The 55824-nt window shown below is 66.1% G+C and carries 57 protein-coding genes and 1 other RNA gene (2 of these 58 running past the window's edge); 28 read left to right on the plus strand and 30 right to left on the minus strand.

Translation table 11 applies throughout. The annotated features are described in order from the left end of the window. The 4 genes in view from EQZ23_RS03765 to mtgA are tightly spaced (at most 57 nt apart) and all read left to right on the plus strand, a layout consistent with a single transcriptional unit that may run on beyond the window. On the plus strand, positions 1-124 hold the 3' end of the coding sequence (locus tag EQZ23_RS03765) for an RluA family pseudouridine synthase (RefSeq protein ID WP_128453092.1). The gene continues 824 nt to the left of window position 1, outside the view; only the last 124 of its 948 coding nucleotides appear in the window; its start codon lies off the left edge, out of view; the stop codon is at positions 122-124. Between the two features lie 57 nt (positions 125-181). Continuing rightward, positions 182-1084, plus strand: coding sequence for an RNA polymerase sigma factor RpoH (gene rpoH, locus EQZ23_RS03770; protein WP_128453093.1), 903 nt, complete (start codon positions 182-184; stop codon positions 1082-1084). A gap of 1 nt (position 1085) precedes the next feature. Continuing rightward, positions 1086-2357 carry an NAD(P)/FAD-dependent oxidoreductase gene (locus EQZ23_RS03775; RefSeq protein ID WP_128453094.1) on the plus strand — a complete coding sequence of 424 codons (1272 nt, stop codon included), beginning with the start codon at positions 1086-1088 and terminating at the stop codon, positions 2355-2357. Between the two features lie 9 nt (positions 2358-2366). Further along, positions 2367-3038 (plus strand): monofunctional biosynthetic peptidoglycan transglycosylase, encoded by a 672-nt coding sequence (mtgA, locus tag EQZ23_RS03780; protein WP_128453095.1) that lies wholly within the window; start codon positions 2367-2369, stop codon positions 3036-3038. Positions 3039-3129: 91 nt separating this feature from the next. Here the strand turns inward: mtgA and EQZ23_RS03785 are convergent, their stop codons facing one another. The 9 genes from EQZ23_RS03785 to EQZ23_RS03825 form a co-directional block, all read right to left on the minus strand. Then, the gene (locus EQZ23_RS03785) at positions 3130-3372 is read right to left on the minus strand and encodes a hypothetical protein (protein WP_128453096.1); all 243 of its coding nucleotides are present in this window, start codon (positions 3370-3372) and stop codon (positions 3130-3132) included. An 84-nt stretch (positions 3373-3456) separates the two neighbouring features. Next, positions 3457-3780, minus strand: a complete 324-nt coding sequence (locus EQZ23_RS03790) for a YbaB/EbfC family nucleoid-associated protein (protein WP_128453097.1) — start codon at positions 3778-3780, stop codon at positions 3457-3459. Then, positions 3777-5486: a DNA polymerase III subunit gamma/tau gene (locus tag EQZ23_RS03795; RefSeq protein ID WP_128453098.1), complete on the minus strand. Its 1710-nt coding sequence runs from the start codon at positions 5484-5486 to the stop codon at positions 3777-3779. The genes EQZ23_RS03790 and EQZ23_RS03795 overlap by 4 nt, the downstream gene beginning before the upstream one ends. Positions 5487-5849: 363 nt before the next feature. After that, an RNA gene (ffs, locus tag EQZ23_RS03800) (signal recognition particle sRNA small type) lies at positions 5850-5945 on the minus strand. A 60-nt stretch (positions 5946-6005) separates the two neighbouring features. Then, positions 6006-6248, minus strand: a complete 243-nt coding sequence (locus EQZ23_RS03805; protein ID WP_128453099.1) for a hypothetical protein — start codon at positions 6246-6248, stop codon at positions 6006-6008. 81 nt (positions 6249-6329) lie between these two features. Continuing rightward, on the minus strand, positions 6330-6632 hold the full coding sequence (locus EQZ23_RS03810) for a hypothetical protein (RefSeq protein WP_206364152.1): 303 nt from the start codon (positions 6630-6632) through the stop codon (positions 6330-6332). Positions 6633-6741: 109 nt separating this feature from the next. Then, positions 6742-7047: a 2Fe-2S iron-sulfur cluster-binding protein gene (locus EQZ23_RS03815; protein ID WP_128453100.1), complete on the minus strand. Its 306-nt coding sequence runs from the start codon at positions 7045-7047 to the stop codon at positions 6742-6744. Beyond that, complete coding sequence (locus EQZ23_RS03820) at positions 7044-8129, minus strand: cysteine desulfurase family protein (protein ID WP_128453101.1); 1086 nt, start codon at positions 8127-8129, stop codon at positions 7044-7046. The genes EQZ23_RS03815 and EQZ23_RS03820 overlap by 4 nt, the downstream gene beginning before the upstream one ends. Continuing rightward, positions 8126-9163, minus strand: a complete 1038-nt coding sequence (locus EQZ23_RS03825; protein WP_276318451.1) for an aminotransferase class V-fold PLP-dependent enzyme — start codon at positions 9161-9163, stop codon at positions 8126-8128. The genes EQZ23_RS03820 and EQZ23_RS03825 overlap by 4 nt, the downstream gene beginning before the upstream one ends. An 81-nt stretch (positions 9164-9244) precedes the next feature. On the opposite strand from EQZ23_RS03825, the gene EQZ23_RS03830 reads away from it, so the two are divergent. Beyond that, on the plus strand, positions 9245-9901 hold the full coding sequence (locus EQZ23_RS03830; RefSeq protein ID WP_128453102.1) for an alpha/beta hydrolase: 657 nt from the start codon (positions 9245-9247) through the stop codon (positions 9899-9901). Between the two features lie 35 nt (positions 9902-9936). On the opposite strand, the gene EQZ23_RS03835 is transcribed toward EQZ23_RS03830, so the two are convergent. Further along, on the minus strand, positions 9937-10116 hold the full coding sequence (locus tag EQZ23_RS03835; RefSeq protein ID WP_128453103.1) for a hypothetical protein: 180 nt from the start codon (positions 10114-10116) through the stop codon (positions 9937-9939). Positions 10117-10218: 102 nt separating this feature from the next. Here EQZ23_RS03835 and EQZ23_RS03840 point away from each other — a divergent pair, with 102 nt between their 5' ends. Next, positions 10219-10821, plus strand: a complete 603-nt coding sequence (locus EQZ23_RS03840; protein WP_240663182.1) for a hypothetical protein — start codon at positions 10219-10221, stop codon at positions 10819-10821. Position 10822: 1 nt separating this feature from the next. Here EQZ23_RS03840 and EQZ23_RS03845 read toward each other — a convergent pair whose 3' ends face one another. Further along, a complete protein-coding gene (locus tag EQZ23_RS03845; protein WP_206364153.1) occupies positions 10823-11785 on the minus strand; it encodes a threonine/serine dehydratase in 963 nt (320 codons plus the stop codon). Positions 11786-11922: 137 nt separating this feature from the next. Between EQZ23_RS03845 and EQZ23_RS03850 the strand changes: the two genes are divergently transcribed. From EQZ23_RS03850 to EQZ23_RS03870, 5 genes are all read left to right on the plus strand, one after another. Beyond that, positions 11923-13158, plus strand: a complete 1236-nt coding sequence (locus tag EQZ23_RS03850; RefSeq protein ID WP_128453104.1) for a type III PLP-dependent enzyme — start codon at positions 11923-11925, stop codon at positions 13156-13158. A gap of 162 nt (positions 13159-13320) precedes the next feature. Further along, positions 13321-14376, plus strand: a complete 1056-nt coding sequence (locus EQZ23_RS03855) for a deoxyhypusine synthase (protein ID WP_128453105.1) — start codon at positions 13321-13323, stop codon at positions 14374-14376. Between the two features lie 99 nt (positions 14377-14475). Further along, the gene (locus tag EQZ23_RS03860) at positions 14476-14901 is read left to right on the plus strand and encodes an MAPEG family protein (protein WP_128453581.1); all 426 of its coding nucleotides are present in this window, start codon (positions 14476-14478) and stop codon (positions 14899-14901) included. Between the two features lie 89 nt (positions 14902-14990). Beyond that, positions 14991-15980 carry an alpha/beta hydrolase gene (locus tag EQZ23_RS03865; protein WP_128453106.1) on the plus strand — a complete coding sequence of 330 codons (990 nt, stop codon included), beginning with the start codon at positions 14991-14993 and terminating at the stop codon, positions 15978-15980. Positions 15981-16067: 87 nt separating this feature from the next. Further along, complete coding sequence (locus EQZ23_RS03870) at positions 16068-16262, plus strand: hypothetical protein (RefSeq protein WP_128453107.1); 195 nt, start codon at positions 16068-16070, stop codon at positions 16260-16262. 5 nt (positions 16263-16267) lie between these two features. Here EQZ23_RS03870 and EQZ23_RS03875 read toward each other — a convergent pair whose 3' ends face one another. From EQZ23_RS03875 to thiS, 3 genes are all read right to left on the minus strand, one after another. Further along, complete coding sequence (locus EQZ23_RS03875; RefSeq protein WP_128453108.1) at positions 16268-16930, minus strand: HAD-IA family hydrolase; 663 nt, start codon at positions 16928-16930, stop codon at positions 16268-16270. A 244-nt stretch (positions 16931-17174) separates the two neighbouring features. After that, entirely contained in the window at positions 17175-17357 is a 183-nt protein-coding gene (locus EQZ23_RS03880) for a CsbD family protein (protein ID WP_056050734.1), read from the minus strand. A 120-nt stretch (positions 17358-17477) separates the two neighbouring features. Beyond that, positions 17478-18473, minus strand: a complete 996-nt coding sequence (gene thiS, locus EQZ23_RS03885) for a sulfur carrier protein ThiS (protein ID WP_128453109.1) — start codon at positions 18471-18473, stop codon at positions 17478-17480. 116 nt (positions 18474-18589) lie between these two features. On the opposite strand from thiS, the gene aroQ reads away from it, so the two are divergent. The 7 genes from aroQ (at position 18590) to EQZ23_RS03920 (ending at position 25206) form a co-directional block, all read left to right on the plus strand. After that, positions 18590-19024, plus strand: coding sequence for a type II 3-dehydroquinate dehydratase (aroQ, locus tag EQZ23_RS03890; RefSeq protein WP_128453110.1), 435 nt, complete (start codon positions 18590-18592; stop codon positions 19022-19024). Between the two features lie 14 nt (positions 19025-19038). Continuing rightward, positions 19039-19527 carry an acetyl-CoA carboxylase biotin carboxyl carrier protein gene (accB, locus tag EQZ23_RS03895; protein ID WP_128453111.1) on the plus strand — a complete coding sequence of 163 codons (489 nt, stop codon included), beginning with the start codon at positions 19039-19041 and terminating at the stop codon, positions 19525-19527. After that, positions 19527-20879, plus strand: a complete 1353-nt coding sequence (gene accC / locus EQZ23_RS03900) for an acetyl-CoA carboxylase biotin carboxylase subunit (RefSeq protein WP_128453112.1) — start codon at positions 19527-19529, stop codon at positions 20877-20879. Before accB ends, accC begins: the two co-directional genes overlap by 1 nt. Before the next feature lie 249 nt (positions 20880-21128). Next, the gene (locus EQZ23_RS03905) at positions 21129-21464 is read left to right on the plus strand and encodes an arsenate reductase family protein (protein WP_128453113.1); all 336 of its coding nucleotides are present in this window, start codon (positions 21129-21131) and stop codon (positions 21462-21464) included. A 191-nt stretch (positions 21465-21655) separates the two neighbouring features. Beyond that, positions 21656-21994 (plus strand): P-II family nitrogen regulator, encoded by a 339-nt coding sequence (locus EQZ23_RS03910; RefSeq protein ID WP_055875939.1) that lies wholly within the window; start codon positions 21656-21658, stop codon positions 21992-21994. Positions 21995-22142: 148 nt separating this feature from the next. Further along, complete coding sequence (gene glnA, locus EQZ23_RS03915; protein WP_128453114.1) at positions 22143-23555, plus strand: type I glutamate--ammonia ligase; 1413 nt, start codon at positions 22143-22145, stop codon at positions 23553-23555. 316 nt (positions 23556-23871) lie between these two features. Beyond that, a complete protein-coding gene (locus tag EQZ23_RS03920) occupies positions 23872-25206 on the plus strand; it encodes an AarF/ABC1/UbiB kinase family protein (RefSeq protein WP_128453115.1) in 1335 nt (444 codons plus the stop codon). A 6-nt stretch (positions 25207-25212) separates the two neighbouring features. Here the strand turns inward: EQZ23_RS03920 and EQZ23_RS03925 are convergent, their stop codons facing one another. Then, positions 25213-26235, minus strand: a complete 1023-nt coding sequence (locus tag EQZ23_RS03925; RefSeq protein ID WP_128453116.1) for a phytase — start codon at positions 26233-26235, stop codon at positions 25213-25215. After that, positions 26235-29327, minus strand: a complete 3093-nt coding sequence (locus EQZ23_RS03930; RefSeq protein WP_128453117.1) for a TonB-dependent receptor — start codon at positions 29325-29327, stop codon at positions 26235-26237. Before EQZ23_RS03930 ends, EQZ23_RS03925 begins: the two co-directional genes overlap by 1 nt. Positions 29328-29577: 250 nt before the next feature. Between EQZ23_RS03930 and EQZ23_RS03935 the strand changes: the two genes are divergently transcribed. Beyond that, entirely contained in the window at positions 29578-32103 is a 2526-nt protein-coding gene (locus EQZ23_RS03935; protein WP_128453118.1) for a TonB-dependent receptor, read from the plus strand. Between the two features lie 77 nt (positions 32104-32180). On the opposite strand, the gene EQZ23_RS03940 is transcribed toward EQZ23_RS03935, so the two are convergent. The 3 genes from EQZ23_RS03940 to EQZ23_RS03950 form a co-directional block, all read right to left on the minus strand. Then, positions 32181-33518 carry an ATP-binding protein gene (locus EQZ23_RS03940; protein ID WP_128453119.1) on the minus strand — a complete coding sequence of 446 codons (1338 nt, stop codon included), beginning with the start codon at positions 33516-33518 and terminating at the stop codon, positions 32181-32183. Next, the gene (locus EQZ23_RS03945) at positions 33518-34198 is read right to left on the minus strand and encodes a response regulator transcription factor (RefSeq protein WP_206364154.1); all 681 of its coding nucleotides are present in this window, start codon (positions 34196-34198) and stop codon (positions 33518-33520) included. The genes EQZ23_RS03940 and EQZ23_RS03945 overlap by 1 nt, the downstream gene beginning before the upstream one ends. Before the next feature lie 327 nt (positions 34199-34525). Further along, positions 34526-35500: a quinone oxidoreductase gene (locus EQZ23_RS03950; RefSeq protein ID WP_128453120.1), complete on the minus strand. Its 975-nt coding sequence runs from the start codon at positions 35498-35500 to the stop codon at positions 34526-34528. 119 nt (positions 35501-35619) lie between these two features. Here EQZ23_RS03950 and EQZ23_RS03955 point away from each other — a divergent pair, with 119 nt between their 5' ends. Continuing rightward, positions 35620-37080, plus strand: coding sequence for an aldehyde dehydrogenase family protein (locus EQZ23_RS03955; protein ID WP_128453121.1), 1461 nt, complete (start codon positions 35620-35622; stop codon positions 37078-37080). Between the two features lie 44 nt (positions 37081-37124). Here EQZ23_RS03955 and EQZ23_RS03960 read toward each other — a convergent pair whose 3' ends face one another. The 5 genes from EQZ23_RS03960 to EQZ23_RS03980 all read right to left on the minus strand — a co-directional run bounded on the left by EQZ23_RS03960 (position 37125) and on the right by EQZ23_RS03980 (position 44815). After that, entirely contained in the window at positions 37125-38900 is a 1776-nt protein-coding gene (locus tag EQZ23_RS03960) for an SLC13 family permease (protein WP_128453122.1), read from the minus strand. A gap of 68 nt (positions 38901-38968) precedes the next feature. Next, positions 38969-41596, minus strand: a complete 2628-nt coding sequence (gene metH, locus EQZ23_RS03965; RefSeq protein WP_128453123.1) for a methionine synthase — start codon at positions 41594-41596, stop codon at positions 38969-38971. Positions 41597-41722: 126 nt separating this feature from the next. Continuing rightward, the gene (locus EQZ23_RS03970) at positions 41723-42781 is read right to left on the minus strand and encodes a homocysteine S-methyltransferase family protein (RefSeq protein ID WP_128453124.1); all 1059 of its coding nucleotides are present in this window, start codon (positions 42779-42781) and stop codon (positions 41723-41725) included. Between the two features lie 127 nt (positions 42782-42908). After that, the gene (gene metF / locus EQZ23_RS03975; RefSeq protein WP_128453125.1) at positions 42909-43865 is read right to left on the minus strand and encodes a methylenetetrahydrofolate reductase [NAD(P)H]; all 957 of its coding nucleotides are present in this window, start codon (positions 43863-43865) and stop codon (positions 42909-42911) included. Next, entirely contained in the window at positions 43862-44815 is a 954-nt protein-coding gene (locus tag EQZ23_RS03980) for a metalloregulator ArsR/SmtB family transcription factor (protein WP_128453126.1), read from the minus strand. Before EQZ23_RS03980 ends, metF begins: the two co-directional genes overlap by 4 nt. Before the next feature lie 193 nt (positions 44816-45008). Here EQZ23_RS03980 and EQZ23_RS03985 point away from each other — a divergent pair, with 193 nt between their 5' ends. From EQZ23_RS03985 to EQZ23_RS03995, 3 genes are read left to right on the plus strand one after another with little or no spacing between them, the layout of a single operon-like run. Continuing rightward, positions 45009-45380, plus strand: a complete 372-nt coding sequence (locus EQZ23_RS03985; protein ID WP_128453127.1) for a hypothetical protein — start codon at positions 45009-45011, stop codon at positions 45378-45380. A 3-nt stretch (positions 45381-45383) separates the two neighbouring features. Further along, complete coding sequence (locus EQZ23_RS03990; RefSeq protein ID WP_128453128.1) at positions 45384-45638, plus strand: hypothetical protein; 255 nt, start codon at positions 45384-45386, stop codon at positions 45636-45638. Then, entirely contained in the window at positions 45635-46582 is a 948-nt protein-coding gene (locus EQZ23_RS03995; RefSeq protein ID WP_128453129.1) for an aldo/keto reductase, read from the plus strand. The genes EQZ23_RS03990 and EQZ23_RS03995 overlap by 4 nt, the downstream gene beginning before the upstream one ends. A 51-nt stretch (positions 46583-46633) precedes the next feature. Here EQZ23_RS03995 and EQZ23_RS04000 read toward each other — a convergent pair whose 3' ends face one another. Then, positions 46634-48016, minus strand: coding sequence for a helix-turn-helix transcriptional regulator (locus tag EQZ23_RS04000; protein WP_128453130.1), 1383 nt, complete (start codon positions 48014-48016; stop codon positions 46634-46636). Positions 48017-48209: 193 nt separating this feature from the next. On the opposite strand from EQZ23_RS04000, the gene EQZ23_RS19730 reads away from it, so the two are divergent. The 3 genes from EQZ23_RS19730 (at position 48210) to EQZ23_RS04010 (ending at position 50365) form a co-directional block, all read left to right on the plus strand. Then, a complete protein-coding gene (locus tag EQZ23_RS19730) occupies positions 48210-48374 on the plus strand; it encodes a hypothetical protein (RefSeq protein ID WP_164913371.1) in 165 nt (54 codons plus the stop codon). A gap of 300 nt (positions 48375-48674) precedes the next feature. Continuing rightward, the gene (locus EQZ23_RS04005) at positions 48675-49661 is read left to right on the plus strand and encodes a cation diffusion facilitator family transporter (protein WP_128453131.1); all 987 of its coding nucleotides are present in this window, start codon (positions 48675-48677) and stop codon (positions 49659-49661) included. Positions 49662-49735: 74 nt separating this feature from the next. Continuing rightward, complete coding sequence (locus EQZ23_RS04010; protein ID WP_240663184.1) at positions 49736-50365, plus strand: hypothetical protein; 630 nt, start codon at positions 49736-49738, stop codon at positions 50363-50365. Here EQZ23_RS04010 and EQZ23_RS04015 read toward each other — a convergent pair. Next, positions 50362-50967, minus strand: a complete 606-nt coding sequence (locus tag EQZ23_RS04015; protein WP_240663187.1) for a DUF4893 domain-containing protein — start codon at positions 50965-50967, stop codon at positions 50362-50364. The two genes, EQZ23_RS04010 and EQZ23_RS04015, sit on opposite strands and share 4 nt — an antisense overlap. A 116-nt stretch (positions 50968-51083) precedes the next feature. Beyond that, on the minus strand, positions 51084-51869 hold the full coding sequence (locus tag EQZ23_RS04020; RefSeq protein ID WP_128453583.1) for a 3-hydroxybutyrate dehydrogenase: 786 nt from the start codon (positions 51867-51869) through the stop codon (positions 51084-51086). 103 nt (positions 51870-51972) lie between these two features. Between EQZ23_RS04020 and EQZ23_RS04025 the strand changes: the two genes are divergently transcribed. Beyond that, entirely contained in the window at positions 51973-52890 is a 918-nt protein-coding gene (locus tag EQZ23_RS04025) for a neutral zinc metallopeptidase (RefSeq protein WP_128453134.1), read from the plus strand. A gap of 156 nt (positions 52891-53046) precedes the next feature. Here EQZ23_RS04025 and EQZ23_RS04030 read toward each other — a convergent pair whose 3' ends face one another. From EQZ23_RS04030 to EQZ23_RS04040, 3 genes are read right to left on the minus strand one after another with little or no spacing between them, the layout of a single operon-like run. Continuing rightward, positions 53047-53328 (minus strand): DUF427 domain-containing protein, encoded by a 282-nt coding sequence (locus tag EQZ23_RS04030; protein ID WP_128453135.1) that lies wholly within the window; start codon positions 53326-53328, stop codon positions 53047-53049. Between the two features lie 11 nt (positions 53329-53339). Beyond that, entirely contained in the window at positions 53340-53696 is a 357-nt protein-coding gene (locus EQZ23_RS04035) for an ArsC family reductase (protein ID WP_206364155.1), read from the minus strand. Positions 53697-53753: 57 nt separating this feature from the next. Next, positions 53754-54125, minus strand: a complete 372-nt coding sequence (locus EQZ23_RS04040; protein WP_128453136.1) for a hypothetical protein — start codon at positions 54123-54125, stop codon at positions 53754-53756. 107 nt (positions 54126-54232) lie between these two features. Here EQZ23_RS04040 and EQZ23_RS04045 point away from each other — a divergent pair, with 107 nt between their 5' ends. Further along, positions 54233-55824, plus strand: the 5' portion of a protein-coding gene (locus EQZ23_RS04045) for an NAD(+) synthase (protein WP_128453137.1). The gene runs 508 nt beyond the window's last position; 1592 of the gene's 2100 nt are visible here — the first part of the coding sequence; the start codon lies at positions 54233-54235; its stop codon lies off the right edge, out of view.

Genomic DNA, 55824 nt, shown 5'->3' on the forward strand with positions numbered 1-55824 from the left:
CCGTCGGCAGGCCTTGCACGCGGCCCATCTGGGGTTCATCCATCCGGTGAAAAGCATCGCTTTGGCCTTTGAAAGCGAAATGCCTGCAGACATGCAGGAACTGTTCACCCAGCTTCACGTATAGATAATCGAGCCCGTGCCGCAGTGCGGCATCGAGGTTCAGCAGAAAGGGATTACGACAATGGCAGCCCGCTCCAACGTTCCAGCGACGATACCTACGCTTGGCAGCGAAGCAGGGCTCAATCGCTATCTCGCCGAGATCAAGAAATTCCCGCTGCTGAAACCCGAGCAGGAATATATGCTCGCCAAACGCTTCCAGGAGCATGGCGACACCGAGGCCGCGGCCCAGCTCGTGACCTCGCATCTGCGCCTCGTGGCGAAGATCGCTATGGGCTATCGCGGCTATGGCCTGCCCACCTCGGAGCTGATTTCCGAGGGCAATATCGGCCTCATGCAGGGCGTAAAGAAGTTCGAGCCCGAGCGCGGGTTCCGTCTTGCGACCTATGCGATGTGGTGGATCCGCGCGTCGATCCAGGAATATATCCTGCGGTCTTGGAGCCTCGTGAAGATGGGCACCACCGCGGCGCAGAAAAAGCTGTTCTTCAACCTCCGCCGGATGAAGAGCCGGCTCGACGCGTTCGAGGACGGCGATCTGCGCCCCGAGCACGTCACCAAGATCGCGACCGACCTGGGTGTCGCCGAGACCGACGTCGTCAGCATGAACCGCCGCATGGCGATGGGCGGCGACACGTCGCTCAACGTGCCTATGCGCGAGGACGGCGACGGCCAGTGGCAGGATTGGCTGCAGGACGACGCGCCGTTGCAGGACAAGATCGTCGCCGATGCGCAGGAGGCGGACGTTCGTCACTCGATGCTTGTGTCGGCGATGGACGATCTTAACGAACGTGAGCAGCATATCCTGACCGAGCGTCGCCTGACTGACGATCCCAAGACGCTCGAGGAATTGTCGCAGGTTTATGGCGTGTCGCGCGAGCGCGTCCGCCAGATCGAGGTTCGCGCGTTCGAGAAGCTGCAAAAGGCGATGATGCGGATCGCTGGCGAGAAACGCCTGCTGGCAGCCTAAATTGGTCGGCACCGTCGTAATCGGCGGCGGTGCGGCCGGTATTGCCGCGGCTCGGACGCTGCATGATGCCGGCAAGGATGTGTTGCTTATCGAGGCAAGCGATCGCTTGGGCGGCCGAGCTCGTAGCCTCCCCCTGAGAACCTTGTTCTCCCGCGAAGGCGGGAGTCCAGACTGGGTCCCCGCCTTCGCGGGGAAACATGTCGACGCCGGTTGCGGCTGGCTCCACTCAGCCAAGCGCAATCCTTGGACCCCGATTGCCGAAGCCGGCGGCTTCACCGTCGACCGCTCGGACGCCAACTGGCGCACCCAATGGCGCGATCTCGGATTTGCGCCAGACGATCAGGTCGCCGCTTCCACCGCTTATCAAGACTGGAACGAGCGTGCGCTCGCAGCGCTCGACGGCCCCGACCGTCCGCTCTCCGATTTCATCGACGCCAACGACCCGTGGCGCCCGAAGATCGACGCGATCTCCGGCTATGCCAACGGTGCGAACCTGTCACAGGTGTCGCTGCACGACTGGGCCGCCTACGAAAGTGCCGCGACTGAGGACAACTGGTCGGTCGAGGAAGGGTACGGCACGCTGGTCGCCAGCCACGCCGTCGGCCTGCCGGTCCGCCTCTCGACCCCGGTGACGCGGATCGATCACCGTGACGTTCGGCTCAAGTTGGACACTCCCGCCGGAACGATCCAGGCGGACTACGTTATCGTCTGCGTCCCAACGACCGTCCTCACCAAGTCGCAGATCGTCTTCGACCCGCCGCTCCCCGACAAGCATGCTGCAGCCGCCGACCTGCCGCTCGGGCTCGCGGACAAGGTGTTCCTGCACGTCGACCGCCCCGAATGGCCGACCAACGCGCATCTGGTCGGCAACCCGTACAGCGCGTGCACCGCGAGCCATCGCCTGTCGCCGTTCGGCTGGCCGATCGTCGAGAGCTTCTTCGGTGGCGACTGCGCGGAGATACTGGACGATCGCGACGCCGCACTCTTCGCGATCGACGAACTCGTCGGCCTGCTCGGCAGCGACTGGCGCGCGCGTTTCACGCCACTGACCGCGACGCGCTGGCGCCACGAGCCGTATATCGGCGGAAGCTACAGCCACGCGCGTATCGGTCAGGCCGGGCAACGCGCGGTCCTCGCCGCGCCGGTCGACGGGCGTATCCACTTCGCCGGCGAGGCGTGCCACGCATTCGACTTCTCGACCGCGCACGGAGCTTATGAAACCGGCGTTGCGGCGGCGCGCGCAGTCATTGGCGAGTCCGTAACGATCGCATAAGGAACGCCGATGGGCTTCCTCCGCATTGCATTCAAAATCGTCTTCGCGTTCGTGCTGGTCACGGTCGCCTGGGTCGGGATCTACCGGTTCGTGCCGGTGCCGTTCACCTGGACGATGATGGGCGACGTGATCGCGGGTCGCGGCGTCACCAAGGACTGGATGCCGTTGTCGGAGATGGACCCTGACATGGCGCGCGCCGCGATCGGCGGCGAAGACTCGCGCTTCTGCTCGCATAACGGCTTTGATTTCAAGGCGATGGCGGGGGCGGCAGCGCGCAACGCGCGAGGCGGGCGTATTCGCGGTGGCTCAACCATCAGCCAGCAGACCGCGAAGAACGCGTTCCTGTTTCAGGGCGGTGGCTATCTACGAAAGGCGTTCGAGGCATATTTCACCGTGCTGATCGAGGCACTGTGGCCGAAGCGGCGGATCATGGAGGTGTATCTCAATATCGCCGAGACCGGGATCGGGACCTACGGCGCAAATGCCGGGGCGATCCGGTATTTCAATCACGACGCCTCGAAGCTCTCGCCGACCGAAGCGGGCCGGATCGCAGCGGTGTTACCGTTGCCGAAGAAGCGCGCGGCGATCGATCCGCGTGGCTTTGTTCGGAAACACGGGAACACGCTGTCGCGGCGCGTTTCGGTGGTGCGGAACGACGGGCTAGATAGCTGCCTGCGCTAGGGGCGGCAGTATCACCAAGTCGCTGGTTCTCCCACGAAGGCGGGGGCCCAGACTTGGTCCCCGCCTTCGCGGGGAAACAAGCTACCGGCGATCACTGGGTCGACTTCTCGACCGCATCGCCGGCCTTTTCGGCGGCACCGCCGACGCTCTTCGCGGCCGACGTTATCGCGGCGTCCTTGTTATTCTGCGCGCCCGACCGGCTGAACAGATAAAACCCGCCGATCAATACCGCGATCAGCAGGACGATGCCGATCAGCATGCCGCCACCACCGCCGCGGCGTTCGATGATCGTGGTATGGGTGGTCGGCGTTTCGACGATGCGCTCTTCGGCCATCTTTTACTCTCCGTGATTACTGAAGAGCGCAACGCCGATCGACGAGCGATTGTTCCCGTGCCGAAACGACCTAACCGAAGTGGTTCAGAACGGCAGCTTGAAGCCTGGTGGCAGCTGCAACCCGCTGGTCATCTTCGACATTTCGCTTCCCGAGACCGCATCCGCCTTGGCGCGCGCGTCGTTGAACGCGGCGGTCAGCAGGTCTTCGAGCATCTGCTTCTCGCTGACCTGGATCAGCGAATCGTCGATCGCGATGCCGATGATGCGGCCCTTGGCGGACGCCTTCACCTTGACGAGCCCGCCACCGGACGCGCCCTCGACCTCGATCGTGTCGAGATTGGCCTGCGCCTTTTCGAGTTCGCTCTGGACGTTCTGCGCCATGGCGAGGATTTCATCGATATTCTTCATGCGTTGCTCCTTTGGCCGGGCCACGATTCGAGCTTGGCGTCCGGAAACGCTGCCACCGCGGCCTTCATTATGGGGGATTCGAGAATAGCCTGCTGGATCGCCGCGTCGGCCGCGTCCTGCGCCTCGCGCAGCGTCGGTGCGCCGGGGGCATCGACGATCGACACCTTCCAAGGCGTCCGCGTGACCGTCTTCAACAGCGCGTTCAACTCGGCGAGCGTGTCGGCCGAGACAGGACGACTACCGCTGAGCGCGAACTCGGGCGGTGCGTAGCTGACGATCCGCGCACCGTGCCGCAACCGCGCCGCGATCGCCAGACCGCCGGACTCGTCGAGAAGATCGACCAGCGCCTCGAACGTCGGCGGCAGGATCGGCCCGGTTTCGACGGGCTTGGGCGCGGACGGCCCTGGAGCCGGTGCCGCCGCCCAGGGTGGTGACTCGCCGGACGGAGACTGGGCGGTCGGCGGTGCCGACGCTGGCGGCGATGCCGTCGCGACCGGTGCCGATCCGCCGGCGATCTGCCGTGCGAGTTCGCCGGGATCGGGCAACGTCGAGGCGTAGATCGCCCGCAGCAACGCCATCTCCGCCGCCTCGATCGGCAGCGCAGCCTTGGCGACCTCGTCATGGCCCTTGAGGAAGAGCTGCCACAGGCGGTGCAGCGCGGGATAGCCGAGCGACGCCGCCCACTCCTCGCGCGCCGCGCGCTCCTCCATCGGTTGCGCGGCATCGGCGGGCGTGCCGACCTTGGTCAGCGTGATGCCGTGGACGGTTTCGAGCAACGACCGCAGCACCGACAGCGGGTCGACGCCGTAATCATATTGACGGCGCATCGAGGCGAGCGCCCCTGCCCCGTCGCCGGCCAGGATCAGCGCGAGCAGGTCACGGACTGCACCGCGGTCGGACAGGCCGAGCATCTGGCGCACGGCGGCCGCAGTGACGCCGCCGCCTTCGAGCCCGGCGTGCGCGATCGCCTGGTCGAGGATCGACAGGCCGTCGCGCGCGGAGCCCTCCGCGGCACGTGCGATCAGCATCAGAGCCTCGGGATCGGCGACGACGCCTTCCTCGGTCGACACCCAGGCGAAATGCTTGGCGAGCTGTTCGGCGGAGATTCGGCGAAGGTCGAAGCGCTGGCACCGCGACAGCACCGTGACGGGCACCTTGTTCACTTCGGTCGTCGCGAACAGGAATTTCACATGGGGTGGCGGTTCCTCGAGCGTCTTCAGCAGCGCGTTGAACGCGTTCTTCGACAGCATGTGAACTTCGTCGATGATGTAGATCTTGAAGCGCGCGGTCACTGCCGAATAGCGCGACGCGTCGATGATCTCGCGGACGTCGTCGACGCCGGTGTGGCTGGCGGCATCCATCTCGATCACGTCGATATGGCGACCCTCGGCGATCGCGCGGCACGGTTCGCACACGCCGCAGGGGTCGATCGTCGGGCCACCCTGCCCGTCGGGACCGATGCAGTTGAGCGCCTTGGCGATGAGGCGTGCGGTCGACGTCTTGCCGACCCCGCGGACGCCGGTCATCAGGAACGCGTGCGCGAGCCGGTCGCGCTTGATCGCGTTGCCGAGCGTCTGGACCATCGCGTCCTGCCCGATCAGCTCGGAAAAGGTCTGCGGACGGTATTTACGCGCGAGCACGCGATAGGCGACGTCAGGCGATTTGGCCGGCTGCAGGGGTTCGCCCAGGTCGAAGGAATCTGACATTGCGGTCGTCATAGCGAGTGCCGCGCGCGCTGTCGAAGGGGAGTGAAGTATAGAAAGTGCAGACGCTCGGTTTTGTCGAGGCGCGTCGGTGGGAAGTGAAGTGCACGAAGTGCAGATGCTCGCGCGGAGTCCGGCGATGGTCGCGGATGGCGGGAGTAGGCGCGGTGGGGACCATCTGTGCGCTATGGCGTGGGGCGGCGCTGTAGGACATGGGGTGGAACGTTTTGTGAACGATTTGTTCGGGCGTTCGCGATGTCGCTATAACGCAGGAAGAAGTTTAGCGAGAAGTGCGCTGCGGCCAAGCCGCATCGTCAGACGGTGCTTTGCACCGCTGGCCGCGCTCACGCTTGCTTGCAAACGTTCGCGGTGGGAGCCGGGACGACCCGTAGCTGAGTCGTTGTGGCTGCTTCCTTCCGGATCTGACCAAGTTGGCGACGACCACGTCCGCCCGACTCCCGCGGCGCATATGGCGGGGTCGGGCGGGATGATCAAGCCGCTTTAGCGTTAGCGGCCTATCGGTCAGCGACGGTTGTAGCGCACCGTGCGGCAAACGCGCTGGCGATGATGGTTGCGATACACGTTGCGGCACACCTTGCGCGTGCGAACGGCGTGACGACGATAGCCCGGGCGGTTGCCATTGTGGCGAACAACGGTGCGCTCATGGACCACGTTGCGCTGGGCCGACGCTTCGGCGGCGATGCCGACCGGCGCGAGGCCGGTGAGTGCGACAAGACCGGCGGCGGCAAGGGTGAACAACTTCATTTTATCTCTCCTGCGGGTGCGGGCTCCGATGAGCTCTACAACCTATGTTAACAACACGGATCAGGTCGTTACGGTTCCGTATCAGCGACGGAAACAGCGGCGAACGGGCCCGTAATAACCGCGCTGGATCCGGCACACGACGCGCGATCGGCCATAGCCACGCGGTCCGCGATAGCCGTACCCGCCTCGGTATCCGCCGCGATACCCACGATACCCGCGATCGCCACGATACCCGTGCCGCGGACCGTTCCAGCCGCGATTGCCGTGCCAGCCGCCACCACCGCGGTGGCCGCCCCAACCGTGGCGCTGTGCGTCGGCAGGGGCTGCCGAGAACAAGGTTCCGGCGGCCAAAGCGCCAGCGGCGAACATTGCGATGATCTTCATGTCCGTTACTCCTCTCATGCCCCGTACATTGGGGCGATGAGGGGATAATCCGCTTCTCGGCGTGGACGTTCCCTGAACCGGCCGTTGTCTTCCTGTAAGCTTTGCTGACCTACCCCGGGATTCGCACCGTCAGGTTGTCGAGCGCGTCGGTCAGGCGAATCTGGCAGGCGAGACGGCTGGTCCGCGTCGCGTTGTGCGCGAGATCGAGCATGTCCTCCTCGTCCTCGCTCGCCGGCGGCAGGCGGGCGAAGTCGGCGGGGTCGACGATGACGTGGCAGGTCGCACAGGAGAGCTGGCCTTCGCAGGTGCCTTCGAGCGGCTGGTGGTGCGCCTGCGCGACGTCGAGCAGGCGGTCGCCGGCGGTCGCGGAGGCTCTCGTGTCGGTGCCATCGCGGGCGATAAAGCGGACGATCATGGCCATTGCGCCTTCGCCGCGCTGGCGATCGCATCGACCGCGGCACGGAGCTCTGTTTCGGTGGTGTAGCGGCCGAAGCCGAGGCGGATGCTGGAGCGCGCCTGCGCTTCGGTGAGCGCGATCGCGCGGAGGACGTGGCTGGAGCGGCCCGATCCGCTCGCACAGGCGGACCCGGCGGAGAAGGCGATGTCGCGCAGGTCGGACATCAGGCGGTTCACGTCGAGCCCTTCGCGGCAGATGTTGAGGTTGCCGTGATAGCGGTGATCGGTCGCGCCGTTCACGGTCCAGCCGGGGCCCAGCCGATCGAGCACGAGCGACCAGAGGCGGTCGATGTGCGCGGCGTCCTGGTCCTTGCGGTCGGCCATGAGGTGCGCGGCGACGCCGAAGCCTGCGCACAAGGCGGGCGAGAGCGTGCCGGAGCGGCCGGGCGCTTCCTGTCCGCCGCCGTGCATCAGCGGGGCGAGATCGACGCCATCGCGGATCCAGAGTGCGCCGATGCCCTTGGGGCCGTGGACCTTGTGCGCGGATATGGCGACGAGGTCGATTGTGTCGGGGATCGGGATACGACCATAGCCCTGCACCGCGTCGCAGAGCATCAGCGCGCCGGCTTCGTGCGCGATGTCGGCGAGCGCGGCGATCGGCTGGATCACGCCGATCTCGTTGTTGACGAGCATCGCGGCGACGAGCCCGGTGCCGGGCTGGATCGCAGCGCGGGCGGCGTCGGGGCCTGTCAGGCCGTCGGTGCCGACCGGGAGGATCGTGACGGGGCGCCCCCTCCCCGCCTCGGCTGCGACCGTGTCGAGCACGGCGGCATGTTCGGTTTCTAGCGTGACGATCGGGCCGGTCGTGCCCTTGATCGCCCAGTTGAGCGCCTCGGTCGCGCCGCTGGTGAAGGCGATGCGGCCGCCGGGGGGGAGCAACGCCGCGACCTGATCGCGGGCGACTTCGACGGCGGCTTTCGCACGGCGGCCTTCGCGGTGGGGGGAGTGCGGGTTGGCGTGCTGCGATGCGAGCCACGGGAGCATCGCGGCGAGTGCTTCGGGCGCAAGCGGGGTGGTCGCCTGATAATCGAGATACGTCATGCGGCCCGCCTGACGTCGGTGGCGATGCGCGTCCAGGCTTCGGCGAACTTCGCGACATCGTCTTGCGTCGTGGTCCAGCCGAAGCTGACGCGGACGACTTCGGCGGCCGCTTCTGGGGAATAGCCCATCGCGCCGAGGACGTGGCTCGGGCGCATGCTGCCCGACGAACAGGCGCTGCCAGCGGAGACCGCGAACCCGGCCATGTCGAGGCGGATCAACTGTGCGGCGGAGCTGACGCCGGGCAGGCGGTAGGAGGCGATCGTCGGGATGCGGGGCGAATGCTGCGCGACGATCTCGCCGCCGCCGGCGACGATCGCGGCATCGAGGGTCGCGCGGAGGTCCGCCATGTCGGCGAACCAGTCGCGGGGGGCTTCGAGTGCGGCGGCGAAACCGAGCGCGCCGGGCAGGTTTTCGGTGCCACCGCGATAGCCGCGCTCCTGCCCGCCGGTCGGGTCAAGCAGGCCGAGGTCGCGAACCAGCAGCGCGCCGATGCCGGGGGGGCCTCCGAGCTTGTGCGCGGAGACGATGATGAGATCGGCGTCGGGCAGCGGGCGCTTGCCCGCAGTCTGCGAGCAGTCGGCGATCCATAGGCCGGTGGGAGGGCTTTGCAGGACGCCGGTTTCGCTGTTGGCGGATTGCAGCGCGGTGGTTTCGCTCGAGACGAACGGGAGTGGCTCGACGATACCGCCCGCGTCGACCGCCAGCATGACTGGCTGCTCGGCCGCGCGGAGGACGGCGTCATGCTCGACTGCAGCCACAGCGACACCCGGCCGCCCGCGCAACGCCAACGCCGCGGATTCGCTCGCGCCGCTGGTCAGGATCACGTGATGCGGCCAGTCGAGCGCCGCCGCGATCCGCTTGCGCGCATCCTCAAGCGCCGCCCTAGCCGCGCGCCCCTCAGCATGCGGCGAGGACGGGTTCGACCAGCGCGCCATGCCCTCGATCACTGCGGCGACCGCCTCGGGGCGCATCGGCGTGGTGGCGGCGTGGTCGAGGTAGATGCGCGGGCCGTTGCGGGACAGGGTCGGTTCCAATTGCGAAAAGGGGCTCGGCCCTTATATAGCGCGCATATTCCGTCACTCCACCCGAGTGCGCCTCCAGTTCGCGAGTGCCCCATGCCAGAAGTCATTTTCCCCGGTCCCGAAGGCCGTCTCGAAGGTCGTTTTGCCCCGGGTCCGCGTCCCCGCGCGCCCGTAGCGATGATCCTGCACCCGCATCCGTCCGCCGGCGGCACGATGAACAACGCGATCGTGCAACAGCTGTACAAGACGTTCCAGCGGCGCGGGTTTGCCACGCTGCGGTTCAATTTCCGCGGCGTGGGGAAGAGCCAGGGCGTGTTCGACAATGGCGTCGGCGAATTGTCCGATGCGGCGAGCGCGCTCGACTGGGTGCAGAGCTTCCACCCCGAAGCGCAGACGACCTGGATCGCAGGCGTCAGCTTCGGTGCTTGGATCGGCATGCAGCTGCTGATGCGCCGTCCTGAGATCCGCGGGTTCATTTCGGTGGCACCGCCGGCAAATCTGTACGACTTCACCTTCCTGGCACCCTGCCCGTCGAGCGGGATCATCATCCAGGGCGAGGGCGACGAGGTCGCGACGCCGGGCGCGACGCAGAAGCTGGTCGACAAGCTGCGGACGCAGAAGCACATCACGATCCATCACGATACGATCCCGAAGGCGAACCACTTCTTCGAGCACGAGATGCCCGAGTTGATGGGGTCGGTGGACAAGTATCTCGACATGCGTCTCGACCCGAACTCGCCGATCCGGTGAGCGCTTGAACCCTCTCCCTTCGGGGAGAGGGTTCTTTAAAGCGTCCAGATCGCGACGTTGGCCAGCAGCACTGCGGCCATCACCAGCATCAGGACGCCCTTCCTCACGTCGCGTTGCTTCACGATCAGCACGGTGCCGCCGATTAGGCAGGCGAACATGCTCAGCATGGCGATGGCGGGGGCGGCGGCGGCGATGGTTGTCAGAGCGGCGTTCATGCCGTGGCATAGCCGTAGGGCGCGCGCGATTGAAGCGGCGTTGACGCGGCGCCGGTGGCGGCCATAGCATCGGTGATCTTGTTCGGATCATCGGAGTTCGTGATGCTGGCTTTCCTGGCGCTCCTCGCCGCCCCGATCCAGACAGAGACACCGCCGGCCTCCTCCACCGGCTGCCGCTACGACAAGCCCGCGATGATGGCGCTCGACGAACGCGCGTTCGACCGGACGATGACCGGCGGGTGGCGTACGCTCGCCAAGGCCGGGTGCGATGCGCAGGCGGCCGACCTGATCGCCGAATGGCGGTCGAGCCATCCCGCCAACGCGCGCACCGCCGGGCTGCTGCAATGGCACGAAGGGCAGTTGCGTGCGAATGCCGGGCAGACGGCGCGCGCGATCGCGTTGTTCGACGCCGCGCGCAAGTCGGCGGAGGAGGATGCGGGGTTCGGCTGGAACCTCTACGTCGACGGCAGCATCGCGTTTCTGCGTCGCGACCTCCCGGGGCTCGACGCGGCTCGTGCCAAGCTCACCGCGCTGCCGCGCCCGGCGGGGTACGCGCCGATCGGGGCGGACGGCAAACCCCGTGCCTATGCGTGGCCGATGAACCTCAACATCCTCGACGGGTTCGTCGCGTGTTGGAACCGGCCGTATAAGCAAGCCTATGCCTGCGCCGGGCCACCGAAAACGATTGTGGCGCCCAAAGCGTAAGTCAGCCGGCCAACGCCTTCGCATAGGCGGCCAGATCGACGTTGCCGCCGGACAGGATTACCAACAGGCCGGGAGCGCGTGGCACCTTTCCTGATAGCACCGCGGCCAGCCCCACGGCGCCCCCCGGTTCGATCACCAGCCGCAATTTCTCCGCTGCCCAGCGCTGCGCCGCGGCGATTTCCGATTCGCTGACCGCGACTCCGGTGGCGTCGCGGCGGGAGAGGACGTCGAAGGTGAGGGGCGATACGCGCAACGTCTGGAGCGCATCGCACGCGGTTGGCGGCGGGTTGGGGCCGACGGGTTCGATCCATGATGCCTCGAGCGAGCGGCGCATGTCGTCCCAGCCTTCGGGTTCGACCACGGTGATCGCGCTCTCGTTCAGCGCCAGTGCGATCCCTGCCGACAGACCACCGCCGCCGCACGGGATCACGACCCGGCGCGGGACGCCCAGCCCAAGCGCGGCCATCTGCGCCGCCGCCTCGATCCCCGCACTGCCCTGCCCTTCGATGATCCACGGGTCGTCGAAGCTCGCCACCAGCGTTGCGCCCCGCGCTTCCGCAAGCCCGGCGGCGATCGTCTCGCGGCTTTCGGTCGCGCGGTCGTAGGTCACCACCTCGGCGCCGAGCGCCAAGGTCGCCTCGCGTTTCAGTCGCGGTGCATCCGCCGGCATCACGATCGTCGCGGCGATGCCGAGCCGCTTGGCCGCCCACGCGACTCCCTGCGCGTGATTACCCGACGAGAACGCGACGACGCCCTTCGACCGCGCCCGCTCGTCCAATGCGGTGAGTCGATGCCAAGCGCCGCGGATCTTGAACGCGCCGACCGGCTGGAGCGATTCGGCCTTGAACGCGACCGGCACACCTCTGATTTCGCTCACGAAGAGTGGCGTCGGCGGCAGGATACGCGCGATCTTCTCCGCTGCATCGCGCACGCCCGCCCGTGTCGGCTGTCGCAAAATCGTCACACACTGGCTCCTATGCGGCCTACCCTATTTACACGGGGGGCAAGCGACCCTAAATCGCCCTTCCGCTGCCCCATGGGACTTCCAACCGCAAGGCAGTGTTTTTGTAATTTGTCTCAGGACATTGGAGGTCCCTTGAATTGGTCAAGCATCATATCGCGCTGGGGTTAGCGAAAGCCCATTCGACCGCCGACACACCCGTAATTTCGGGCGGCATCGACATCGCTAAAGGGCGCCCGGTTGATCCGGTCACGCTCGTTCGTCCGCACGCTGCTGCGCGCGCCGCTCGGTTCTTCGTCGAGAAGTTCCCGGGCCGCTCGATGTACGCAGTGAAGGCGAACCCGTCTCCTGAACTCCTGCAGATCCTGTGGGACAATGGCATCACGCATTACGACGTGGCGTCGATCGCCGAAGTTCGCCTGGTCGCACGGACGCTCCCGCAAGCGACCCTGTGCTTCATGCACCCGGTCAAGGCCGAGGAAGCGGTGCGCGAGGCGTATTTCACGCACGGCGTCCGCACCTTCAGCCTCGACAGCCTCGAAGAGCTCGACAAGGTCGTTCGCGCGACCAACGAAGCGACCGACCTGACGCTGTGTGTCCGGTTGCGCGTGTCGTCCGAGCATTCGAAGCTGAGCCTCGCGTCGAAGTTCGGCGCGGCGCCGCATGAAGCCAAGGAGCTGTTGTTCGCAGCCCGCCAGGCGGCGGACGCGCTCGGCATCTGCTTCCACGTCGGTTCGCAGGCGATGACGCCGGAAGCGTATTCCAACGCAATGGAGCGCGTCCGTGCAGCGATCGTCGAGGCGGCGGTCACGGTCGACGTGATCGACGTCGGCGGCGGCTTCCCGTCCTCCTATCCCGGCATGGAGCCCCCGCCGCTCGAGCATTTCTTCGAGACGATCCACCGGTCGTTCGAATCGCTGCCCGTCAGCTATTCGTCCGAGCTGTGGTGCGAGCCGGGCCGGGCATTGTGCGCGGAATATTCGTCGATCATCGTGCGTGTCGAGAAGCGTCGCGGGACCGAGCTGTACATCAACGACGGCGCCTATGGCGCGCTGTTCGATGCGGCACATATCGGCTGGCGTTTCCCGGTCGAACTGCTCCGCGAGCCGGACAGCCGTGCGAAGGACATGGAGTTCAGCTTCTACGGTCCGACGTGCGACGACATGGACTATATGGTCGGCCCGTTCATGCTGCCCGCGGATACGCAGGCCGGTGATTATATCGAAATCGGCATGCTTGGCGCGTACGGCTCGGCGATGCGGACCGCGTTCAACGGGTTCGGATCGGACGAGACGGTGATCGTCACCGACGAACCGATGGTCACGCTGTACGACGAGACGTTCCAGGACCTCGCGTCGAACGTCGTCAAGCTGTAACCAACACTCAGTAATCGTTCGCTCTTCGTCTTCCCCTCCCGTTTACGGGAGGGGACCGAGGGGTGGGCGCGCGTTTTCCACATCCGGCGCGTTCGCGGTGAGCGGGCGCCCACCCCCTAGCCCCCTCCCGCAGGCGGGAGGGGGGATCAGGAGATATTAGACATGACCGAAGACACTCGCATCGACGCGCAGCGCAAGGCTGAGCTCCTGTCCACCACCGTCGAGCATATCGACATCACCAGCTTCGACGCGCGGCCGATCGTCGATGCGATGAAGAAGATGTCGTTCACCAGCCGTGACCTCGGCCGCGCGACCGACATCTACAACCAGATGCTCGCCGACAAGGACTGCACGATCTTCCTGGTGATCGCAGGGAGCACGAGCGCCGGCGGCTGCATGGACCTGTATGCCGAGCTGCTGCGCAACAACATGATCGACGGCATCGTCGCGACTGGCGCGACGATCGTCGACATGGATTTCTTCGAGGGCCTCGGCCACAAGCATTATCAGGCGCTCGACGTGCCGCACGACGACGTGCTGCGCTCGCTGATGATCGACCGGATCTACGACACCTATATCGACGAGGAAGAGCTCCAGCACGTCGACCACACGATCTTCGAGATCGCCGAGACGCTGGAACCCCGCCCCTATTCGAGCCGCGAGTTCATCCGCGAGATGGGCAAGTATCTCGTCGAGCACGGCAAGAAGGACAACAGCCTCGTTAAGCTCGCCTATGAGCATGACGTGCCGATCTTCTGCCCGGCGTTCGTCGACTCTTCGGCGGGCTTCGGTCTGGTCAAGCACCAGGTCGATGCGGCGAAGGCGGGCAAGCCGTACATGGTCCTCGACGCGATCGCCGATTTCCGCGAGCTCACCGAGATCAAGATCAAGGCGGGCACCACCGGGCTGCTGATGATCGGCGGCGGCGTGCCGAAGAACTTCATCCAGGACACCGTCGTCTGCGCCGAGATTCTCGGTCACGACGACGTCCAGGTCCACAAGTATGCGGTGCAGATCACGGTCGCCGACGTGCGCGACGGTGCGTGCTCGTCGTCGACGCTGCAGGAGGCCGCCTCGTGGGGCAAGGTCAACACCGGCATCGAGCAGATGGTGTTCGCCGAGGCGGGTTCGGTCATGCCGTTGCTGGCGTCGGACGCGTATCACCGCGGCCTCTGGAAGGACCGTCCGGTCCGCAAGTGGGGTGCGTCGTTCGACTGAACCGGTTGGCGTAACAGCCAGCCGACATTGCATCGACCAAGCGCTTGAGGCAGCCTCCTCCGGGTAACCGGGGGAGGCTTTTTCATGCAGGACGGCGTAATCCATAGCGAGATCCTGCGACCCATGGTGGCGCTGATCGCGTGGACCCTGATAATGCTGGGCTGGACGCTTGCGACGCGACTGCCGGCGATGAAGGCGGCCGGAATCAACATGGCCACACTGGTCGGCACGAAAGCCGCCGATGCGGACCGGGGCCTGCCGGCGAAGACGCAGTGGAAGGCGCATAACTACAACCACCTGATGGAACAGCCGACGCTGTTCTATGCGGTCTGCGCCGTGCTGGCGATTTCGGGAACGGGCTACGGCGTCAATGCCTGGATCGCCTGGGGCTATGTGGCACTACGCGTCGCTCACAGCGTCGTGCAGGTGACGAGCAACCGCGTGCGGACGCGCTTCCTTCTGTTCGCGCTGTCGAGTCTCCTGCTGGTCGCGCTGACGCTGCATGCCGCAATGGCCGTATTCTAAGCGATGAACGCCTCGAGCGTGCCAAATCACCAGGGCAGATACTCGCGGGGACTAGGCTGAGGGGCATCGCATCGGCTAGCCACGCTGCCATGACTTTCGATCGCCGCTCGCTCCTGTCCCTCCCCCTCGTCGCCGGACTCGCGCCCGCAGCGTTCGCGCAGACCGGGGCCAAGGCGCGCGCGTCGGGGATGCCCGTCTGGCCTCCCGCAGAGCGGTTCACGCTATGGCCGGGGATTCCGGCAGGCGCACCCAACCCGCTGCCGACGCCGCATCCGAGCACGCCGCGCTATCCAGATGGGTACCGCGATTTCCAGATGCGCGGCGTCGTTCGGCCGGAGGTCGGTGTATTTCGTCCGGCGCGTCCGGACGGCCGGTCGGTACTGATCGTACCCGGCGGCGGCTATTACATCACCTCGCTCCGCAACGAGGGCATCGACGTCGCGCGCGCACTCAACGCGTTCGGCATCACCGCGTTCGTGCTGAGCTATCGCCTGCCGGGCGAAGGCTGGGCCGATCGTGCCGACGTGCCGCTCGCCGATGCGCAGCGCGCGATGCGGCTGATCCGCGCCAACGCACGCACGTACGGGATCAGGGCGGAGAAGCTTGGCGTGCTCGGCTTCTCGGCGGGCGGGCATCTCGCCGGTTCGCTGGCGGTGCTCCACGACTTCGCGGCGTATCGCGCCGTCGATGCGGCCGACCGCCATTCGGCACGCCCGGCCTGGGCGGGGCTGATGTACGCGGTGTCGAACATGGACCCGGGTCGGAGCCACGGCGGATCGCGCACCAACCTGCTCGGCCCCGATCCTTTGCCGGCCGTGCAGGCGCGCTACGCGATCGATCGCCAGCTCAAGGCCGGCGCACCGCCATTGTTCCTGGTCCATGCCGAAGACGACGGCACCGTGCCGGTCGCCAACAGCGTCGACACGCTCGCCGCGGCCCGGCGCGTGGGCATCCCGGCAGAGGCGCATTTCCTCCAGCGTGGCGGCCATGGCTTCGGCACGCGCCTCTCACCGCGCTCGCCCGGATCCCTGTGGCCCCAGTTGTTCGATCGGTGGATGGGCGAGCTGGTCTTGGCCTGACGGACGCGCCGGGCGCGTAGGGATTCGCAACATGGTGGGACCGACTGGCTGGATCGGGCGTTATCCTTATCTCACGGGAGACGCCAAGTGACACAGCCGTTCGCAGAACCACGCGACGTATTTCACGAGAACGGCGAGGTCGTGATCGACGGACCGAATGGCGGCGTGATCGCGATGACACCCGAAGCGGCCCTGCGTACCGCCGGGCGGCTGGACGAAGCCGCGCTGGACGAACTTATCGCCAGGGCGCAGCGGGCCGAAGGCCGGACGATCGACCGGTAGGTGCGTCAGCCTCGCGTTACCGTCATCGCCCCGCGCGCGTCGACGACGACCGCGAGATCCCTATAGTCCTTCACCCGATAGGAATCGTCGTCGCTCGCATGACTGCTACCGTGAGTGGCCGTAATGACGACCACGTCGGCGCCTGCAGCCTTCCCTGACGCGATCCCGGCGGCGGCATCTTCGAACACCAGGCAATCGCTCGCCGCGACGCCAAGCCGATCGGCCGCTGTCAGGAAACAGTCGGGCGCCGGCTTGCCCCTCGGAATGTCATCGGCGGCGATCATCGTGGCGGGGACGGGCATGCCCGCCGCCTTCAGGCGGACCTGGGCCAGTGCGCGGGGAGCGGAGGTAACGATCGTCCAGCGCTCGGGCGGCAGGCTTGCGAGAAATGCCGCCGCGCCCGCGATGGGTTCGATATCGCCGACGTCTTCCATCTCCGCAGCGGTGATCCCGGCGGCCTCGACGACCGGGTCGATGCCCGGCAGGCCGAGCCGGCGGATCGTCTCGACCGACTGCACACCGTGGATCGTCGGCAGGAACGTAGCCACGTCCAGGCCGTGCGCGATCGCCCATGCGGTCCAGGTCCGCTCGGCGGATGCGATCGAGGTTAGGATCGTACCGTCCATGTCGAACAGGAATGCGGCGTAACTGCGGGTGGGGAGGGTCATGCGGGTGCTCGTGATCGGGGTTGGCAGTTTGGGCAAGGCGGTTCCGTCCTGCTCCCTGCACCACCTAGACGACAGCCGGGGCCCAATTGGAATGCCCGAGGTAACGAAGCGTTGCGCTCAATCAGGATTGTTTCCCGATTGGGCCCCGACCTTCGCCGGGGTGGCGACGGCTAGGAGGCGATCCACAAAGAAAAGGCCGCTCCGGTTTCCCGGAGCGACCTATATTCCTGCACCAAGCCGAAGCTTAGATGTCGTCGCCGAGCGCGCCCTTGACGCTGCCCTTGACGTTCTGCGCAGTGCCCTTGGCCTGCTGCGCTTCGCCTTCGGCTACCAGCTTCTCGTTGTCGGTTGCCTTGCCAACGGCTTCCTTGACGTTGCCTGCGACCTTGTTGCCTGCTGCCGCGACCTTGTCGGTGAATTCGCCCATCAGAGCCTCCATCAATTGTGCGGGCCCGACTGCCGGGCCGCTTGAACTTGTGAAGGTATAACGGTCGTCTTTACCGCGGGTTCCGTGACGTTTGCGTCATGACCCCGCATTGCTTGCGGCTCAGATCAACCCCGCCAGCGGGCTCGACGGATCGGCGTAGCGACGCTGGCCCATGCGCCCCGCGCGGTAGGCGAGCCGCCCCGATTCGACCGCGGCCTTCATCGCCGCGGCCATCATCAGCGGATTCTTCGCCTCGGCGATCGCGGTGTTCATCAGCACGCCGTCGCAGCCGAGCTCCATCGCCACCGCCGCATCGGAGGCGGTGCCGACGCCCGCGTCGACCAGCACGGGCACCCCTGCCCCCTCGACGATCAGCCGGATCGTCACGCGGTTCTGGATGCCGAGGCCCGAGCCGATCGGCGCGCCCAGCGGCATGATCGCGACCGCGCCCGCATTCTCCAACCGCTTGGTGGCGATCGGATCGTCGACGCAATAGACCATCGGCTTGAAGCCTTCGTTGGCCAGGATCTCGGTCGCACGCAGCGTCTCGACCATGTCGGGATAGAGCGTCTTCGCCTCGCCCAGCACCTCGAGCTTCACCAGCTCCCAGCCCCCCGCCTCGCGCGCCAGCCGCAACGTGCGAATCGCGGACTCCGCGTCGAAGCAGCCCGCGGTGTTTGGGAGGTAGGTGATCTTCTTCGGATCGATGAAGTCGGTCAGCATCGGCGCGTTGCGATCGAGCACGTTGACGCGGCGGACGGCGACGGTGACGATCTCCGCGCCCGATGCCTCGACCGCGGCGGCATTCTGCGCGAAATCCTTGTACTTGCCGGTGCCGACGATCAGCCGCGACGTGAACGTCTGGCCGGCGACGGTCCAGGTATCCGCCTCATGATCGCCGCCGCCGACGAAATGCACGATCTCGAGATCGTCGCCGTCCTCGACCATCACGTCCGCCAGCGTGGAGCGCGGGACGACCTCCATGTTGCGCTCGACCGCGATCTTCTCGGGGACGAGGCCCAGTTCGATCGCCAGCGCCGCGAGGGTCAAGCCGTCGGCGACCCGCTTGTGCTCGCCGTTCACGGTGATGGAGACTGTGCCGTCGGAATGCGCCATGATGTATCGATCGCCTGCTGGGTGTCTCGACTTCGCGCGACACGAACGGGTATGAAGCCGCGCATATAGGGCCCGCCTCGGCGAGCCCGCAACCGACCCCGATCGAAAGGCTGCCCTTGCCCGATACGATATTCGTCCTGAACGGCCCCAACCTCAACCTGCTGGGGACGCGCGAGCCGGAGATCTATGGCGACGAAACCCTCGATGACATCGCCGGGATGCTCGAGGATCGTGCGCGCGCGCTCGACCTGACGATCGACATGCGCCAGTCGAATCACGAAGGGCACCTCGTCGACTGGATCCAGGAGGCGCAGGCGCGTGGCGCCAAGGCGGTGATCCTCAACGCCGGCGCGTTCACGCACACCTCGGTCGCGGTCCATGACGCGATCAAGGGCGTCAAGACGCCGGTGATCGAAGTGCATCTTTCCAACCCCCACACGCGTGAGTCATTCAGGCATGTGAGCCTGGTCGGCCAGGCCGCGAAGGGCACGATCGCGGGTTTCGGCGCGCTTTCGTATCTGCTCGCGCTTGAAGCCGTCGCACGGTTCTGACAGGAGACCCCGCCATGACCGATACACCAGAAACAACAGGCGCAATGCAGGTCGACGTGACCCTGGTGCGCCAGCTCGCCGAACTGCTCGATACCACGCAGCTGACCGAGATCGAGGTCGAGGACGGCTCGCGCCGCATCCGCGTCGCGCGCAAGGCCGCGCAGGCCGCGCCCGTCGCGCATTATGCGCCCTCCCCCGCGGCGGCCCCCGTCTCCGCCCCGCTCGCGATCCCGCAGGCCGAAGTGGGCGCATCCGCCCCCGCGATCAGCGCGAGCGCGGTGAAGTCGCCGATGGTCGGCACCGTCTATCTCGCCGCCAACCCCGAGGCGAAACCGTTCTCGACGGTCGGCCAGAAGGTGAATGCGGGCGACACGCTGCTGATCATCGAGGCGATGAAGGTGATGAACACGATCGTCGCGCCGTCGGCCGGTACTGTCACCGCGATCCTCGTCGAGAACGGCCAGCCGGTCGAGTTCGACCAGCCGCTGGTCGTGGTGGAATAATGCGGCCAATCAAAAAGCTGCTCATCGCCAACCGCGGCGAGATCGCGCTGCGGATTCACCGTGCCTGTCACGAGATGGGCATCAAGACGGTAGCGGTGCACTCCACCGCCGACGCCGATGCGATGCACGTGCGGCTCGCGGACGAGGCGATCTGCATCGGACCGCCGTCGGCGACCGACAGCTATCTGAATATCCCCAACATCATCTCGGCGGCGGAGATCAGCGGTGCGGATGCGATCCATCCGGGCTACGGTTTCCTCAGCGAGAACGCGCAGTTCGCCGAGATCGTCGAGCTGCATAATATCCTGTTCGTGGGGCCGAAACCCGAGCATATCCGCACGATGGGCGACAAGGTCCAGGCCAAGCGGACTGCGGGCGCGCTCGGGCTTCCGCTCGTTCCCGGCTCGGACGGTGCGATCAGCGACATCGCCGAGGCCAAGCGGATCGCCGAATCGATCGGCTATCCGGTAATCATCAAGGCGGCTTCGGGCGGCGGTGGTCGCGGCATGAAGGTCGTCAACGATCCCGAAGACCTCGAAACGCAGATGCAGCAGGCCGGCAGCGAGGCGAAGGCCGCGTTCGGCGATGCCACCGTCTACATGGAAAAATACCTCGGCAATCCGCGGCATATCGAATTCCAGATCTTCGGCGATGGCGAAGGCAATGCGATCCATCTCGGCGAGCGCGACTGCTCGCTCCAGCGCCGTCACCAGAAGGTGCTCGAGGAAGCGCCCTCGCCGATCATCACCGCGGAAGAGCGCGAGCGGATGGGCGGGATCGTCGCCAAGGCGATGGCCGACATGGCGTATCGCGGCGCGGGGACGATCGAGTTCCTGTGGGAAGCGGGCGAATTCTACTTCATCGAGATGAACACGCGGCTGCAGGTCGAGCATCCGGTGACCGAGATGATCACTGGCCTCGATCTCGTGCGCGAGCAGATCCGGGTGGCCGAGGGCCATCCGCTGACGCTGCGCCAGCAGGACGTCCAGTTCCGCGGCCATGCGATCGAATGCCGCATCAACGCCGAAGACCCGCGCACCTTCGCGCCGTCGCCGGGGCTGGTGAAGGTCTATCACGCGCCGGGCGGCATGCACGTCCGCGTCGATAGCGGGTTGTATGCCGGCTACCGCGTGCCGCCTTACTACGACTCGATGATCGCCAAGCTGATCGTCTACGGCACGACCCGCCAGGGCGCGCTGCGGCGGTTGCGACGTGCACTCGAGGAGATGGTGATCGAGGGCGTCACTACGACGATCCCCTTGCACCGTGCGCTGCTCGACGATCCCGAGTTCCAGGAAGGCGCTTACACGATCAAGTGGCTGGAAGAGTGGTTGGCGAAGCAGGGGGCGTAACTTCCTACGGTACTAAGCTTGTTCTCCCGCGAAGGCGGGAGCCCAGTCTGGGCTCCCGCCTTCGCGGGAGAACAAGAAGCGGGGTATGCACTCTGCGGGTGACGTACGGAGCCCACTGGACATCCCGCCCCACCCCAACCGTCATCCCAGCGAAAGCTGGGATCTCCCCGTTCGGGCCGTATCGCAAACCGAGCGGAATATCCCAGCTTTCGCTGGGATGACGGTGTGTCAGATGATAACGGAGCATGCGTGAAGGCGACGATCTACCACAACCCACGATGCTCCAAGTCCCGCGAGGCGCTCGCCCTGCTGCAGGATGCCGGCGCCGACGTCACGATCGTCGAATATCTGAAGACCCCGCCGACCCGCGCGGAACTCGTCCGCCTCTACGCCCGCGCCGGCATGACCCCGCGGCAGGGCCTCCGCATGGCCGAGGACGGCGCCAAGGCGGTCAAGCATGGCGACGCCGAGGCGATCCTCGACGCGATGGTGATCGACCCGTTGCTGATCGAACGGCCGCTGGTCGAGACGGACAAGGGAGTCCGCCTCGGTCGCCCCATCGCGCGGCTGCACGAGATACTGTGACGGCATGCCCTGCCCTGACATTGCGCACGCACCGTCCATGTGCCGCAATTTCGGGCAGTGAAATCAACGCTAATCCGCGGTTGCCCAAGCGCGCTGCGGCTGGCACGCTTGGTGCAAGGCGCCCCATGGGGCGTGGGTTTCGCGAGCGCCCCACCGGGGCGAGGGTTTCAACGACTGTCAGGGGCGTAGCTGTGAAAAAGATCGAAGCCATCATCAAGCCGTTCAAGCTCGATGAGGTGAAGGAAGCGCTCCACGAGATCGGCGTGAGCGGCATCACCGTGACCGAGGCCAAGGGTTTCGGCCGGCAGAAGGGCCACACCGAGCTGTATCGCGGCGCGGAATATGTCGTCGACTTCCTGCCCAAGGTGAAGCTCGAGGTCGTCGTCGAGGACGGGCTCGCGCAGCGCGTCGTCGAGGCGATCGCCGCGGCCGCACAGACCGGCCGGATCGGCGACGGCAAGATCTTTGTCATCCCGGTCGAGAGCGCGCTCCGCATCCGCACCGGCGAGCGCGACGACGACGCGATCTGATCCGGCTGATGGGGGGGGCGGCCGAACCGCCACCCAGCGCACCGAGTTCCGTTTGACGCGACGCAACATTCTGTGGAAATAGCCTGCTGCGGCGCATTATGATTTCCGGCACTATGCCGACAATTCTAGAGAAAGAGGGCTTAGCATCATGGCGAATTCGGCCAACGACGTCCTGAAGATAATCAAAGAGCAGGAGATCGAGTGGGTCGACCTGCGCTTCACCGATCCCAAGGGCAAATGGCAGCATCTGACGATGGTCGCCAGCCTGATCGGCGAAGACGAGCTGACCGACGGCCTGATGTTCGACGGCTCGTCGATCGAGGGCTGGAAGGCGATCAACGAGAGCGACATGACGCTCAAGCCCGATCTCGACGCGGTCTACGTCGATCCGTTCTCGGCCACGCCGATGATGATCCTGATCTGCGACATCGCCGATCCGTCGACGGGCGAGCTGTACGCGCGCGATCCGCGTTCGACCGCCAAGCGCGCCGAGGCGTATCTGCTGACCACCGGCGTCGGCGACACCGTGTATGTCGGCCCCGAAGCCGAATTCTTCATGTTCGACGACGTCCGCTTCGAGAACAGCTATTCGACCAGCTATTACAAGATCGACGACATCGAACTGCCGGGCAACACCGGCCGCGAATATGAGGGTGGCAATATGGGCCACCGTCCGCGCGCCAAGGGCGGCTATTTCCCGGTCGCGCCGGTCGATAGCGCGGTCGACATCCGCGGCGAGATGGTCTCGACGATGATCGAGATGGGCCTGCCCTGCGACAAGCATCACCACGAGGTCGCGGCCGCACAGCATGAGCTGGGCCTGACCTTCGGCACGCTGACGCAGACCGCGGATCGCATGCAGATCTACAAGTACGTCGTCCACCAGGTTGCGCATGCGTACGGCAAGACGGCGACGTTCATGCCCAAGCCGATCAAGGAAGACAACGGCTCGGGCATGCACACGCATTTCTCGATCTGGGACGGCAAGACCCCGCTGTTCGCCGGCAACGGCTATGCGGGTCTCAGCGACATGTGCCTGTATTTCATCGGCGGGATCATCAAGCACGCCAAGGCGGTCAACGCGTTCACCAACCCGTCGACCAACAGCTACAAGCGCCTTGTCCCCGGCTACGAAGCACCGGTGCTGCTCGCCTATTCCGCGCGCAACCGTTCGGCATCATGCCGCATCCCGTACGGCACCGGCCCCAAGGCGAAGCGCGTCGAAGTGCGTTTCCCGGACGCGCTGGCCAACCCGTATCTCGCTTATGCGGCGCTGATGATGGCGGGCATGGATGGCATCCTCAACAAGATCCATCCGGGCGAAGCGATGGACAAGAACCTGTACGACCTGCCGCCGGCAGAGCTCGCGCAGGTCCCGACCGTTGCGGGTTCGCTCCGCGAGGCGCTCGAATGCCTGCTGGCGGATCACGACTTCCTGCTGAAGGGCGACGTGTTCTCGAAGGACCAGATCGAGAGCTATGTCGAGATCAAGTATGCCGAGGTCGCGCGTTGGGAGATGACGCCTAGCCCGGTCGAGTATGACATGTACTACAGCGGCTGAGCGGCCGTCCCGGCAGCGGTGCGCGAAAGCGCACAGCCGCTGTCGGCCGGCGTCGCTTGGGCGACGACCGACGGCGTGGCTTTGCCACGTCGCGGACTTGGACAAGGGCGTCCGGAGCAATCCGGGCGCCCCTTTTACGTAAATTCTGCCCTGCAAGGGGAGGGTCACGGTGCAGAGCGGTCGAGGATATGGATCCCCGCCCGCGCGGGAGAACACGGGTAGCCTCGGTTAACTTCGCAGGTAGGCTCGGATTGATCGACCGGTCCCGCCACCCATATCTCTCCCGAGAAACCTCCCCGAAATCCAAGGAACATCCGTGACCGAAGACAGCGGCAACAGCGCCGGACGCGCGATCCCGAGCGGCCGCATCGCCCGCCTCGGCGTCTTCGGCAAACTCGCCAGCGGCGTGGCTGGCGGAGTCGTCGCCGAAGGCGCTCGCCGTCTTGCCAGCGGAGAACGCCCCAAGATCGGCGACCTGCTCCTAACCCCCGCCAACGCCACGCGCGTCGCCGACCAGCTCTCCCATCTTCGCGGCGCGGCGATGAAACTCGGCCAGATGATCTCGATGGACGCGGGCGACATGCTCCCGCCCGAGCTCGCGACGATCCTCGCGCGGCTGCGCAACAATGCCTACCACATGCCCCCGCAACAGCTCGACCGCATGCTCGCCGCCGAATGGGGCAAGGACTGGCGCCGCAGGTTCGCGCATTTCCAGGCGCATCCGGTCGCCGCCGCCTCGATCGGCCAGGTCCACCGCGCGCGTCTGCCCGACGGCACCGAGCTCGCGATCAAGGTCCAGTATCCTGGCGTCAAGGAGAGCATCGACGCCGATGTCGACAATGTCGCGACTCTGCTGCGCGTATCGGGCATGCTCCCCAAGGCGCTCGATATCGCGCCGTTGCTTGCCGAGGCGAAGAAGCAGCTGCACGAGGAGGCCGACTACCTCCGAGAGGCGCAGATGCTGGCGCGCTATGGCGAATTGCTTGTGGGCCAGCCCGAGTTCGTCGTCCCCGAACTATACCCCGATCTCACCACGCCGCGTGTCCTCGCGATGAGCTTCGTCACCGGCGTTCCCGTCGAATCACTGGAGACCGCGCCGCAGGACGTTCGCGACCGCGTGATGCACGATCTCATCTCGCTGGTGTTGCGCGAGTTGTTCGACTGGCGGCTGATGCAGACCGACCCCAACTTCGCCAACTATCGCTGGCAGCCCGAGACGGCAAAGCTCGTCCTGCTCGATTTCGGCGCGGCCCGCCCCCTCCCCGCCGAGACCGGCGAGGGCTATCGCCGCCTGCTCACCGCAGCCCTCGCCGGTGACCGCGACGCGGTTCGCGAAGCCGCGATCGCCGCCGGTTTCCTCGGCGAAGCAGCCGTTCTCCAGCACCGCGCGCTGGTCGACCGGATGATCGACGTGATCCTCGCAGAGCTCGCCAAACCAGGTCCGTTCGACTTTGGCGACCGCGCGTTCGTCGGCGTCCTGCGCGAACAGGGCACCGAGATCGCGCGCGACCGCGACACCTGGCACCTGCCGCCGATCGACACGCTGTTCGTCCAGCGCAAAATCAGCGGCACCGCGCTGCTCGCGGCCCGCCTGAAGGCCCGAGTCGATGTCCGCGCGATGGTCGCCGCCTATTGCACGGACGTCCGATAGTGACGGTTACCGCAGCCGAAGCGCCTTCCGGACTTCGTCCCAGCTGACATATTTGAAGTTCTGCGTGGCGGGGGCGTTGTCACCGTCCTGCGCCACCAGCAGCCCGCCCGGGTAGGCCAGGCCAAAATTGCCGAGCATCAGGTCGATGCCGTCGGTGTCGCTGGTGCCATCGATCGAGCCCCCGCCTATCCGGAAACGCCCGGCGTAGGTGGCCGCTGGCAGGCGGTAGAGCGTGTAGGCGTTGTCGCCCTGGCTCGACACGACGAGATAGCCGCCGCTCTTGCCCGCGGGCGCGAGCGCCAAGCCCTCGGCATCGGCGACCAGCGTTTTGCCGTCGACCTTGGCGATCGGCGTCGCGGTAACGGTTGCGGACGGGTCGGCGTCGAAGCGCCAGAGGCCGACGTCTTCCTCCGCGACATATAATTGCCCGGTGCGATCGTCGACAACACAGCCTTCAGACTGGGTGCCGAGCTTCATCGAGCGGACCGTGGTGACCTTGGGCGACGCGCCGGACAGATCAATCGCGACCTGATCGATACGGCCATCCTTCAGCACGATGAAGCCGAACAGGGCGTGATCGCTGGCGCGGGTCCAGAGGCACATGCCGTACGCCTCGCCCGCGCCAACCGGGAAGCGGCCGAGCGGGACGAGCCTTGCCGCTGCCGTGTCGAGCGTGAAGAGCGACACATGCGCGGTCGCCACATCGGCGCGGTCACTGGCGGCGGCGATCACGCGCCCGCCGCGATCGCGAAGATCGACGTTGTTGAGGCGCGCGGCGGGCGTGAAGCTCAGTCGCTTGCCAGCCAAGCTGTAGACATGAATGCCGGCCTTCTTGTCGGTACCGATGACGAGGCTTTTCGACGGATCGACTGCGTTGCGCCAGATCGCGGGGTCGTCGGCGGCATCGGCGTTGGTGTCGACCGGATCGGTCTCGGCGGTTGCGACGACCGCCGGGACCTCGACCGAAACCGGGGTCGCGGTCTGCGCGCAGCCCGCTAGCAACACCGCGATCAAGGGAAGCGCGCGCATCAGAACGTCACCCGCACGCCGCCGGTGTAGCGCCGGCCGAACGTCTCATGCTCGATCGTGTACGCCGACGTCCCGACATAGCGGCGACCGGGACCATTCAGCAGGTTGGCGAAATCGGCGTAGACCTCGAAATTGCCGTTGATCGCGTAGCGCACCGACGCGTCCAGCTCGTTGTCCTTCGCCCAGTAGAAATCGCCGCCGTCGACGCCGCGGACGGTATCGCCGACCTTCGCGACCGACCCGATCGCATCGAGCCATGCCGAGCGGTTCTGGTACGAGACGCGCGCGGAGAAGCCGTATTTCTCGTAATAGCCGATCAGGTTGTAGATCGCGTCCGATGCACCGGGCAGCGGCACCTTGCGCGACGGGATATCTCCCGTGCCGGGCGTATCCGCGCGGCTCTTGTTGATCGTCGCATTGAGCTGCACGCCGAAGCCGCCCATCCAGTCCGGCAGGCCGAGATCGGCGGTGAACGGGTCGAGCTGCTGCTGAATCGCGCCCTCGATCCCCATGATATAGCCCTTCCCGCCGTTCAGGACGGTCGAAAACTGATATTGCGAGCGATCGCTGCCGCCGCTGTTGAGGATCGTGCTGCCGAAGGTCTGCACCGAGTCGAACAGGACGTTGGTGACGTCCTTGTAATAGGCGCCGATCGACAGGAAGCCGCGCGGCATCGTGTAATATTCGACATAGAGATCGACGCCCTTCGCCTTTTCGGGCTTCGCGTCGGGGTTGCCGCCGGACACGGTCAGGTTCGCGTCGTTATAGGTCAGGTTCGGACGCAGTTGATCGTAATCGGGGCGTGCCGCGCCGGTGTTGAACGACAGGCGAGCCTTCATCCGGTCGTTGACGTCCCAGTTCAGATGAAGGCTCGGATAGACGAGCGTCTGGCTCGACTTCGCCTCGACCGGCGTCGCTACGCTGGTCGCCGCGTCGATCGAGAAGGCGCGCGCGTCGTTGCGGATATGCTCGACGCGCGCGCCGCCGACGATACTGCCCCAGTTGGTCGTCGTCGTGGCCATCGCATAGGCCGAATAGACCCTCTCGCCGACCTCGTAGAAATTGGCGTCGACCGGCTGGTAGCTGGCGACGCTCCTGGCCTGATCGACCAGCCCGAGCACCTTGTCGCGGTCGAAATACTGGAAGGTGTAGCCGAGCGGGATCTCGCCCTGGAACCCGCCGGGCTTGGCGATCGCGGAATAGTTGGTGGAGATGCCCGCGGCGGCGAACTGCGCCGCGCTATTGATGTCGAGCAGATCCTCGTTCGCGGTCTTGGTGCGATCGTCATAGCGGACGCCGGCGGTGAACACCGTCTGCGCGCCGAACAGCGACGCCTCGCGGCTGATGTCGAGCTTGGCGGTGTAGGCCTCGGTCACATCCTTTGCGTTCAGCGAGCGCAGGCGGGTCAGCGACGTCGGGAAATCCTCGATCGCGGTAACCTGTGCGCCGCGCGAGAACGTCCCGTCGGCGTTGCGGACCGTGCGAAACAGCTGGACCTTCGCCAGCTGCGGATCGGTCAGGGCATAGCCGACGGTGAGCCGGTTGGTGGCGTTCGCGAAGCTCGGGCTCTCGTAGTTCAGCTGCGCCGGCTGCGTACGATCGTCGATCGAGCGGGTGAAATTGCCGCGCCATGCGACCTTCCATTCGCCGAGTTCGTGGTCGCCGCCGATCGTGTTGGTGAACACCGACTGCTTGTATTTGCGCACCGTGAAGTTCGCGTTGAGATCGACGCCGTAGACCGTGCCGAGCAGCGGCGTGTTGCCGGTGCAGACGTCGGCATAGCCGGTCGTACCCGATGCGGGCCGGGCGTTGACGGTGCAGGCGGCGCTGCCGGTCGGCGCACGCGACTGCTGATCGTCGAGATCGAAGATGTAGTTGTTGCGCTGCTCGTCGTCCGCGAACGCTGAGTAGATCGTCTCCGCGAACAGCTTGTGACCGGGCGCCGGGCGCCAGTCGAGCCGGGTCGACAGCGAGTAGTTCTTCCGCGTCAGGCGATACAGCTTGTTCTCGGTCTCGCGCGCCCAGTTGCGCGTCTGATAGCCGGGCCGCTTGTCTTCCTTGACCGCTTCGAAATCGGTCTCGAAATTGTCGGTGACCATGCCGCGGCGATACAGGCTCGCGGACGAGACGATCCCGAACTCGCCGATCCCGGTGTCGATCCGGTCGGACACGACGAGCGAGCCCTCATATTCGGTCTTCTTGCCCAGCTCGACATGGCCGAGGCCACCCTTGGCCTGCACCTTCATGCCCGGATAATCGAACGCCGAGCGCGTGATGATGTCGACATTGCCGGCGATAGTCTCGCCCGTCATGTCGGGGGTTACCGCCTTGCGCACGACGATCTGCGAGGCGATCGCCGACGGGATCGAATCGAACCGGGCGTCGCGACCTTCGGGACTGACGACGTTGATGCCGTCGATCGACAGCGTGGTCCAGTTGATCGGGGCGCCACGTAGCGTGATGTAGCGCGCCTGGCCCTGGTCGCGCTGGACGCCGACGCCGGGCAAGCGGCTGACCGCCTGCGCGACGTTCTGATCGGGCAGACGACCGATCGAATCCGACGCGATGACCGAGACGAGCGACGGGCTCGTTCGCTGGATCTGGAGCGCGGCGGCTTCGGACTCCGCGATCGGGCGCGAGCCTGAGACGACGATCTCGGCCCCCTCGCCTGCGCCTACGCCATCCGTGCCAACGGCCGCGCTCATCGCGACGTCGAGCGTTACCGGTGCATCGGCGACCGTCACGGTCCGGCGCGCATCGGGGAAGCCGACATAGCGGATCGCGAGTTCGTGCGTGCCGGCGGGGACGCCCACCAACGAGAACCGTCCGGTGCGGTCGACCACGGTCGACAGGTCGAGTGCGGGGATCGAGACTGAGGCGCCATCGAGATACTCGCCACTGCCCGCCTGCGACACGGTGCCGGTGATCGCACCTGGCGCACGTGGAGCAGCGACCGGATTTGCGCCGATTGGGATCGCGCCGATCGGGTCGGCATGCGCGGTGGCGAGGGTCAACGGAGCAAGGGCGCACCCGGCGAGCAAGGCGTGCGCGAGAACAGGGCCGCGAATGCGGCGCGACAGGTTGGATTTCATGATAGGCCCCCGGGTGTCCCGGCTTCGTCCAGCCGGCTTGGGAGGGGCGGTAGACGCTGCGAATGGCAGCGGCGTTACGCGTGCGTGACAGGATCATGACACGCCGCTCCGCGCGCGCGGGACCAGCGCCTGACATTAAACCAGCATTAAAAACGCCGGACACGCGATTCTTATAATCGTAACGGACGTGCCACGACCGCCGCCTATCGCGCCCTTCAAGGCAAACAGTGCCGAAAAAGGGAACTCCTCGATGTTGAATTCAGCAAGCCTGCGCTTGCGGCTGCTGGTCGGCGCCGCCCTGACGGTCGCGATCGCGTCGCCTGCGTTCGCCGCCGCCACTACGCCGACCGCCGCCATCCCGAACGCTGCCAAGGACTCGCCGCCAGCCACGACCGCTCCCGACCCCGTGCCGAGCGATCCAACGGCCGCGGACCAGACCGGCCTCGGCGAGATCGTCGTCACCGCGACCAAGCGCGAGACGAACCTGCAAAAGACCCCGATCGCGATCAACGTGCTCAGCAGCCAGGCGCTGACCGATCGTCACGTCCAGAGCCTGTACGATCTCGCCGACGGCGCCGTGCCGAGCCTGCGCGTCGCGACGTTCGAGGCGCGCCAGTCGGCGCTGACGATCGGCATCCGCGGGATCGTGCCGCTCGACGCCAACCAGCCCGCGCGCGAACAGGGCGTCGGCATCTATATCGACGGCGTGTATCTCGGTCGCCAGCACGGCCTGAACGCGGCGCTGTTCGACGTCGACCGGATCGAAGTGCTGAAAGGCCCGCAGGGTACGCTGTTCGGGCGCAACACCGAGGGCGGGGCGCTGAGCATCGTCACCAAGGGCCCGAGCGGCAAATGGGGCGGCAGCGCGACCGCGGGCATCGCCAATTATGGCGGCTATAACGGCGCGCTGCGGCTCGACCTGCCGGAAGTCTACGGCGTGTCGCTGAAGCTCGACGGAGTCGTCCAGTATCAGGGCGCGACCACCAAGAACCCGCTCGCCGGCCAGACCGGCTTCAACTATTATGATCGCCGCGGCTTCAAGGCGACCGCGCGCGTCCACCCGGTCTCGGGCATGACCGCCGACTTCAGCTACGACAACGGCTATGACGCGAACAGCCCGTTCTACAGCCAGCTGCTGAACTACAATCCGAACGGCTGCGCAACCGGCACCCAGGCGGCGTCGCCGAATTGCAAACTGCCCGGCACCAACTACACGCAGCTGACGGGCACAGTGAAGCCGCTGCCGAGCCAGGTCGTCGTCAACGGCACCAGCCGCGCCAAGACCGCCGATATCGGCGTGCCGCAGCAGCCGAGCATCGACAAGACGCATGGCTACACGTCGAACATCCGCTGGGACGTCGCCCCCGAGATCGAACTCCGCTCGATCACCGCGTGGCGCGGCGTCAGCGCGACGCAGTGGGACAACAGCGGCGGCTATCACCGCGTGCCCGTCGTCGCCGCAGGCTGCACGGGAAGTGCCTGCAACTTCAGCCGCTACAGCCTTGCCGACCTGCATCAGAACCAGTTCAGCCAGGAATTCCAGGCCGTCGGCACCGTCGGCCAGCTCGATTACGTCGCCGGCCTCTATTATTTTAACGAGCATATCAGCGACGACGCGGCGACGCCGAACTCGCTCGCGTTCAACTCGGCGCTGACGAGCATCACCGTGCTCGATCCCTGCATCGGCTCGGGCGGGTTCGGGTCGCAGGTCGGCTGCCGTTCGATCGATCGCGCCTCCGAGGTGCATTCGAAGAGCTATGCCGGCTACGGCCAAGCCACGTGGAACGCGACCGACCGGATTCATCTGACCGCCGGCGGCCGCTACACGCATGACGAGAAGCAGGGCGTGCTCCATTATTCGCGCAACCTGAACTACGACACGGCAACCCCGGCCCAGTTGACGGCGGCCGGCTATGCGCCGCTCGATGCCAGCTGGAACCGGTTCAATCCGATGGCGACGCTGGCCTACGACGCCAGCGACTCGGTCCATGTCTATGCCAAATACGCGACCGGCTACCGCGCCGGTGGTGCAAGCTCGCGCACCTCGAACTACCAGACGTTCAATCCCGAGGACGTGAAGTCGTACGAGATCGGCGCGAAAACCGATTTCTGGAACCACCGCGCGCGTCTGAACCTTGCCGGCTACATCATGGATCGCAAGAACAGCCAGGTCGACATCAGCTCGATCCAGACCACGTCGACGGGGAGCTTCAACAACCTAGTCACGATCAATGCCCCCGGCATCACCAAGATCCGCGGGATCGAGGCCGATCTGACGGTACAGCCGGTCACCGGCCTGACGCTGACCGCGGGCTATGCCTATACCTATACGAAGATCCCGCCGGTGCTGATCGCGTCGACCGGCGTGTACCAGAACTTCTACATCGTGTTCACGCCGCGCAACGCCGCCAACGGATCGATCGACTACACGATGCCGATCGGCGATCTGGACCTGAAGTTCCACCTCGACGGCAACTATTCGCAGGCGACGCAGACCTTCGATCAGTTCGCGACCAAGAACGATCCGGCGTTCATCGCCAACGCGCGCGTCGCGCTGGCCAACATTCCGGTGAGCGACGCGAACAAGGTGACGATCTCCGCCTGGGTGCGGAACCTGTTCGACAAGCAGTATGTGTTCCGTCGCGACCCGTCGAACAGCCTGCCGGGCTCGCCGACGACAAGCACCACGTCGGGCAGCATCAGCAACGTTCTCGGCGACTACGGCAATTTCAACGCGCCGCGGACGTACGGCATGGAGGCATCGGTCAAGTTCTGATCGACCGCAACATGTGAGACGACGGACCCGGGCAGGCGCCACGCCTGTCCGGGTTTCTTCGTTCAGGGGGTCGCCTGTCAGGCGAGCGGGACCGTGATGACGACGCGCAGACCGGGCTTTGCGTCTTCCAGTACCATCGTACCGCGATGCAGGCGGACGATCGCCTCGACGAGCGAAAGCCCCAAGCCCTGGCCCTGGTCGTGACGGCTCGGGTCGAGGCGGCCGAACCGGCGCAGCGCCGTGCCGCGATACTCTGGCAGGATACCGGGACCGTCATCGGCAACGATCAGGCAGGCGGTCGCCGTGGTTGTCTCGACATCGATCTCGATTCGGGTGCCGGGCGGGGTATGGCGGATCGCGTTCTCGATCAGGTTGACGAGGACCTGCCCCAGCAACTGGCGATCCCCGACGATCGTGGACCGTGCGAAGCCGCCGACGACGAGCGTCCGCCCGCTGTCGACGACGACGGGGTGCATCATCGTGGCGATCTCGTCCGCGAGACTGGCAAGGTCCATGCGTACGAACGCGGCGCGGCGATCCCCGCCTTCGATCTCCGCGATCCGCAGCATCGCCGCGAACATCTCGAGCAACGCGTCGCTCATCGCGATCGCGGTTTCGAGATCGTCGCGTTGCGCCTTGTCGTCGACCCGCCGCAAAGCCACCGCCAGGTGGCTCCGCAATCGTGCAAGCGGCGTGCGAAGATCGTGCGCGATGTCATTGGAAACGTTGCTGATGCTCGCCATCAAATCGGCAATCCGGTCGAGCATGCGATTGAACGCGAACGCCTGTTGCGCGAACTCGCTGCCCGACCGATCGACCGGCACGCGCCGCGTCATGTCCCCGTCGATGATCGCCTCGACCGTGCGCCGCACCAGTCGCATGCGCCGGCCGATCGTCACGACGAGAAAGACCAGCCCGCTGAGGACGATCAACAGGATCGAGCCGAAGCCGATCACGTAGATGCGCAGCCGAGCGGCGTTATAATCGTCGAACGGCTCGGTCTCCGCGATCGTGGTCAACGTCATCCCGTTGCCGATGTCGCGCACCAGCGCGCGCCCTTCGGACAGTCCCGCGATGCGGTCCTCGCGCTCGATCGTCGAAAAGCCCAGCGGCAGGCGGCGCGGCAGCGTGATGTTGCCGCCAAGTCGGTTGCCCTGAGCGTCGAGCAACAGGAAGCCGATATCGCCGGTATCGCGCTGGCGGATCGCGGCATCGATCCGGCGAACGATGTCGGCCGCTCGCCGGTCGCCGGGCAGCCCCGCCACGTCGTCGTTCACGACGAGGATACGGCGGTCGACCAGCCGCTCGATCGTTCGCACCGTGACCGCATGGATCGCGTAACCGGTGCCCAGGGTGGCAACGACGAACGTGAGCAGGAACGCTGCCGTCAGTGCGCGCAGCGAGCGGAACCGCATCAGCCGCGCAGCATGTAACCGACGCCGCGCACCGTCAGGATCGGATCCTCGCCCCCCGCCGCAGTCAGCTTGACGCGGAGGTGGCGGACATAGACGTCGACGATGTTGGTGGTCGGCGCGAAGTCATACCCCCAGACCCGCTCGACCAGCATGGCGCGAGTCAGCACCGCATCGGCATTGGCGACGAACTCGGCGAGCAGTTTGAACTCGAGCTTGCCGAGATCGAGCGCGATCCCGTCGCGCCATGCGCGGAACTTGGTCGGGCTGACGACGATGTCGCCTGCGCTGATCGTGTCGGCACTGCCACCAATCCAGCCGCGCCCGCGGACGATGGCACCAAGGCGCGCGCTGAGTTCCTCCGCGCCGACCGGCTTGACGACGTAATCGTCGGCCCCAGCCTGCAACCCCTCGATCTTCTCGACCGAGCGGCCGAGCGCGGTGAGCATGATCACCGGCAGCGTCATGTTACCGCCACGCAGCCGTTCGAGTACGGACATGCCGTCGATCTTCGGGAGCATCCGGTCGAGCACCACCGCATCGAACGACGCGCTGTCGACCGCCGCCAGCGCCTCGCGCCCGTCGACCGCGACCGTGACGTTGTGATCGAGCCCGCGGAGTTCCTCGGCCAGCGTCTGCGCGAACACCGCATCGTCCTCGACCAGCAACAGGTTCAGGCTCATCGTCGTCTCACTCGGGCAAGCGCTTGCGCTATCGTTGCGCTTTGAAGCGGCAGCGTAGCATGGATTCACGCGAAGGCGCGAAGAGGTCAGAAGAATGGGTTCGCGCGGAGACGCGGAGACGCGGAGAGTCGCAAACGGGACCAACGGTCCCCTTCATCATCCACGTTCGGATACTGGACGGTACGGCCGCACAGATCGAGACACCTCCGCGTCTCCGCGTCTCCGCGTCTCCGCGTCTCCGCGCGAGCAAAACTAATTCGTGCCCCTTCGGCTCCGCTCAGGACAGGCTTCGCGTGAACCAATCTTATTTAGTGAGCTGCGCCCGGACTAAGGCAGCAGCAGCGTGCTGCCGGACGTCGCCCCGCTCTCGATCGCGCGATGTGCTTCGACCGCGTCTTCGAGCGCGAAGGTCTGGCCGATCTCGGGGGTGATCGCGCCGGTCTCGATCATCGCAAACAGGCGGGCGATGCCGGCCTTCCGCTCGTCCGGCGTGACGTAATAGTCGAACAGCGTCGGGCGGGTGACGAACAGCGAACCTTTCCGCGCCAGGACGCCGATGTTGACGCCGTCGACGACTCCGCCGGCGTTGCCGTAGCTGACGATCAGCCCGCGCCGGGCCGCACTGTCGAGCGAGGCGGCCCACGTCGCGCCGCCAACGCCGTCGAGGACGATCGGCACGCCCTTGCCATCGGTGATTTCGCGTACCCGCGCGGCGATGTCTTCGGACTTGTGGAGGATGACGTGATCCGCCCCCGCCTTGCGCGTCCGCTCGGCCTTGTCCTCGCTACCGACGCTGGCGATGACGGTGGCGCCGATCGCCTTCAGCCAGCCGACGAGGATATGGCCGACTCCGCCGGCGGCGGCGTGGACCAGGACGGTCTGGCCTGCCTGCACCTTGGCGCAGCGCTCGACCAGGAACTCGGCGGTGCAGCCCTTGAGCAGCATCGCCGCAGCGGTGCGATCGTCGAGCGAATCGGGCAGGCGGAAGAGGTCCTTGGCGGGCACGTTGCGCTCGGTCGCATAGGCGCCGCGCGACGGACCGAAGGTGCCGACCCGGTCGCCGGGCGCAAAGTCGGTTACGCCCTCGCCGACCGCCATCACGACGCCCGCCGCCTCGCTGCCGAGCCCCGAGGGCAGGTCGACCGGGTAGACGCCGCCGCGGTGGTACGTGTCGATATAGTTCAGCCCGACCGCGGTGTTGCGCATCCAGACCTCGCCCTTGCCGGGCGGCGGCAACTCGACGTCGCGCCACTGGATCACCTCGGGGCCGCCGGTCTTCTCGATGAATGCCACTCTTGCCATGCCGGCCTCCTGATGAAATTTGCGGTCACCCTACCGGACGCGTTTCGGGTTGCAACCGATCGACGGCGAGCCCATCCCTTCGCCGGATAAATCGTAGCAACACGATGCGGAGAGGCATGATGAAAAGCTATTTGAAGCAGTATATCGACGGCGCGTGGGTCGATAGCGAGGGCGGCATCGTCTGGCAGGTGATCGACCCGTCGACCGAGCAGCCGTGCACCGAAATCACGATCGGCACTGCCGCCGATGTCGACAAGGCGGTCGCTGCGGCGCGCGCGGCGTTCGAGAGCTGGAGCCAGACGAGCGTGCAGGAACGGCTCGACGTGCTCGGCCGGATCATGACCGAATATAAGGCGCGGATGCCCGATCTGGCGAAGGCGATGTCGCAGGAGATGGGCGCACCGATGGCGCTCGCGTCGATGGCGCAGGCGCCCACGGGCCTCGCGCATTTCTCGGCGACCGCAAAGGCGCTGGCGGCGTTCGAATTCTCCGAAACGATCGGCAAGGCGACCGTCGTGCACGAGCCGCTCGGCGTCGTCGCGATGATCACGCCGTGGAACTGGCCGCTCAACCAGATCTGCGCGAAGGTCGCGCCGGCGCTGGCCGCGGGCGACACGATGATCCTGAAGCCGTCCGAGGAGGCGCCGTCGTGCGCGGTGATCCTGGCCGAGATCATGGACGCGGCGGGCGTGCCGGCAGGCGTGTTCAACCTCGTCAACGGCGACGGGCCCGGGGTCGGCGCGGCGCTGTGCGCGCACCGCGACGTCGACATGGTGAGCTTCACCGGTTCGACGCGCGCCGGCATCGCGGTCGCGCTGGCGGCGGCACCGACGGTAAAGCGCGTGCATCAGGAGCTTGGCGGCAAGGCGGCGAACCTCGTCCTCAAGGGTTCCGATCTGGCGGCGGTGCTGCCGCCGACGGTGGCCGGCGTGCTCGCCAATTCGGGGCAGAGCTGCATCGCGCCGACCCGACTGCTCGTCCATGCGAGCCAGGTCGCCGAGGCGACCGCGATCGTGAAGTCGATGATGGAGCAGACCAAGGTCGGCGATCCCGCCGAGATGGGCCAGCATATCGGCCCGGTCGTCAACAAGGCGCAGTTCGACAAGATCCAGGGGCTGATCCAGTCCGCGATCGACGAAGGCGCGACGCTGGTGACGGGTGGCGTCGGTCGTCCGGACGGACGTAATGCGGGCTATTACATCCAGCCGACGCTGTTCACCGACGTGCGCCCCGACATGCGGATCGCACAGGAAGAGACGTTCGGCCCGGTCGCGACGATCACCGCCTATGCCAATCAGGACGAGGGGATCCGCATCGCCAACGCCACCGAATACGGGCTGTCGGCGACGATCTCGGGCGACCCAGCGGCGGCGGCGAAGGTCGCAGGCCGGTTGCGCGCGGGGCTGGTCACGATCAATTCGTGGAGCCCCGACATCGGCGCCCCGTTCGGCGGGTACAAACAGTCGGGCAACGGCCGCGAGAACGGCCGCTATGGCCTGACCGACTTCATGGAAGTGAAGACGATCACCGGCCTGCCGGGCGACGTACGTGAAGGAAAGCCCGCCGAAGCGGGCGCGTAAATCCCCTTCAATCCTCCCCCGCGAGGGGGAGGATCGTTATGTCCTCAGTGCATAGGCCAGACCGCGACGATGAGCGGCGTGCCGACCAGCAGCACGAGCAACGAAAGCGGTGCGCCCAGCCTTGCGTAATCGCCGAACCTGTAGCCTCCGGGACCCATCACCAGCGTGTTGCACTGGTGGCCGATCGGGGTGAGGAAATCGCACCCTGCCCCGACCGCGGTCGCCATCAGGAACGCTTCCGGCCGAAACCCGAGATCGCCGGCAAACGTCGCGGCGATCGGCGCCATCACCAGCACGGTTGCCGCGTTGTTGAGGAACGGCGTCACCGCCATCGCCGCCGCCAGGATCAGCGCGACTGCACCCCAGGGCGGCAAGGTCGCCGCGGTCGACGACAGCCAGGTCGCGATCACCTCCGACGCGCCGGTCGTGCGCAGCGAATCACTGACCGGGATCAGCGCACCGAGCATGATCAGGATCGGCCATTCGACATGGTCATACGCCTCGCGCACCGGCAGCACGCCCGTCGCCATGATCAGCCCCGCCGCCGCGAAGAACGCGACCGCCACCGGCACGAACCCCAGCGCGGTCGCACTCATCGCTACCGCGAGGATGGCGATCGGCAGCCAGCTTCGCTTCGACACGCCGAGGCGCAGTTCGCGCTGCGCGAGCGGCAGGCATCCGAGATCGCGCAGCTTGCCCGGCAGCTGCTCGAGCGGCCCTTGCAACACCAGCACGTCGCCCGCGCGCAGTTCGGTGTTGGCCAGGCGACGCGAGAGATGCTCGCCCTGCCGCGAGATCGCGATGAGGTTGACGCCGTAGCGCGCCTGCAACGCGAGCCGCCCGGCCGTCCGACCGACCAGCTGCGAGCCGACGTTGATCACCGCTTCGATCACGCCGACCTCGTCATCGTCGTCCTCGTCCGCCTTCTCGCGGTCTTCGCCTTCGAGCTTCAGCCGATCGCGCGCGATCACGCGCTCGAGCGCGTCCGGCTCGCCACCGAGGATCAGCGTGTCGCCGGCGCGGAGATGCGTCGTGTCATGCGGCGCGCTGCGCATTCCGGCGCGCAGAATCCGCGTGATCGTCACTTCGTGGTCGTGGCGATTAAGAAACGCATCGACCGTCTCGTCGACCGCGGGCGAGGCCTCGGGGATCATCGCCTCGGTCACATACCCCTTGATATCGAGGGCCTCGCCCATCGTCGCGGCGGCGCGGCGATCACGCGGCAGCAGCCGGTACGCGAACCGTAGGTAGACCAGCCCCATCAGGGTCAGCGCGAGGCCGACCGGCGCATAGTCGAACATCCCGAACGGCTGCCCGGTCATCTGTTCGCGCACGCGACTGACGATGATGTTGGGCGACGTGCCTACCAGCGTGATCAGCCCGCCGAGCAGCGACGCCGACGCCATCGGCATGAGGAAGACCGACGGCGACGTGTCGTTCTTCTTGGCCATCTGGAACGCGGCGGGCATCAGCATTGCCAGCGCGCCGATGTTCTTGACCAGCGCCGAGGCGAATCCGACCGACGCGGTCAGCAGCAGGAGTTGCGAGCGGACGCGGGTCACGCGGCTGGCGAACGTCGCGAGTGCGCGTTCGATGATACCGGAGCGCTGGACCGCCGCAGAGATGACGAGCGCGGAACCGACGATGATGACGATGTCGTCGGAGAAGCCCTTGAACGCGTCCTTGGGGCTAACGATGCCCAGCGCGATGCTCGCGAGCAGCGCGAGGATCGCGGTGACGTCGTAGCGGAACCTGCCCCAGATGAAGAGCGCCATCATGCCGAACAGCGTGGCGATCGAGAGATACTGAGGTAGGGTCATCGGGTCTCCGCGTGTGGCCCGTTGTAAGCGCGGGCTCGCGGCGGTTGTTCCGCGCCCGAGCCCGGACCTTAGTCGAGGTTAGGACGAAGCCAGCGTTCGGCGGTCTTCAAATCCGCGCCACGCCGTGCCGCATAGTCCTCGAGCTGGTCACGGCCGACGCGCGCGACGCCGAAATACTCGGCCTGCGGGTGGCCGAAGTAGAAGCCCGAGACGGCCGCGGTCGGGAACATCGCGAAGCTCTCGGTCAGCTCCAGCCCGGTCGCGGTCTCGGCGTCGAGCAGGTCGAACAGGATCGGCTTGAGGCTGTGGTCAGGGCATGCGGGATAGCCCGGCGCCGGGCGGATGCCGCGATATTGTTCCTTGATCAGCGCGTCGTTGGTCAGCTGCTCATCGGGCGCATAGCCCCAGAGGTCCTGGCGGACATGCTTGTGCATGCGTTCCGCGAACGCCTCGGCGAAGCGATCGGCGAGCGCCTTCAGCAGGATGTCGTTGTAGTCGTCATGCCCGGCCTTGAAGCGGGCGATATGCTCGTCGATCCCGTGGATGCCGACCGCGAACCCGCCGAACCAGTCGTCATCGGTGTCGACGAAATCGGCGAGACACATGTTGGCGCGGCCTTCGCGCTTGGAAATCTGCTGGCGGAGCATCGGCAGGCGCACGTCCTCGTGCGGCATGTCATGGCGCCGCGTGTGCGAGACGACCACATCATCCCCCTCGCGCCGCGCCGGCCACAGCCCGACGACCCCGCGCGGCGTCAGCCACTTCTCCGCGACGATCGTGTCGAGCATCGCCTGCGCATCCGCGTACAGCGACGACGCGCTCTCGCCGACCACCTCGTCGGTCAGGATCGCCGGGAAGTTGCCCGCCAGCTCCCACGCGCGGAAGAACGGCGTCCAGTCGATATAGTCGCGCAGATCGGTCAGGTCCCAGTCCGCGAACACGTGCAAGCCCGGCTTCACCGGCGCGGCAGGCTTCATCGCGAAGTCCGCCACGAACCCGCGCTCGCGCGCTGTCGCCAGCGGCAGCAGCTCGCTCTGCCCCTTGTTGGCGCGCGCGATCCGCACCGCCTCATATTCGTCCGCGGTCCTGGTCACGAACTCGTCGCGGATCGTGTCCGACACCAGCGTCGACGCCACGCCGACCGCGCGGCTCGCATCGAGCACGTGCACGACCGGACCGTCATAAGCCGGAGCGATCCTGAGCGCGGTGTGGACCTTCGACGTCGTCGCGCCACCGATCAGCAGCGGCATCGTCATCCCTGCGCGCTTCATCTCCTCGGCGACCGTCACCATCTCGTCGAGGCTCGGCGTGATGAGGCCCGACAGCCCGATCATGTCGGCGTCATTCTCGTTCGCGGCCTCGAGGATCTTCGACCAGGGCACCATCACGCCCAGATCGACCACGTCGAAGCCGTTACACTGGAGCACCACGCCGACGATGTTCTTGCCGATATCATGCACGTCGCCCTTGACCGTCGCCATGATGATCTTGCCCTTGCCCCGCGCGCCGGGCTCCTTGGCCGCCTCGATGTACGGCAGCAAATGCGCGACCGCCTTCTTCATCACGCGCGCCGACTTCACGACCTGCGGCAGGAACATCTTACCGCTGCCGAACAGGTCGCCGACGACGTTCATGCCGTCCATCAGCGGCCCCTCGATCACCTCGATCGGGCGACCGCCATTGCCGTCGATGATCAGCCGCGCTTCCTCGGTATCCTCGACGACGTGGAGGTCGATGCCCTTGACCAGCGCATATTCGAGCCGCTTGTTGACGCCCAGCGAGCGCCATTCGGCCGCCGCCTTCTCCGCGACCACGTCGGTGCCACGGTAGCGTTCGGCGAGCTGGACGAGCCGCTCACCCGCTTCGGGATCCTTGTTGAGCACGACATCCTCGACCGCCTGGCGCAGTTCGGGGTCGATATCGTCATAGATGTCGAGCTGGCCGGCGTTGACGATCGCCATGTCCATGCCGGCGGGGATCGCATAATATAAGAAAACGCTGTGCATCGCGCGGCGCACGGGCTCGTTGCCGCGGAACGAGAAGCTGAAGTTCGACAGCCCGCCCGAGATATGGACGTGCGGGCAGCGCGCCTTGATCTCGCGGCACGCCTCGATGAAGTCGACGCCGTAATTGTCGTGCTCCTCGATCCCCGTCGCGACCGCGAAGACGTTGGGATCGAAGATGATGTCCTCAGGCGGAAAGCCGATCCCGACGAGCAGCTTGTAGGCGCGCTCGCAGATCTCGACCTTCCGCGCCTTGGTGTCCGCCTGCCCGACCTCGTCGAACGCCATCACGACGACCGCGGCGCCATAGGCCATGCACTTGCGGGCTTGGGCAAGGAACTGCTCCTCGCCCTCCTTCATGCTGATCGAATTCACGATCGGCTTGCCCGAAACGCACTTCAGCCCCGCCTCGATCACGCTCCATTTCGAGCTGTCGACCATGAACGGGATGCGCGCGATGTCGGGTTCCGCGGCGATCAGCTTGAGGAACGTCGTCATCGCGTGGTGCGCGTCGAGCAGCCCCTCGTCCATGTTGACGTCGAGCACCTGCGCGCCGCTCTCGACCTGCTGGCGCGCGACCTCGACCGCGGCGGGATAGTCGCCCGCCATGATCAGCTTCTTGAACCGCGCCGAGCCGGTGACGTTGGTGCGCTCGCCGATGTTGACGAAACTGGTGGAGGAGGAAGTGGTCATCGTTTCATTTCTTCTGGCCCCCTCTCCCCTCCGGGGAGAGGGTTGGGGTGAGGGGTCGTTGGGGAGGGCAGCGCTCGCGGCGCCCCTCACCCCGGCCCTCTCCCCGACGGGGAGAGGGAGCAGTGATTATGCCGCCATCGTGAACGGTTCGAGGCCGGCGAGCTTGGTCCGCACCTCCGGCCGCGCGACCGCGCGCGGTTCGAGCCCGCGCACGCCATCCGCCATCGCCTTGATATGCGCAGGCGTCGAGCCGCAGCAGCCGCCGAGCACGTTGACCTGCTTGGCCACCGCCCATTCGCCGACCAGCCCCGCCGTGGTCTCGGGCATCTCGTCATATTCGCCGAGTTCGTTGGGCAGCCCGGCGTTCGGGTAGATCATGATCAGCGTGTCGGCGATGCCCGACAGGGTCTTCACATGCGGCCGCAGCTGCTCCGCGCCGAACGAGCAGTTCAGCCCGATCGTCACCGGCCGTGCATGCCGCACCGCATGCCAGAACGCCTCGACCGTGTGCCCCGACAGGTTGCGCCCCGAAAGATCGGTCAGCGTCATCGACAGCATGATCGGCACGTCGCGCCCCAGATCGTCGCCCGCCTCGATCGCCGCCATGATCCCGGCCTTGGCGTTCAGCGTATCGAACACCGTCTCGATCAGGATGAAGTCGACCCCGACTCCCTCGCCGCCTTCGAGCAGCGCGTCGATCTGTTCGCGGTAGACGCCCTTCAGATAATCGAAGTCGATCTCGCGATAGCCCGGATCGTTGACGTCGGGCGACAGCGACAACGTCTTGTTGGTCGGCCCGATCGCACCGGCGACGAAGCGCGGGCGACCGTCCTTGGCTTCATACTCGGTCGCGAGCCGGCGGGCGATCTTCGCGCTCTCGACGTTGATCGCGCGCACCAGATGCTCGGCGCCGTAATCCGCCTGGCTGATGATGTTCGCGCTGAACGTGTTGGTCGACACGATATCCGACCCCGCGTCGAGATATTCGCGCGTGATCGTCTCGGGCACTTCCGGCTTGGTGATCGCCAGGATGTCGTTGTTGCCCTTCTGGTCGTGGCTGAGCTTCAGGTCGCCCGCATAGGCCGCCTCGTCGAGCTTCCAGTTCTGGATCTCGGTGCCGAACGCGCCGTCGGTGATCAGGATGCGCTTGGCGGCTTCCGCATTAAAACGTTCACGTACAGTCATCGTAGTCACTCCTCCCTCCCGCAAGCGGGAGGGGTCGGGGGTGGGCGCCCGATATCCTCGGGCGGTATCGTTGGGGGAGAGCGCGAGCCCACCCCCTGCCCCTTCCGCACACGGGAGGGGTGAAGAATTACGCGGCGGCGACAGTCGCAGCCGGCTTCGCGCGCACGCCGAGCATATGACAGATGGCATAGGCGAGTTCGGCGCGGTTGAGCGTGTAGAAGTGGAAATCCTTCACGCCGCCCGCATAAAGCCGCCGGCACATCTCGGCCGCGATCGTCGCCGCAACCAACTGCCGTGCGGCAGGATGATCGTCGAGCCCTTCGAACAAGCGGTCCATCCATGCCGGAATCTCCGCCCCGCACAACCCGGCGAACTTCCGCGTCTGCGCGACGTTCGACACCGGCAGGATGCCCGGCAGGATCTGCGCGGTGATCCCGGCGGCCGCCACCCGGTCGCGAAACCGGAAATACGCTTCGGGCGAGAAGAAGAACTGGGTGATCGCGCGGGTCGCACCGGCGTCGATCTTGCGCTTGAGATTGTCGATATCGAAGTCGTGACCGCCCGATTCCGGATGGCACTCCGGATACGCCGCGACCGAAATCTCGAACGGGTGCAGCTTCCGCAAGCCAGCGACCAACGCCGCCGCATTCTCATACCCGCCCGGATGCGCCTGATAAGGCTGGCCCAGCGTCGGCATGTCGCCGCGCAGCGCGACGATGTGCCGCACGCCCGCCGCCCAATATTCCTCGGCGACCTGGTCGATCTCGGCCTTGGTCGCCTCGACGCAGGTCAGGTGCGCCGCCGCGTTCATCGACGTCTCGCGCTGGATCCTCGCGACGGTCGCGTGCGTCCGCTCGCGCGTCGACCCGCCGGCGCCATAGGTCACAGACACGAAATCGGGACCGAGCGGCTCCAGCGTACGGATCGCGTCCCAGAGCTGCGCGTCCATCTTCTCGCTCTTGGGCGGGAAGAATTCGAAGCTGATGCCGACGTCGCCCGCGAGATCCGCGAACAGCGGCTCCTCGAACGCGCGGCGCGCTTCAGCCGAATTGGGGGCCAGTTGGGAAATCGAAGAATTCGTCATGCCGCCTTCACCTCACGCAAGCTCGCGCCGATCTTCCGACCAAGCCATAATTTCACCGTCAATTCACCGCCCTCGAGCGTCTCCACGCGCGCGGTCTGCAAGCCAGCTGCCTCGAACCACGCCGCCATCTGATCGTCCGCGAACCCGAGCCGCGTATGCGCATCGCGCACCCGCAACTCCTCGCGGTCATGGCTCGCAAAGTCCGCGATCAACAACCGGCCGCCGGGCGCCAGCACCCGCGCCGCTTCGCTCACCGCCGCCCCAGGCTGCTGCGCGAAATGCAACACGTGATGCAGGATCGCAACATCCGCCGCCGCATCCACCATCGGCAGCGCATAGAGATCCGCCTGCCGCAGTTCGGCATGCGTCATGTCGTGCAGCTTGGCACGCGCCAGCCGCAGCATTTCCGAACTGCGATCGATCCCGAGCGCGACCGAAGCCCGCCCGCCGAACAGTTCGAGCATCCGCCCGGTCCCCGTGCCGATATCGATCAGCGTGCCGATCGGCGCGTCGCCCAGCACCGCCGCCATCGCCGTCTCAACTTCGCTATCGGCGACATGCAGCGACCGGATCGCATCCCATTCGTCGGCATGCCCCTCGAACCACGCCGCCGCCGACGCCGCCCGGTCGGCGCGCACCGCCGCCAGCCGCGCCGCATCCGCGACCGCCCAGTGATCCGGCTCGGCCTTCGCCCAGGCATCGAGCGCGGCCGCGACCGGCTCGACCGCGGCGGGCTTGCCAAGCGCGACGAAGACCCAGCTGCCTTCCTTGCGCCGTTCCGCGAGCCCGGCATCGCACAGAATCTTCACGTGCCGCGAGACGCGCGGCTGGCTCTGTCCCAGCACCTGAGCGAGTTCGCCGACCGACAGCTCCATCCGCCGCAGCAGCGCCAGCATCCGCAGCCGCGTCGCGTCCGCCAATGCACGGAAGATTTCGAGCGCCATCGTCATGGCAGGTCATATAAAGATTTCTTTATATGAGGTCAACGCAGGCGTGCGGGTCTTCGACTTCCGCCATAGGTCTCTGCGACTTAGCGCATTGCGCACGATCGTCACGGATCGGAAACGCTTCACCCGCGTTCGATTGCGCTATGGGCCGGGCTTTCGCTGGTCCACAAGACGATATCCACGGGAGTGCATACGCATGAAGAAGTTTCTGATCCCCGCCCTGGCGCTCACCGCCGGTCTCGCCGCCTGCAGCAACAACGCCCAGGACCAGACCGCCCAGGCCGCCAACGCGATCGCCGCGGATGCCAGCGCAACCACCGAGAACGCCGTCGACGACGTCAGCGCAGCCAGCGACCGCGCCCTCGGTTCGGCCGAGCGCTCGCTCGACAACACCGGTGCCAAGCTCGACAACGCCACCGACAACCTCGACGTCAAGACCGATCGCGCCGGTGACCGGATCGAAGCGGGTGCCGACCGCGCGGGTGCCTCGATCGCCAACGGTGCCGACCGCGCCGCCGACGCCACCGGCAACGCGCTGACCCGCGCCGGCAACGCGATCAAGGACTAAGCCTTGCGCCCCCACCTCCCCGTCATCTCGGCGAAAGCGTTGGTGGGGGCGTTTTTCGCGACCGCGGCGCTCGCGGCCTGCTCGCCCGCCAGCGAACCCGGCGCCGTCACCGCCGACGAAGCACACCAGTTGAACGAAGCCGCCGCGATGCTCGATGCGAACAGCGTCGACCTGAACGCGGTCGCTGCCGATCCTGAAGACGCCGAAACACCCTCGGATCCCGATACACCCTCGAATCAAAGCGATCAGACCCAATGACCTTCCGCCGCCTCGGGTCGACCGACCTCAAGATCGCCCCGCTCGTGCTCGGCGGCAACGTGTTCGGCTGGACCGCCGACCGCGCCGCGAGTTTTGCCGTGCTCGACGCGTACGTCGCCGGCGGCGGTACGATGATCGACACCGCCGACGTCTATTCGGCCTGGGTCGACGGCCACCAGGGCGGCGAATCCGAGAGCATGATCGGTGAATGGCTAAGGGCCAGCGGCAAGCGCGACGACGTGCTGATCGCGACCAAAGTCGGCATGCTGCCCGGCGAGGGCGGTGAGAAACTGGCCCCCGCACGCATTGCCGCCGCGGCCGAAGCCTCGCTGAAGCGCCTCGGCACCGACCGCATCGATCTCTATTACGCGCATCAGGACGACGACGGCGTACCCCAGGAGGCCGTGCTCGAAGCATTCGGCAAGCTGGTCGAAGCCGGTAAGATCCGCGTCATCGGCGCCTCCAACTTCCACGCCGCGCGCCTGAAGTCCGCCGTCGATGCCGCAAAGGCCGACGACCTGCCGCGCTATCACGTGCTCCAACCCGAATATAACCTCGTCAGCCGAACCAAGTTCGAGGGCGAGTTACAGGATTACTGCGTCACCGAGAACATCGGCGTGCTGCCCTATTACGGCCTCGCGTCTGGCTTCCTGACGGGCAAATACCGCACCAAGGACGATCTCGGCCAGAGCGTCCGCGGCGGCCGGATGGGCGAATTGCTCGAAGGCAAGGGCAAGGTCGTTCTCGACGCGATGGACGCGGTGGTCGAAGCCACTGGCACGACGCATGCACAGGTCGCACTCGCCTGGCTTATCGCGCAGCCCGGCGTCACCGCACCGGTCGCCAGCGCCACCAGCGTCAAGCAGATCGAGGATCTGCTCCCGGCGATGACGCTGGAATTGTCAAAGGATCAGCTCGACTCTCTTACCCACGCGGGCGCCTGACCCTTAATCCTCCCCCGCCAGGGGCAGGATCGATTTGGGGTCGGCCTGTCTTTAATCGCCCGCGAACGTTAGTGCCGAGGTCCGGCGCTCACGTTCGTTGATCAGCAACGCACGACCCGCCGGTGCGACCGAGCGTTGCGGGCAATCGCTGCGGAAGCATGCGCGGCACCCCAAACCGATCGGTACCGCCCTGCCCGCCAGATCGAAGCCACTCGCCGCCGCCAGCACGCCGGCCTGAGACGCGACAACGCCAAGCCCGATCGCGAACTCGGCATGGACCGCGCCGAACCGGCTTCCCTGCGGAGTCACTGTCCGCGCCATCGTCAACCAGCGCGCCCCATCTTCCAGTTCGACGAGTTGGACCATCAAACTGCCCGGCCGGTCGAACGCGTAATGCAGCCGCCACAACGGACAACGCCCGTCCGCTTCGACCAGCGCCGCACCGCTGGCGCCGGGGTAGCGCTTGGACGCCTGTCCCGCGCGGTCGATCCGGATCATGAAGAACGGCAATCCGCGCGCGCCGACCCGCTGCAACGTCGTCAGCCGGTGCGCGACCTGTTCGAAGCCCGCGCCGAACCGGCGTTGGAGCAGCTCGATATCGTACCCGGTCGTCTCGCACCCCCGCAGGAACCGCGCGTACGGCATCATCAGCGCGGCGGCGAAATAGCCGAGAAGGTGGCGACGATAGAGCCGCTCGGCGGCGCGATCGGTGAAACCCGCCCCCTTCGCGAGCGCGTCGATCTCCGCCTTCGCCTCGATCTGGCCGAGCTGGAACGCCACCGCGAACGTCCGCGACGCAGGGTCGAGCATTTCGCTCAGCTGCAACTGGCGCGCGTGCAGGTCGAGCCGCCGCAGCGTGTCGGGCAGCACGTCGGCAGGCAGCACGCGAATCGTCAGACCATGTTTCGCGCGCAGCCGTTCGGCGATCGCGCCGTACAGGTCGCCTGCGCCGAGCCGCAGCTCGTCCGCCAGCGCCTCTGCCGCCGCGTCGAGATCGGCGAAGTGATTCCGCCAGCGTTCGATCTCGCGCCGCACCAGCGTGACCGGATCGTCGCCCGCCTCGATGACAACACCGCCGCCGATCCGGTCGAACACGCGCGCGAACGCCGCCGCGCCGCCGGGCGCGCTGGCCAGCCATTCCTCGACCTCGTTGCGATCAATCTCGAGGTCCGCGAACATCGGGTCCGCCAGCCGCCGCCGGATCGCCTCTGCCCCACCACCGGGCTCGGCCGCGGTCAGCGAACGCGGATCGAAGTCGAAACTCTCCGCCAGCTTGATCAGCAGCGTCGCCGATACCGGCCGCTGGTTGCGCTCGACCAGGTTCAGATAGCTTGGGCTGATCGCGAGCATGTCGGCCATCGCCGCCTGCGTCAGCCCCGCCCCGCGCCGCAAGCGCCGGATCGCATGCCCCGCCAGCAATTTCCGTTCGGCCATCGTGAAACCCTCCTGTCACAATCTTTACAGGCCGACACCTCAGATACAAGCGGAGTGCACAGCGCGACGCCGGCACAATGCGGCCGTGCCTTTCAAACAACCGGCAATACTCGCTATTCGATGTGCATCGCCTCTCCCGGTGCAGGAAAACTGTAAAGGGAGAGACAAGATACAGCATCGAAGGAGGCAAGCCATGCAGACGACCACCGAACAACCCCGCGCCCGCGCCGTCTTCTCGACCAATGATTTCGCGCTGATGAAGGAAGTGCTCGGCGAGATGATCAGCAAGACTTCGATCGACGACGAACGGCTGACGCGGATGAGTGCGCTCTATCATCGTCTCGGCCGGCTCGGCTGACGCGCTTCAAGCAATTTCCTGGGGAGGAAAGGTGCCCGCCGATGGTTCGTCCACCGGCGGGCATTCCTGTTTTGGCGGGCGAGGAGGGCGAAACTTTTCCCCTCATCCTCCCCCGCAAGGGGCAGGTGGCGCCGTGGGCGTCGGAGGGGGCGGCACGCGAAACCTCTGCTCCTTGTCCTCCCCCTCCGTCTGGCAAGTGCCAGCCACCTCCCCCTGACGGCGGAGTATCTGCAAGCTCCGCATCCCAACCTCTTGCGAAGCGGCCCTTTCCAACTTCACCCCCTGGTGTAGGAGGGCGGGATGGCCCAGACTCTGACCGCGCGCATCAAGGACGATATCGTCCTGTACGGCGCCCTCGCCGCCAATCTTGGAATCGGCGTGGCGAAGTTCGTCGCGGCCGGAATGACCGGATCGTCGTCGATGCTGACCGAAGGCTTTCACTCGGTGGTCGACAGCGGCAACCAGGTGTTGCTGCTCTATGGCCAGCGCAAGGCCAAGCGCCCCGCCGACGAAGCGCATCCGTTCGGCTATGGCCGCGAGCTGTATTTCTGGGCGTTCGTGGTCGCGATCCTGATCTTCGCGATCGGCGCGGGCGTGTCGATCTTCGAGGGCTGGCTGCACATCCAGGACCCCGAGCCGCTGACGACCCCGACGATCAACTACATCGTGCTGGCGATCTCGTTCGCGCTGGAGGGCAGCAGCTGGACGATCGCGGTGCGGGAATTCTCGAAGACCAAGGGCGACATGGGTTGGTGGTCGGCGATCCACCGGTCGAAGGACCCCGCCGGCTTCATCGTCCTGTTCGAGGATTCGGCGGCGCTGGCGGGCCTCGTGATCGCCGGGATCGGCATCTGGGCTAGCCATGCGTTCGACGATCCGCGCATCGACGGCGCCGCCTCGATCGCGATCGGGTTGATCCTGGCGCTGGTCGCGGTGCTCCTTGCGCGCGAGTCGAAGGGCCTGCTGATCGGCGAACGCGCCGACCCCGTCGTGATCGCGACGATCCGCAAGATCGTCGCGGCGCACCCCGCGATCGTGTCGGTCAACCATGTCCGCACGGTTCATGCCGCGCCCGACAGCATCTTCGCCGCGATTAGCGCCGACTTCGACGATTCGGTGACGATGGGCGACGGCGAGACGATGATCGAAACGATGGAGACCGAGCTTCGCGCCGCGGTGCCGACGCTGTCGTCGATATATATCCGCCCCGAGAAGCGCGAGAACGCGACGCTTGCCCCGGCCACGGCTCCAGCTTCCGGCGGCAGTGGAATTACCACGCAGGGCTGACCTAAATCAGGCGTATGCCTATGGTAACGCTCGAGATTCGGCGATAACCCCAGCCGATGAGACCGTTGTTACGCTTGATCGCCTTAATCAGCCTGTGCGTCGGATACGCGCTTCCCGCACAGGCTGCTGTCACCATCACCTTCTGGAGCCATGAACTCGGCAACAGCTTCCCGCATGCATTTTTCACCCTGCGGGGGGTGCCTGACTCGGGCGGGGCGCCGGTCGACACGAATGTAGGCTTCACGGCGAAATCGGTATCGCCCGCGCTGTTGATGGGGCCGGTCGCGGGCAGGCTGGACATCGCCAAGCCAAGCTATGTCGCGAGCAGCGACGCGCAATTCTCGGTCGTGATGACCGACGCCCAATATATCGCGGTGCTGCGGCTGGTCGACGCCTGGAGCGAGGGCAAGCCCGACAGCGTGTACCGGCTCAGCGACCATAATTGCGTGCACTTCGTCAAGGAAGCCGCAGGCCTCGTGGGACTGTCGGCGCTACATCAGCCCCGCCTGATGAAGAAACCGCGCTCGTATCTGAAGGCGGTGCTGGCCGGTAACGTCGGACGCGTCACGCCGGTCGAGATGCACGGCAAACAGTATCGGGCGAGCCTTGGGCCTATCGTGTCGCCCGGCGTAGCGGTCGCGAAGGGCGCTGCGTCCGGGATGGTAACGGCAACCGCACCGCCGCCACTGCCCGCGCCACGTTAAGCGTCGGGCACCAGTTCGACCACGTCGAGGAGCGATTCGAACCGCGGATAAGGCAACACCACGCGCCAGCGTTTCGCCGCGATCCGCTCGATCAGCCCAGCCATGTCGCGGTTGACGTCGCGACCATAGCGCAGCGGCCGGGTCTCGTCGCCGAGTTCCATCGTCCCGAGGAAGACCGCCCGCGCGTTGGTGTCGGCAAAGACCGAACCGACAGGGCGCTGCGATCCATCGAGCTTGACGAGGCTGACCACGCGTTCGCCATCGTCTTCGCTCGTGCCGATCCGGCAGGCGAACCAGCCCGAGGCCGTGAACGTCGGGCCGATGCCCGCGCGCGCGCCAAGCTTGTATGTGCGACACCGATAGGGCCCCGCGGGCGGCAGCGGGTCGACCAGCGAACGGTCGGGGTTGAACAGCACCGGATCGCGCGCGACCTCCTTCGGATCGACCTGTGCGAGGGCATCGACCCATGCGCCACGCCAGCCGCGCAGTCGCGCGCGATCCGCGGGGGTCGCCACCCGGCGCCAATCCAGGTTGGACCGCGCGCGATCGGCACCCGCGCTCCCGGCAACGACCACGGTCGATCCGCAGGCCATGATCATCATGCATGCGGCAGTCCCGACCCAGGTTCGCATCGTCTCATGTCCCGTTGGCTTACGCGAAGCTAAGCCCGTATCACTTTGAACTGCAATGATTTTCGGGATTCTTGCATGCCGATCGGTCAAGCCGCCGTCCAGCCGCCATCCATCGACAGGTTCGCGCCGGTGATCGCCTGCGCCTCGTCGCGACAGAGGAACAGCGCGAATGCAGCCACCTGCTCCGGGGTGACGAACGCCTTGGTCGGCTGCGCGGCGAGCAGCACGTCGTTCAGGACCTGCTCGCGCGTCATGCCTCGAGCCGCCATCGTGTCGGGGATCTGGTTCTCGACCAGCGGCGTCCAGACATAGCCGGGTGAAATGCAGTTCACGGTGATCCCGTCGGTCGCGGTCTCCAGCGCGATCGTCTTGGTCAGCCCTGCGATCGCGTGCTTGGCCATGACGTAGGCGGACTTGTTGGGGCTCGCGACAAGCGAGTGCGCCGAGGCGGTCGAGATGATCCGCCCCCAGCCGTTCGCGCGCATGTGCGGCACCGCGGCGCGCATCATGTGCCAGGCCGAGGACAGGTTGATCGCGATGATCGCGTCGAACTTGTCGATGGGGAAGTCGGCGATCCCCGCGACATGCTGGATACCCGCGTTGTTGACGACGATGTCGACCCTGCCGGTTTCGGCGACCGCCCGCTCGACCATGGCGGCGATCTCGGCGGGCTTGGTCATGTCGGCCGGATCGTAAAGCGCGACTGCGCCACTGGCCTGCGCCAGGGCGGCCCGCTCCCGCTCGATCACGTCCGCGTCGCCGAAGCCGTTGAGCACCACGGCGGCGCCCTCGGCCGCGAACGCCTTGGCATAGGCCAAGCCGATCCCCGACGTGGATCCGGTGATGACCGCGGTCTTGCCCTTCAGGAACATACGCACTCCCCCTATCGCTTTACCCAGCGGATGCGACCGCCGTGCAACTCTAGCGCCACCTTGCGCATTTCGTTCACAAGCAGAAACGAAAAGGGGCATATCCATGCGGCTCGACGATTACGATCCGAACATCAATGTCGAGGACCAGCGCGGCTCGGGCGGCGGCGGAGGCGGCTTTGGCGGGGGCGGCGGCGGCCTGCTGATGGGGCTGTTGCCGATGATCGGCAGCCGCTTCGGCTGCGGCGGCATTGTCGTCGTGCTGATCCTGATGGCGGTATTCGGCGGCATGGGTGGTCTTGGCGGGTTGCTTGGCGGCGGACAGTCCTCTGCCCCGACCACGCAGAGCGGAACGCCGCGTGCCGGCACCGACACGACGTCGAGCTGCAACCTGACGCCCGAGAGCAAGGCGGCGTGCAACGCGTTCAGTTCAGCCGACAACACCTGGGAAGCGATCTTCGCGAAAAATGGCCAGCGCTTCGAGGCACCCAAGCTGGTGTTCTTCGACGGCAATGGCCAGTCGGGTTGCGGCGCGGCACAGTCGGCGATGGGTCCGTTCTATTGCCCGACCGATCAGGGCATTTATCTGGACACGAGTTTCTTCAACGAGCTTTCGACCCGCTTCAAGGCCGAGGGCGACTTCGCGCAGGATTACGTGATCGCGCACGAGTTCGGTCATCATATTCAGAAGCTGCTCGGCACCAACGCGCAGGTCCAGCAGGCGCAGCGCCAGGCGAGCGAGACCGAGGGCAACGCACTGTCCGTGCGGCTCGAACTGCAGGCGGATTGCTATGCGGGCGTGTGGGCGGCAGCGAACCGGTCGCGGCTCGAGGCCGGTGATATCCAGGAGGGTATGACGGCGGCACAGGCGATTGGCGACGACACCTTGCAGAAGGAAACGCAGGGTCGTGTGGTCCCCGATAGCTTCACGCACGGGACGTCGGCGCAGCGCCAATCGTGGTTGAAGCGCGGGCTGGACAGCGGCGATCCGGCGCAGTGCGACACTTTCTCGGGCGCGATCTGAGCGGATCGTACGATCCTCCCCCGCCAGGGGGAGGTGGCTGGCGCTTGCCAGACGGATGGGAAGGAAAGGATCACCTCTGTTTCGTGTCCTCCCCCTCCGTCGGCTTACGGCGACACCTCACCCTGGCGGGGGAGGATCACAAAACAGTCTAGCAGGCTACTCGACCGTCACGCCTTTCCAGAACGCGTATCGGCCCTCTATTTCGGCGGCCGCGGACTTCGGGTCCGGATAATACCAGACCGCATCGACGTTCCGCTTCCCGTCGACGACCAGCGTCTTGTAGCTGGCGACGCCCTTCCACGGACAGTTCGAATGCGTCGCGCTGTCCTCCAGCAATGCCGGATCGATACTGTCCGCGGGGAAATAATGATTCCCCTCGACGACGACAGTATCGTCCGACCTTGCGATCTCGCGGCCATTCCAAGTTGCAACAGGCATGCGACTCTCCTTCAGTTGCTCCCCAGCCCCGCCGCCTCATACCGCTCGGGCTTGAACCCGACCAGCAGCGTCTCGCCGGTGTCGAGAACCGGCCGTTTGATCATCGAGGGTTGCCCCAGCATCAGCGCGGTGGCCTTGTCCGCATCGAGATCCGCACGCTCCGCCTCGGAAAGTTTGCGAAATGTCGTCCCGGCGCGGTTCAGCAACACTTCCCATCCTACCCGACCGATCCAGTCGTTCAGATGCGCCGCGTCGATCCCCGCGCTCTTATAGTCGTAGAACGCGTACGCCACGCCGTGCTCGTCCAGCCACGTGCGCGCCTTCTTCATCGTGTCGCAATTCTTGATGCCGAACATCGTGATCGTCAAAATCGCCTCCCTGTCGCCGCGTGGCGCATGCTTGCCACGGGATCGAACCGACCGGTGTCATACCGCGCCATCCTTCTTCCCACCACCAGCGCGAGACGATGCGATCCGACCGACGATCGTCGCGACGGCAATGGAGGGGAGAGCTAGAATGCACAGCATCACCGCACCGACGATCCACAGCGCGCCGATGCCCGTGTTCACCCCCATCACCGGCAGCTGTGCAAACGTGACGATCACGCCGGCAAGCCACCCGCGCCGTCCAAACACGAAACCCGACAGCGCCGATAACAGCAGCGAACCCGGATACCAGATCTGCCAATATCCGTCCGCGTCCCACGGCTCGCTCGCGCCCGAGACATGACTGACGACCTGCCAATACAGCAGGCTGACCAGCAGGAGCGAGAGAAGCTTGATCGATCGGACTGTCATATCACGCTCCTCTCACAAGACAGCGTGCCGCGCCAATACCCGCCTGGGTCAAACCGGTCCGGATCAAGCCGGTGGCGTGAGGAGACGAGGCCGTTTATCGGTGGGGCATGACGCATCCATTCTACGCGATCCATAGCCACGGGTTGATCCGGGTTGCCGCCGCCACGCCGCGTGCTTCGGTGGGCGATACCGGCGCGAACGCCGAAGCGACGATCGCCCTGGCGCGCGAAGCGGATGCGAAGGGCGTCGATCTCGTCGTATTCCCCGAACTGAACCTCACTTCCTACGCGATCGACGACCTGCATCTCCAGACCGCACAGCAGCGCGCAACGCTGGCGGCGATTGCCGCAGTGGTCGAGGCGAGCGCGACCTTGCGGCCGGCGCTGCTGGTCGGTGCGGCGCTGGTGCGGAACGGGCGGCTGTACAATTGCGCACTGGCGATCGCTCGGGGCAAAATCCTCGGTGTCGTGCCCAAGACGTTCCTGCCCAACTACCGCGAGTTCTACGAGAAGCGCTGGTTCGCGAGCGGGGCGGGAATGACCGGACTAACGATCGAACTCGACGGCCAGGGAGTGCCGTTCGGGACAGACCTGATCTTCGCCGCGCACGACCTGCCGGGCTTCGTGTTCCATGCCGAGATCTGCGAAGATTACTGGGCCCCTACCCCGCCTTCGACCGCGGGGGCGCTCGCCGGCGCGCTGATCTGCTGCAACCTGTCGGCCTCGAACATCGTCATCGGCAAGGCGCGCGAGCGGGCGATGCTGGCGTCGTCGCAGTCGGCGCGCGCGATCTGCGCCTATGTCTATTCCGCAGCCGGACCGGGGGAGAGCACCACCGAAGTCGCATGGGACGGACAGGGCCTGATCCACGAGCTCGGCGAGCAACTGGCGGAATCGAAGCGCTTCGCGACCGAGCCCGAACTCGTTGTCGCCGACGTGGACTGCGAGCGCATCACGCAGGAGCGCCTGCGCAACGGCACGTTCAACGATGCGGCGGTATTCGCGGGCAACCCGGAAGCGCGCTTCCGGCGGATAGTGTTCGATCACGCCCCAGCGCGTGAAGATGAGATCGACTTCCAAGCCAACGATCTTTCCCCGCCAGGGGGAGGATCGGTTGGTCTGCAACGCGCCATCCGCCGCTTCCCGTTCGTGCCGAACGACCCGACACGGCGCGACGACGACTGCTACGAGGCGTTCAACATCCAGGTGGAGGCGCTGTCGAAGCGGCTCGTTGCCGCAAATGCCGAGACGATCGTGATCGGCGTATCGGGTGGCCTGGACTCGACTCACGCGCTGATCGTCGCAGCAAAGGCGATGGATCGGCTCGGGCGTCCTCGCAGCGCAATCCTCGGCTTTACCATGCCTGGCTTCGCGACCGGCGAAGGCACCAAGGCGAACGCCTGGGCGCTCATGCGCGCGCTCGGGATCACCGCGGAAGAGATCGATATCAAGCCTGCCGCGCGGCGGATGCTGGAGGATATCGGCCATCCCTTCAGCGAGGGCGAACCCGTCTACGACATCACCTTCGAGAACGTGCAGGCTGGCCTGCGCACCGACTATCTCTTCCGCCTCGCCAACCAGCGCCGCGGCATCGTCCTCGGCACCGGCGACCTCAGCGAGATGGCGCTCGGCTGGTGCACGTATGGCGTGGGCGATCAAATGAGCCATTACGCGGTCAACGCGGGCGTGCCGAAGACGCT

It is taken from the genome of Sphingomonas sp. UV9 (assembly GCF_004101245.1).
In the GTDB taxonomy this organism is placed as follows: domain Bacteria; phylum Pseudomonadota; class Alphaproteobacteria; order Sphingomonadales; family Sphingomonadaceae; genus Sphingomonas.

Excerpts from the sequence above, each read along its gene's own strand:
- EQZ23_RS03950 (WP_128453120.1), bottom strand. The coding sequence starts at position 35,500 with ATGGCAAGAGTGGCATTCATCGAGAAGACCGGCGGCCCCGAGGTGATC.
- accC (WP_128453112.1), top strand. The coding sequence starts at position 19,527 with ATGCGGCCAATCAAAAAGCTGCTCATCGCCAACCGCGGCGAGATCGCG.
- metH (WP_128453123.1), bottom strand. The coding sequence starts at position 41,596 with ATGACCACTTCCTCCTCCACCAGTTTCGTCAACATCGGCGAGCGCACC.
- EQZ23_RS04005 (WP_128453131.1), top strand. The coding sequence starts at position 48,675 with ATGGCCCAGACTCTGACCGCGCGCATCAAGGACGATATCGTCCTGTAC.
- glnA (WP_128453114.1), top strand. The coding sequence starts at position 22,143 with ATGGCGAATTCGGCCAACGACGTCCTGAAGATAATCAAAGAGCAGGAG.
- EQZ23_RS03980 (WP_128453126.1), bottom strand. The coding sequence starts at position 44,815 with ATGACGATGGCGCTCGAAATCTTCCGTGCATTGGCGGACGCGACGCGG.
- EQZ23_RS03805 (WP_128453099.1), bottom strand. The coding sequence starts at position 6,248 with ATGAAGTTGTTCACCCTTGCCGCCGCCGGTCTTGTCGCACTCACCGGC.
- EQZ23_RS04040 (WP_128453136.1), bottom strand. The coding sequence starts at position 54,125 with ATGACAGTCCGATCGATCAAGCTTCTCTCGCTCCTGCTGGTCAGCCTG.
- EQZ23_RS03945 (WP_206364154.1), bottom strand. The coding sequence starts at position 34,198 with ATGAGCCTGAACCTGTTGCTGGTCGAGGACGATGCGGTGTTCGCGCAG.
- EQZ23_RS03925 (WP_128453116.1), bottom strand. The coding sequence starts at position 26,235 with ATGCGCGCGCTTCCCTTGATCGCGGTGTTGCTAGCGGGCTGCGCGCAG.
- thiS (WP_128453109.1), bottom strand. The coding sequence starts at position 18,473 with ATGGCGCATTCCGACGGCACAGTCTCCATCACCGTGAACGGCGAGCAC.
- EQZ23_RS03855 (WP_128453105.1), top strand. The coding sequence starts at position 13,321 with ATGACCGAAGACACTCGCATCGACGCGCAGCGCAAGGCTGAGCTCCTG.
- EQZ23_RS03955 (WP_128453121.1), top strand. The coding sequence starts at position 35,620 with ATGAAAAGCTATTTGAAGCAGTATATCGACGGCGCGTGGGTCGATAGC.
- EQZ23_RS03970 (WP_128453124.1), bottom strand. The coding sequence starts at position 42,781 with ATGACTGTACGTGAACGTTTTAATGCGGAAGCCGCCAAGCGCATCCTG.
- EQZ23_RS04030 (WP_128453135.1), bottom strand. The coding sequence starts at position 53,328 with ATGCCTGTTGCAACTTGGAATGGCCGCGAGATCGCAAGGTCGGACGAT.
- mtgA (WP_128453095.1), top strand. The coding sequence starts at position 2,367 with ATGGGCTTCCTCCGCATTGCATTCAAAATCGTCTTCGCGTTCGTGCTG.
- EQZ23_RS03935 (WP_128453118.1), top strand. The coding sequence starts at position 29,578 with ATGTTGAATTCAGCAAGCCTGCGCTTGCGGCTGCTGGTCGGCGCCGCC.
- EQZ23_RS03875 (WP_128453108.1), bottom strand. The coding sequence starts at position 16,930 with ATGACCCTCCCCACCCGCAGTTACGCCGCATTCCTGTTCGACATGGAC.
- EQZ23_RS03865 (WP_128453106.1), top strand. The coding sequence starts at position 14,991 with ATGACTTTCGATCGCCGCTCGCTCCTGTCCCTCCCCCTCGTCGCCGGA.
- EQZ23_RS03940 (WP_128453119.1), bottom strand. The coding sequence starts at position 33,518 with ATGCGGTTCCGCTCGCTGCGCGCACTGACGGCAGCGTTCCTGCTCACG.
- EQZ23_RS03835 (WP_128453103.1), bottom strand. The coding sequence starts at position 10,116 with ATGAACGCCGCTCTGACAACCATCGCCGCCGCCGCCCCCGCCATCGCC.
- rpoH (WP_128453093.1), top strand. The coding sequence starts at position 182 with ATGGCAGCCCGCTCCAACGTTCCAGCGACGATACCTACGCTTGGCAGC.
- EQZ23_RS19730 (WP_164913371.1), top strand. The coding sequence starts at position 48,210 with ATGCAGACGACCACCGAACAACCCCGCGCCCGCGCCGTCTTCTCGACC.
- EQZ23_RS03880 (WP_056050734.1), bottom strand. The coding sequence starts at position 17,357 with ATGGGCGAATTCACCGACAAGGTCGCGGCAGCAGGCAACAAGGTCGCA.
- EQZ23_RS03790 (WP_128453097.1), bottom strand. The coding sequence starts at position 3,780 with ATGAAGAATATCGATGAAATCCTCGCCATGGCGCAGAACGTCCAGAGC.
- EQZ23_RS03830 (WP_128453102.1), top strand. The coding sequence starts at position 9,245 with ATGCCAGAAGTCATTTTCCCCGGTCCCGAAGGCCGTCTCGAAGGTCGT.
- EQZ23_RS04015 (WP_240663187.1), bottom strand. The coding sequence starts at position 50,967 with ATGATGATCATGGCCTGCGGATCGACCGTGGTCGTTGCCGGGAGCGCG.
- EQZ23_RS03815 (WP_128453100.1), bottom strand. The coding sequence starts at position 7,047 with ATGATCGTCCGCTTTATCGCCCGCGATGGCACCGACACGAGAGCCTCC.
- EQZ23_RS03985 (WP_128453127.1), top strand. The coding sequence starts at position 45,009 with ATGAAGAAGTTTCTGATCCCCGCCCTGGCGCTCACCGCCGGTCTCGCC.
- metF (WP_128453125.1), bottom strand. The coding sequence starts at position 43,865 with ATGACGAATTCTTCGATTTCCCAACTGGCCCCCAATTCGGCTGAAGCG.
- EQZ23_RS04025 (WP_128453134.1), top strand. The coding sequence starts at position 51,973 with ATGCGGCTCGACGATTACGATCCGAACATCAATGTCGAGGACCAGCGC.
- EQZ23_RS03930 (WP_128453117.1), bottom strand. The coding sequence starts at position 29,327 with ATGAAATCCAACCTGTCGCGCCGCATTCGCGGCCCTGTTCTCGCGCAC.
- EQZ23_RS03795 (WP_128453098.1), bottom strand. The coding sequence starts at position 5,486 with ATGTCAGATTCCTTCGACCTGGGCGAACCCCTGCAGCCGGCCAAATCG.
- EQZ23_RS03785 (WP_128453096.1), bottom strand. The coding sequence starts at position 3,372 with ATGGCCGAAGAGCGCATCGTCGAAACGCCGACCACCCATACCACGATC.
- EQZ23_RS03820 (WP_128453101.1), bottom strand. The coding sequence starts at position 8,129 with ATGACGTATCTCGATTATCAGGCGACCACCCCGCTTGCGCCCGAAGCA.
- accB (WP_128453111.1), top strand. The coding sequence starts at position 19,039 with ATGACCGATACACCAGAAACAACAGGCGCAATGCAGGTCGACGTGACC.
- EQZ23_RS03995 (WP_128453129.1), top strand. The coding sequence starts at position 45,635 with ATGACCTTCCGCCGCCTCGGGTCGACCGACCTCAAGATCGCCCCGCTC.
- EQZ23_RS04020 (WP_128453583.1), bottom strand. The coding sequence starts at position 51,869 with ATGTTCCTGAAGGGCAAGACCGCGGTCATCACCGGATCCACGTCGGGG.
- EQZ23_RS03960 (WP_128453122.1), bottom strand. The coding sequence starts at position 38,900 with ATGACCCTACCTCAGTATCTCTCGATCGCCACGCTGTTCGGCATGATG.
- EQZ23_RS03810 (WP_206364152.1), bottom strand. The coding sequence starts at position 6,632 with ATGAAGATCATCGCAATGTTCGCCGCTGGCGCTTTGGCCGCCGGAACC.
- EQZ23_RS03840 (WP_240663182.1), top strand. The coding sequence starts at position 10,219 with ATGCTGGCTTTCCTGGCGCTCCTCGCCGCCCCGATCCAGACAGAGACA.
- EQZ23_RS04000 (WP_128453130.1), bottom strand. The coding sequence starts at position 48,016 with ATGGCCGAACGGAAATTGCTGGCGGGGCATGCGATCCGGCGCTTGCGG.